We start from the raw sequence: 56,611 nt of genomic DNA on the forward strand, positions 1-56,611 counted from the left end.
CTCCGGCCGGCCCCGGGCCTGACCGCGGGGGTGCTGAACGAGATCCAGACGTCAGGAGGCAGGTCCGGCCGGCCTGGTACCCCTCTGCGTTCCTCAGCCCATGCGTCACCGGCGATCTTCGTGGCGACGCGCCGCCAGAAGTGCACCGCGGCCATGTCGGCGTCCTGAAACGCGACCGCAGGGGTGGTCAACGAGCGAGCGCCGCATGCCCGGATCGGCGATGCCAGGTCCCGGGAGGGCGCCCGTATGATCAGCGCCGGTCCCGGATGAGCGGCCCCGGAGCATGAAAAAAGCCTCCCCGGCGGATGTCCGTATCCGGGCCGGGAAGGCTCACTGCTGACGGAGATCTCCGCAGGTGAGTGTGCGGACCTGCCCTTCACGTGCCCACGGGAACGAGTCCGGGCGTGGGGGAGCTGACGTGAGGCCGCCTGACATGCCCGGCTAAGCGTTGATCGACGCGGCCGACCTGGCGGCCTGCTCGATCTTCGCGCGGTAGGCCGCGCGGGCCTCCTCGTCGATCCGCCTCTCGTGTTCGGCGCGCAACCCCGTCCGGCCGTCGAGTCCTTCGCGCAGGATGTCGGCGTGCCCGGCATGCCGGGTGGACTCGACGAGGACATGGACCATGATGGCGAACAGGTTCATGTGCCAGGCCGGCGTCGACTCCGGCCACCACGGCACGTGGCCGGGGGCGTCGAGGGGAAGATCGTTGATCGTCGCATCCGAGTGTTCCCAGGTGCGCCGGTAGAACCCGATGATCTGTTCGCGGGTCTCGTCCCCGGCCGCCCACAGATCGCCGCCGTCGGAGTCCTGCCACCGGGGCAGGGGTTCCGGGGACGGGCGGCCGAAGACCTCGCCGAAGTACCTGGCCTCGATGGTGGCCATGTGTTTGACCAGGCCGAGGAGGTTGGTCCCGGTCGCTGTCAGAGGCCGGCGGGCATCGTATTCGGACAAGCCCTCGAGTTTCCACAGCAGCGCCCCGCGGTCCCGCCGCAGTCTCTCGTGCAGGTTGTCCTTCGCGAATTCACCGATCATGCGGCGTGAGCCTACCCTCACCAGGGTTCGATCCCCGGCCGCGCCGCTCGGCGACGCCCTGGCGATCCCGGCACGGCGCAAGGCCCGCCGCGAGTACGCGAACCGCGTCACCGCCCTCGGAGCCCCGGCCTGACCACGATCATCGGCTTGGCGTCGAGCCGGCCTCCGCCTCCGCCTCCGCCTCTTTCTCCGTCTCCAGCCCCAGCAGCTCCGCCAGGGCCCGCCGCCCGCCGCCGGTGACGCGCAGCGCCCGCCCCGAGCCGATCCGCACCACCCAGCCGCGCTCCAGCAACGCCGAGCACAACGCCGCCCCCGCGGCGCCGGCCAGGTGGTGACGCCGCTCGGTCCAGTCCAGGCACGGCCGGGCCAGCGGCCGCCGCCCGGACACCGGCAACCCCACCCCCAGACCGGTGGCGAACCACTCCAGCCCCTCCCGGGTCAGGGCGAACCCGGCGTCCTGGCACAGCAGGCCCCGCGCGGTCAGCGCGTCGGTGACCGCCACCCCCAGCCGCCCGGCCAGATGGTCGTAGCAGGTGCGCGCCCCGGCCATCGCCCGCGCCGCGGCCGAGGCCCGCAACGTCACCGGCCGCCCCCCGCCCGGCCCGCCGGCGTGGGCGGCCAGGTCCTCGATGAGCTGGGCCACACCGGGATCGGCCAGCCGCACGTAGCGGTGACGGCCCTGACGCTCCTCGGCCAGCAACCCCGCCTCCACCAGCCGCGACAGGTGCTCACTGGCGGTGGAGGCGGCCACCCCGGCGCCGCGGGCCAGCTCCCCGGCGCTCCAGGCCCGCCCGTCCAGCAGCGCCAGGCAGAACCGCGCCCGGGTGGGATCGGCAAGCAGCGCGGCCAGCGCGGCGAGCGGGACGGGACCGGTGACGGTGACACTCATGCCCCCATCATCGGCGGCCGGACGCCGCTGCGGCGAACGCGCCCCCGCCGCCCGCCGCGGTTTCCCGGCCGCCCCCGCACCGGCGCCGACCGTGACCGTGACCGTGACACGACCATGACACGACGCGGACGAACCGGGGACCCGGCCGCCCGACAGTGGACGGGACCGGCGACGGACGGGGACGGCGGGTCACCGGCCGGGCGGCGAAGACCGGCGGCATGCCGCGCGCGTCGCCGTCCAGCAACGACCGGCCCCGAACCGGCCCGGCCCCGAACCGGCCGGGACTCGAACCGGCCCGGCCCGCCCGCCGCCGTGGCCGTCCGCCCGGCGGAGGACCCCGGCGAAAACGATCACGAAAAGGAGAATGCCTTGGTCAACGACGGAGGATGGGATCGGCGCTCGGTGCTGCGGGGCGCCGCCGCACTGGCCGGTGCGGCCGTGACCGTGCCGCTGCCGAACAGCACGGCCGCGGCCGCCGCGGCGACCGGAAGCGGCGACGCGGACGCGCTGTTCAAGGCCGGCAAGTTCGAGCAGGCCGCCCGCGCCTACGAGGAGATCCTGAAACAGGACCCCGCCAACCTGCACGCCGCCCGCCGGCGCGGCCACGTCGCGCTGCTGTCCAACCGGTTCCCCGACGCCGAGAAATACCTCACAACGGCCGTCCGGCTGGCGCCCGGCGACAAGGAGGCCAACCGGCTCCTGGCCGACTGCTACATCCGGCAGGACAAACTCTCCCTGTCGGCACCGCACTGGCGGGCGGCCGGCGAGGAAAGCTACGCCACCTGGTTCGCGGCGTTCTCCGGCGAGCCGTACCGGATCCACGGCGACACCGCGCGCCTGCCCTGGCAGCAGATGGACCCGATACCGCTGGTAGAGGCCTCGGTCAACGGCGGACCGGCGAAACGCTTCACGTTCTACACCGGCGCCCCCTACCTGCAGGTCTCGGCGACGGTGGCCCGCGAGGCCGGGCTGAACCCCATCGTCAGCGAGAAGATCGACTACCTGGACGGCGTCGTCTGGGCGCACTACGGGGCGCTGGACTCACTCAGGCTGGGCGGCATCGAACTACGCGACGTCCCCGTGAGCTGGTCGTCGACCGAGTCGGGCGCGGACGTCGACACCGACTCCGACGGCATGATCGGCATATGGGTCTTCTACCACCTGCTGACCACCTTCGACTACGCGGGCCGCCAGCTGATCCTGCGCCGCCGGACCCCCGAAGCGGCCGCCGAGGCACGCGCCGCCGCCGCACAGGCGGGCGCCGGACCCCTGCCGCTGTGGCTGACCCGTGAGAACGCGCTGCACAGCCGCGGCAGCCTCGCCGGCCTCACCGCCTCCGGCCCGCAGGTGGTGGGCACGCTCTTCGGCGGGCAGGGCGAGGTCGCCGCGGTCGTGCTCGGCGATACGGCCGAACGGCTGCGGATCCGCACCGACCGCGACCGCCCGGTGGAGACCTTCGCCGGCAGCCACCCGGCCGTCGCCTACCCCTGCTACCCCAAGGAGATCCGCCTCGGCGACGCCACCGCCAGGGACGTCTACTGCTACACCAACCCGGACGCGCCGCTGGCCCCCAACGGGTTCGACGTGCCGGCCGCCTTCTTCCACTGCTTCCACAAACCCAGCACCGCCACCCTCGACTTCACCGACATGAACCTCTACTACATCGCCCGCGGCAAGGCCGCCTGACCACCGCGACCACACGCGGCGGCGCCTCCTGCCGATCAGCCCCCCGGGGGAGGGGGAGGGCGGGCCGGTACGGCCTCCCCTCGAGGAGGCCGTACCGGAAAAGAGCGGGAGCCACTCCCGATGCCGGCGGCCGTCGCCCGGCTCCCCGGCCCGGTCACGGCCGGCCCCGGTCGCGGCCCCGCGGCACGCCGGCCACCGCCACCGGGGAGCCGGGCGACCCCGGGGCCGAGAGGTCCCTGCCCTCGGCCCCGGCGGCGGCTCACCCCGCCGCGGCGCGCCGCTCGTGGCGGGCGCGGGCCAGCCGGTGGGCCTGCGACAGCAGCTCCCGCAGCACCCGCGCGGTACGGGGACCCGGGTTCACCACCGCCAGCCACGACTGGGCCCCGTAGACCGGGTGGGCGATCACGGCGTCCTCGGCGTCCTCGGCGTCACCGCCACCGCCATCGCCGCCCGGGCCGTCACCCCCGCCGGACCGGGTCCCGCCGCCCGGGCCGGAGCCCGCCCCGGACCGGGCGGCGGGACCCGGCTCGCGCGGCGCGTGACCGCTCCAGTGGACGAACGCCTCCCTGCCGGCGGCGACGTTCACCCGGAAGGCGCCCGGCCGCTCCAGGCGGGAGGTCTCGTCCTCGGGATAGTTCTTCGTCACGATCGTCGCGAAGGGCTGGACGGTCGTCGGCACGACGCCGTCGGGGGAGTAGTAGAAGAACGCATCCCCCCAGGCCAGCTCGGGGGTGCCGTCGCCGGGCTGCGGCCTGACGGCCAGGACGCCCTCCAGGCCGCTCACGAAGTCGATGATCTCATCCATGGTCATGCCTTCAAGCGTCACATTAAAGTGCCTGTGGAGACTTCACCGCATGCCACCAGGGATTCCACGATGCCAAGCCGCGAATCACCCGAAATGCGCACCGTGGACGTCGCGCGGCGCTGCGGCTACTCCGTCCAGCAGGTGCGCAACCTCGAGCGCGACGGCGTGCTGCCCCCGGCGGCCCGCTCGGCCGCCGGCCACCGCCTCTACAGCGGCGTCCACCTCGCCTCTGCGCTGGCCTACCGGGCCCTGGCCGCCGGCGCGGGCCCCGCCGAGGCCAGGAGAATCGTCCGGGCCGCCCACCGCCCACCCGCCTCGGAGGCGCTGGCCCTGCTCGACGCGGCGCACGCCCGGCTCGACGCCGAGCGCGCCCGGCTGAGGCGGGCCCGCGAGGCCGCCCGGGAGATCTCCGCCGAACCGATCGGCGACGTGCGCGCCGGCGACGCGATGAGCGTCTCCGAACTCGCCGCCGCCCTGGGCGTGCGGGCCTCGACGCTGCGGCACTGGGACGCCGAGGGCCTCGTCGTGCCCGACCGCGACCGCGGCCGTGACCGCGGGGCGCGCCGCTACACCCCCGCCCAGGTCCGCGACGCCCGGATCGTCCACCAGCTGCGCGCCGCCGGCCACCGCATCGCTCCGCTGCGGGCCCTGATGCCGCGGCTGCGCGAGCCGGGCGGCCGGCAGGACGTCACCGCCGCGCTGGACGCCCGCGACGCCGCCGTCACCGCCCGCTCCAGGGCCCTGCTCGACGGCGCGGCCGCGCTCGTCACCCTGCTCACCCCCGCCGCAGCGCCCAGCCCCCTGCCCCCGTGACCGGCGCGCGCCATATCCCCGGGGCCGCCTCCGAGGAGGCTGTTTCCGGGAACCGGTGGTTTCCGGAGACTACTGCCGCCCGCGATCTGCGGCATTCAGCCATTCGCGCAATGAGACTTCCGGCATGATCTTCATTACGCCGATCATCACCTTCGACCCGGGGAGACGAGCTTGCTGAGTAAGGTCACGCCGCAACTGGTCGTGGACGGCATCGTGCCGCTGCACCCGGTGATCTCCCCGGACGGCCGCTGGGTCGCCTACACGGCCGCCCCGGCCGGAAGGGCACAGGACCGTCCGAGCAGTGCGATCTGGATCGCCGCGACCGACGAAAGCGCACCACCCAGGCAGCTGACCGCGGGAACGGCGAAAGACTTCATGCCCCGCTGGGCGCCGGATTCGGCCTCGCTCTACTTCGGATCGGATCGGGCGCGGCGAGGCGCGACCCAGTTGCATCGGACCTCCCTCGAAGGCGGCGAGGCACAGACGCTGACCACCTGGCCGGAAGGGATCTCCGACTACCTCCCCCTCGCCGACGGCCGGCGGATCGCGGTGGTGGCCGCAAAGCCGCCGGCCGATGCCGACGAACGCGGGACGGCCGGACGCGACGACGCCAAGGTGTGGGGACAACAGGTGCCCCATGACCGGTTGTGGCTGCTGGAGCTGAATTCCGGCCGGGCACACGTGGTGGACGGATTGGACGATAGGCACGTCGTCGAACTGGCGCAACGCCCGGACGGCGGGGCCCTCGCCGTACTCAGCTGGGCGACCCCGGAGCTCGACCCCGGCTGCCGCACCTGCGAGTTGCACGCGGTCGGCCTGGAGAGCGGCGAGGTCCGGGCGCTCGGCCGGGCCGCGCTGGATGCGTCCTCACCCACCTGGTGGAACACCGGCGGCGGCTGGCACCTGTGCTACCTGGCGACGACCCTGCCCGGGCCGGTCGGGGGACGGGCTGTATACGACCTCGCCGTGCCCGGGAGCGGCGCGGCAGGAGAGCACCACAACCTGACCGGCGGCATGACCGTCTGCCCGTCCGGCCTGGCGCAGACCGCGGACGGCCCGCCGCTGGCACTGTTCGCCGACGGGCTCGACACCGCGATCCACCGCCTCGATCCGGAAACACAGCGGTTCCAGCCGATGCGTTCGGTGGAGGGCTGGGCCGCCTGGCTCACCGCGAGCCGGTCGGGGGAGATGGTCGCCATGGCGGCGAGCACGGCGTATGAGCCGATGAACATCCACGCCGGACCGCCCGCCGATCGGCTCACGCGACTCAGCGACACCAGGCCGCAGCTGCGCCAGATCACCTGGGGAACGCAAGAACGCCTCTCCTACAAGGCCTCCGACGGGCTCGACCTCGACGGGCTGCTGATCCTGCCGGCCGGAAGGAGCCGCCGCGAGGGCCCGTTCCCGCTCATCACGCTGGTGCACGGCGGCCCCTACGACAGGCACGCCGACCGGTTCATGCTCGGCGTGATCCCGTCGGGACAGTGGCTGGCGACCGCAGGGTACGCGGTCTTCCTGCCCAATCCCCGGGGCGGCGAGGGCCACGGCCATGATTTCGCGGCGACCGTCGCCGGCGCGGCCGGCATGCAGGAGTGGACTGACATCATCGGCGGCATCGACCTGCTGATCGCCGGCGGCGTCGCCGATCCGGACCGGCTGGGGATCGGCGGATGGAGCCACGGCGGGTTCATGGCCGCGTGGGCCGTCGGGCAGACGGACCGGTTCAAGGCCGCGATCGTGGGCGCCGGCATCAGCGACTGGGGCATGCTCGTCGCAACCGGTGACTGGGCGACCCTGGAAGCGGGCCTCAGCGGCAGCTGCGGCTGGGAAGGAACCGGCCCGCACCCGCACGACCGGCTCAGCCCCATCTCCCACGCCTCGAAGATCCGCACGCCCGTGCTGATCCTGCACGGCGAGAACGACACGAACGTCCCGCTCGGCCAGGCCACGTACCTCCATCGCGCCTTACGGCACTTCGGCATCGAGCACGAGTTCGTCGTCTATCCGCGGGAAGGCCACTCGATCCAGGAGCGCAGCCACCAGATCGACCTGCTGCGGCGCACCCGCGCGTGGTTCGACCGCTGGCTCGCCTGCCCCGCATCACCTCACCGCTGACGCTCCGAGCGGCTCCACGGGAACGCCACCGAGGTGAGCGTGCGCAGCCCGGCGCGCCGGCTCACGATCCGGAGCCGATGACAGGCGGCCACGCCGCCGGCCGGCGGCGCGACCCACGACAGCCGCTCCACCCTGAGCCCCGCCGGCGGCACCCGCCGGCGGGGCTCACGCCGGCAGTTCGAAGATGTGATCCAGCGCCGTCACCTGGAACAGATGCCGCAGATACGACGTCAAAGCGACGATCCGCAGGCCCGCCTCCTGCTCCCGCGCGACGTTGTAGACGTTGATCAAAGCGGCCAGGCCGGAGGAGTCGATGAAGTCGAGCCCCGACAGATCCAGGTCGAGCCGGTCCACCCCGCCGCCCAGCGCCTCCTGCGCCGCGGCGACCAGCTCGGCCGCGGTGTCGTAGTCCAGGTCACCGGTGAGCGCCAGCAGCACGGCGCCCGGCTCGCGGCTTCGCACCTCGGTGCGCAGCGGGGTCTTCTCCAGCATCTGGCGTCAGTTCTCCAACTCGCTGTGGCCGCCGTCCGCGGCGGTGATACCGCACCGCAGGATACGGCGGGCCCGGGGAAAGTCTCGCAGCTCACCGTGGAACAGGCGCAAGCCCCCGCTCAGCGCCCGCCCCGGCACCCCCCGCGCCCCCAGCACCCCGGCCGTCCAGGACACGAACCCGGCGAACAACTCATCGTCATCGACGTACAGGGCCGCCCCCAGGAAGTCCAGGATGTGGGCCAGATCGTCGGCGGTGGCCTCCAGCTGCGCCGGATCGTAGGCCGCCATCGGCGGGAAGGCGGCCACCATCTCGCTCATCACCGTCTGCAGCAGCTGCGCCCGCCGCCGCGTCAGATGCGTGTACTCCTCATCGTCCAGGTGGGCCAGCGCCACCGCGGGGGAGGGGAACGACGGCAGGCCCCCCTCGGCCAGCAGGTCGGCCGCGGCGTCGGCACTGGGCGCCCAGGCGTCGGCGCCCAGCAGCCGCGCGAACCGGCCGTCAGCGCCGAACCCCGCCCCGCCGGCCAGCACCGGCACCCCCACCGCCTGGCAGGCGCCGATCATGGCGTGCGCCCGCGGCAGCCGCAGCGCCAGCGCGCACCCCAGCGCCACCGCGTCCGGCCCCGTCTGATGCAGATGGGTGATCAGATGCGGGCCCGGCACCGACGCGCCCAGGAAGTCGACGTGCCAGCCGCGCAGCCGCAGCACCTCCGCCAGCAGCCGCGTGGGCAGCGCGTGGTACTCGCCGTCGGTGCAGGCCACCGTGACGCGCCCCAGGTGCGGCCGGGGCCGCACCCGCGCGGCGACCGCCGCCACCGCCCGCTCGCTGATCGCCGTGGCGGCGTGCTCACGCGCCACCGACCAGTCGTTGGCCGCCCACAGCTCACCCACCCGCCGCTGCGCCGGGGCGATGAGGTCCAGCAGCACCCGCTCGGCCGGCACCCCGGCCTCCAGCAGCTCCAGCACCACATCCACCGCGCCGAACTCGTCGGCGCGGCCGATGTGGCCGAAATAACGCTCACCCGCGGCCCGCAGACCGGGAAAGACGGCAGTGGTGCTCATCGCGGGCCCTCCGCTCGTACGGCCAGCAGAGCCCGGTCGTCCTGGACCCGCCCCGCCAGCCACTCGGTGCTCAGCTGCTCCAGCCGCTCCACCACCGCCGAGGCCGGCATGCCCGCGCACCCGGCCAGCGCCGCCTTCAGCCGCTGCCCGCCGTACATCTCCCGGCCCGACGGGCCGCCGAACGCCTCGGTGATGCCGTCGCTGTACAGCAGGCACACCTCACCCGGCGCCAGGTGCACGGTGACCGGCTCCAGCAGGATCCGGCGCATCGCCCCCAGCATCGAACCGCGGGAGGCGACCTCGGTGACCGTGCCGTCGGCGCGCAGCACCAGCGGCGGCGGATGCCCGGCCACCGCCAGCTCCAGCCGCACCCCGCCGCCGTCGCCGTCGGCGGCCAGGGAGCCCAGCACCAGCGTGACGAAGGAGTTCGGCACCGGTGAGGCCAGCAGGCAGCGGTTCAGCAGCTCCACCAGAGGTCCGGGCCGGCGCTCCAGCAGCGCCAGTGCCCGCAGTGACTGGCGCACCTGCCCGGCCAGCACCGCCGCCCGCGGCCCCTTGCCGCACACGTCCCCCAGCATCAGCAGCGCCTCACCCCGCGCCGTGCCGGCCGGCTCCCCGCCGGGCGCGGCGTCCTCGGGCGGGCAGACGTCGTAGAAGTCACCGCCGACCAGGCTGGTCTGCAGGGCCGCCCGCAGCGACCCCGCCAGCTCCGCCCCGGGCGGCTGCGGCAGATGCGGCGGCAGCAGCCCCCCGGTCAGGATCGAGTTCGTCGCCCCCTGCTCCTGGTACAGCGCCGCCGCCGAGATCGCCGCGCCCGCCCGGGAGGCGAAGACCCGCACCAGCGTCTCGGTCTCCTCATCGAACGGCTCACCGCCTGTGCCGCGGGCCAGGAGCAGCGCCCCGGCCGGCACCCCGTTGCCCGGCAGCGGCGTCACCAGCAGGTGCGCGGCGGCGCCGAACCCCTCCGGCAGCAGCCACTGCGGCACCTGCGCCGGATCCAGCCACCGGCTGGGCACCGGCGGGAAACCCGCCAGCGCCTCGGTCAGGCCCGGCACCTGGGCGACCTCCGCCGCCCCGATGACCCCCTCCTGCAGGACCGGCCGGCCCGGCACCGACCGCAGCCACGGCGCCTGGCGCCGCGCCGCGGGCGGCAGCACCACCATGGCGACGTCGGCCAGGAACGGCGAGGCCAGCTCCACCGCGGCGCGGGCGCAGCGGCGCGGATTGAGCGAGGAGGCCAGACGCCGCCCGGCCTCCAGCAGGAAACCGGTGCGCCGCCGCTCGGCCAGCAACGCCTCGGTGCGGTCACGCTCGGCGGTGACGTCCCGCAGATACCAGGCGCGGTGGCCCACCCCGAAGGACTCGCGCCGCACCAGCAGCCGCCGCCCGCCGCGCACCACCTCGCGGCCCTCGCCCTCGGGACATCCGGCATCGAACAGGTCGGCCTCCGTGGAGGCGGCCGCCGTCCCCGGCCGCACGGCCGGCAGCATCCGCGCCGCCGCGGCGTTGCGCGCCACCACCGTCCCCGCGGCGTCGCACAGGACCACCCCTTCGCCGCAGGCGTCCACGACGGCGCGCAGCAGCGCCTCATCCGGCGCCCGCGCCGCGACGTCGTGGAAACCCCCCGGCGGATCGCCGCACACACCGGTGCGCAGGCCACCGCGGGAGCCGCCACGGGCATCACCACGGGCATCACTGTGCGCGTCGCCGTACAGGCCGGCGGAGGCCTCACCACCTGCGGCGCCGGCGCCCTGGCCGGCGGACCGAGCTGCGGTCATCACCCAGACCTTCCGACAGACCTTCTGAATCGAGCGGTCAAACCACCCTATCCTCCGCACCGCCCCGGCGGGCCCGCCGGCCACCCTCCGTCACCGCCCGACGCCGCCCGCCGCACCGCCGCGGGCCCCTGTGCACCCCCTGTGCGCCCCCGCGCACCGTCTCGGCCCCGTGCCCCGTCACCGTACGGAGACGCCCGCCGCCCTCCACCGATCTTCTGACGGATCGTCGGCACGATATTGACTCCACGAAGTGACGTAAACGTGACCGAACTCGGCTGAACCAGGCAACCGTACTGCGCATCACCTACTAAAGTTTTGAACGCACCTTGCTGCTATGGGGGAGAAAGTCGTGCTAGACGTGGAACGCCGCAGCCTCCGGACGCCACTGGCCGCCATGGCCATGACGACCGCCGCCCTTCTGGCGACCTCCTGCTCCGGCGGAACGGCGGCGCCCGACCCCGCCGCCGAAGGACAGAAGGCACCCGCCAAGGAGACACCCGCCGGGGCCGCCATAAAGATCACCCCGGGACAGGGCAGCGGCACCGTCGCCCCGAACCGGAAGATCGTCGTCACCGCCGCCGGCGGCCCCCTCGAGGAGGTCACCGCCGAAAGCGACGGAAAACCCGTCGAAGGCACCTTCGACACCGGGCGCACCAAGTGGGTCTCCAAGCGGGCACTGAAGCCCTCCACCGCCTACACCGTCTCGGCCCGCGCCGGCGCCACCACCGCGCAGAGCAGCTTCACCACCCGCAAACCCAAGGTCGAACTGAAGGTCTCCGACGTCACCCCCGCCCTCAAGGGCGAGAAGGTCGGCATCGGCGCCCCCATCATCGTGACGTTCAACAACCCCGTCACCAACAAGGCCGCGGTGGAAAAGGCCCTGCACGTCGAATCCGAGAAACCCTCCCAGGGCGCCTGGCGCTGGACCAGCGACACCACCGTCATCTACCGCACCGCGAAATTCTGGCAGCCCCACCAGAAGATCACCTTCACCGCCAACATCACCGGCGTCCAGAGCGGCAAGGACGCCTACGGCGTCGAAGACCTCACCAAGACCATCCGGATCGGCGCCGCCCAGACCGCCGTCGTCAACGCCCGCACCCACAAGATGGTCGTCAAACGCGACGGCAAGGTCGTCAAGACCATGCTCATCAGCGCCGGCAACGGCTCCACCCGCGAATACACCACCACCAGCGGCGTCCACCTGACCATGGGCAAGGCCAACCCCGAACGGATGATCTCCCCGGGCCGCAAGAAGGGCGACCCCGGCTACTACGACCTCATGATCAACCACGCGGTGCGGTTCTCCAACAGCGGCGAATACGTCCACGCCCTCAACAACGTCTGGGCCCAGGGCCGCCAGAACGTCAGCCACGGCTGCATCAACGCCCGCCCCGACCAGGCCAAGTGGTTCTACGACCAGGTCCAGCGCGGAGACGTCATCACCATCACCGGCACCAGCCGCAAACTGGAATGGAACAACGGCTGGGGCTTCTGGCAGATGCCGTTCAGCCAGTGGAAGAAGGGCAGCGCCCTGACCGGCGCCGACAGCTGACCCTTCGCCCCCGCGCCGGACGGACGACCACCGCAAGGCGCAGGCGGGGGAGAAGGACCCCTCCATCAGGGCCCCGCGCGCCGCACCGGCGCACGGGGCCCCGGCCTTTCCCCGCCCTCCCGAGCCCGCCCGAGCGCCCGGCTCCCGGCACGTTCACCTCCGCCCCGGAGGAGCGCCGCATCTCACAGCAACGGCAGCTGCCGATGACCCGGCAACGCCAGCGGCAAAGGCTGCTCCGGCCGCTCGGCCCCCAGCCCGTAACGCGCCGCCAGCTGCAGCACCTGAGCCGTCACCGCCCGCACATACCCCTCCTCGGCGTCCGCACCCCGCGCGTACAGCTCGCCGTAACGCTCCACCAGCCGCGGATGACGCTCACCCAGCCACGCCAGATACCACTCCCGCGCCCCCCGCGGCAGCCGCAGCACCCGCGGCTCCACACTCACCGCCCCCGCCGCCGCCACCCGCCGCACCGTCGCCGCCAGCTGATCCGCAGAATCGGTCACCAGCGGCAGCACCGGCGCCATCGCCACCCCGCACGCCACCCCCCGCTCACCAAGCTCCGCCACCAGCTCCAGCCGCTTCTGCGCGCTCGGCGCCCCCGGCTCGGCCCACCGCCGCACCTGCTCGTCGACGAACGCGATCGACACCACCACCCCCGCCCCCGGCGCCCCCGCCAGAAGATCGGCGTCCCGCAGCACCAGCGGGCTCTTGGTGAACACCGTGAACGGCGCCCCCGCCTCCCGCAACGCCGCCACCAGCTGCGGCATCAGCCGGTAAACCTCCTCAGCGGGCTGGTAGCAGTCACCCCCCACCCCCACACTCACATGCTCGCCGTCCCACACCGAGGCCAGCTCCGCCCGCAACCGCCGCACGATGTCGGGCCGCACCACCACCGTCGAGTCGAACCCCGCCCCCGCATCCAGCCCCAGCCGCCGATGCGCGCCCCGCGCCGCGCAGTACCGGCACCCCAGCTCACACCCCCGGTACGGGCTCAGCGACCACCCGCCGCCCGAACGCTCCAGCGCCACCCGAGCCGGAGCCTCATAACACGTCAGATCCCCCAGGACACGCCGGACGGCGCTGCGCCCGATCCGCGGCCCGCCCCGCGGCGGCGGCTCCTCCAGCAACGCCGGCGACTCCCATCGCATCCGATCAGTGGAACACGCATTCGACACCACCCGCAAGTCGCCTCCGTCCCCTCCCGCCCCGCCGCCCGCGGAAATCCACTGGCCCGGCATCGCCCGCCACCCCTACCCTGAGCGGATGCTCAACCCCTCCTACCCGCTGCGCACCGAACGCCTCATCCTGCGCCCCTTCACCGAAGACGACCTGCAGGCCCTGCACGCCATCCACCGCCTGCCCGAAGTCGCCCGCCACCTGTACTGGGAACCCCACGACCTGGAGCAGACCCGCACCTCCCTGAAGAAGAAGATCACCTTCTCGACCCTGACCGACGAGGGCCAGGCCCTCAGCCTGGCGGTGGAGCTGACCGCCACCGGCGAACTCATCGGCGACGCCACCCTGTTCTGGCACAGCCGCACCCACGAAAGCGGCGAGATCGGCTACATCTTCCACCCCGGCCACCACGGCAACGGCTACGCCACCGAAACCGCCCGCATGCTGCTGCACCTGGGCTTCGGCGAACTGGGCCTGCACCGCATCACCGGCCGCCTCGACGGCCGCAACCACGCCTCGGCCCGCGTCCTGGAACGCCTCGGCATGCGCCGCGAAGCCCACCTGGTGGAAAACGAGCTCGTCAAAGGCGAATGGACCGACGAGGTGATCTACGCGATGCTGCGCCGCGAGTGGGACGCCCGCCCCTGAGGCAAGGAGACGCGATGACCATCCTGCACCTGGCCCTGGCCGCCGACTGGGACGCCGCCCGCCAGGCGGGGGAGTATCGCGTCTCCACCCTCGGCCGCACCCTGGAGGAGGAGGGCTTCATCCACGCCTGCGCCGACGAGGCCCAGCTGCACGCCGTCGCCCGCCGCTACTACCGCGACGTCACCGGCCCGTTGCTGCTGCTGACCATCGACCCCACCGGCCTGGACGTCCGCCTGGAGATCCCCGCCGGCGCCGAGGAGGCCTTCCCCCACCTGTACGGGCCGCTGCCGCTCACCGCGGTCGTCTCCGCCGCCCCCTACAGCCGCCCCTGACCCCTCACCCGCCGCGCGCCGGCGGCCGAAACCGCAGGGCGGGGGCGGCGGGGACCACGATCCCCGCCGCCCCCGCCCCGCCCCGGGGGAGGGGGGACACGCCCTCTCACCCCGGGGCGGACCCCGCCACCGCGACCGGCGAACCAGCGACCGGCCACCGCCCCCCGCCCGCGCCTTCACGCGCGGCGGCCTTCACGCGCACAGCGTCCGCTGGATGCGCCGCGCCGCGAACGCCAGACCCGCCGCCGCCATCACCACCAGATACCCCGCGTGCCCCGCAAGACCCCAGCCCACCTGCCCGATCGCCAGCCCCCGCACCAGCTCCACCGCGTGGAACAACGGCGTCGCCACCACCACGGCCTCCATCACCGCCGGATAGTCCGACACGGGGGAGAACGTCCCGGAGAACAGGAACAACGCGAACTGCCCCGTGCTCAGCAGATCGAAATCCTGCCAGCCCCGCATCAGCGTGCTGATCGCCATCCCGGCCCCACCGAACGCCAGGCCCACCAGCAGCGTCGCCGGGAACGCCGCCAGCGCCCACCACCCGCCGGTCAGCCCCATCGCCACCATCACCACCAGGAACGCCCCCGTGTAGAGGCTGCTGCGCACCAGCGCCCACGCCAGCTCACCCACCGCGATCTCCACCGGCCGCACCGGCGTCGCCAAAATCGCCTCGAACGTCTTGGCGTACCTCATCTTGAAGAAGAAGTTGAACGTCGTCTCCGCCAGCGCCCCCGACATCGCCGAGACCGCCAGCATCGCCGGCGCGACGAACGCCGCGTAGTCCACCATCCGCCCGCCGCCCACCTCCAGCCGCCCCACCAGCGCCCCCACGCCCACACCGATCGACAGCAGGTACAGCACCGGCTCGAAGAACCCCGAGACCACCACCAGCCAGTACGCCGGACCAGAACGAAGCGCCCCGACGTTGCGGCCCATCACCGCGCCGACGCGGACCGGCGACAGCCGCGCCGCCACCATCGCAGAAACCATGACCTCCCCCTCCGGGGCCGTGAAGGGCCCTCCACGGCCCTCCCGGCTCTCGTCAGTCCCGCAGCCGCGCGCCGAACGCCGACACCGCCCACGCCGTACCCGCCGCGGCCCACACCAGCAGGCACGCCACATGCGCCCACACCGGCCACGCCGGCGAAACCCCCAGCGTCGCCGCCCGGCTCAGCTCCACCCCGTGCCACAGCGGCGAAAGACACGCCAGGACCCGCGCCGGCCCCGGAAGCTGGTCCACGGGGAAGAACACCCCCGAGAACAACGCCGAAGGGATCACCACGAACCGGAACAGCAACGCGAAGTAGCTGTCGTGCTCCACCGTCGCGGCGAACGCCGTCACCGGCGCCGCCGCCGCCAGCCCCACCAGCGCCACCGCCGGCAGGCTCAGCACCGCCCACGGCGAACGCAACGCGCCGAACAGCGCCGTCACCCCCAGGAACACCGCCGCCGCCACGCTCACCCGCAGCAGGACGTACAGCAGCCTCCCGGCGACCATCTCACCGACCCGCACCGGCGCGGCGTACATCGCGTGGTAGGAGCGCACCCATCTGAAGTCGCCCATCACCGCGTACGTCGACTCGCCGATCGCCGTCTGGAACGCCGCCGAGGCCAGCACCCCCGGCGTGATCCACGCCAGATACCCCACCCCGCCCACCCGGCCGACGTGCCCGCCCACCCCCAGCCCGATGCTGACCAGAAACAGCACCGGCAGCACGAAGGAGGAGAACACCGACCCCCGCCACAGCCGCCGGTACATCACCAGATGCCGCTCCAGCACCGCCGCCGTCGCACCCACGGCCACCCTCACTCCACCAGCGTCCGGCCGGTCAGCTGCAGGAACACATCCTCCAGCGTCGAGCGCCGCACCAGCACCCCCGACGGCGCAAGCCCCCGCCGGCGCACCTCCGCCACCGCGCCGTCCCCGTCATCGACGTACAGAAGGACCCGGTCCGGCAGCACCTCGGCGCGGCCCACCCCCGCCAGCTTGCCGGCGTGGTCGCCCTCCTCGGCGAAGCGCAGCTCCACCACCTCCGGCGTGCAGTGCGCCGCGATCAGCGAACGCGGCGAGCCCTCGGCGACGATCCGCCCGCCGTCCATCACCACCAGCCGGTCGCACAACTGCTCGGCCTCGTCCATGTAGTGCGTCGTCAGCACCAGCGTCACCCCCTGCTTCCGCAGGCGGAACAATCGCTCCCACAGCAGGTGACGCGCCTGCGGGTCCAGCCCCGTGGTCGGCTCGTCCAGCAGCACCAGCGCCGGATCGCCCACCATCGCCCGCGCGATCGTCAGGCGCCGCTTCATGCCGCCCGACAACGGCTCCACCTGGCTCGCGGCCCGGTCGCGCAGCCGGGCGAAGTCCAGCAGCTCATCGGCGCGGCGCCGCGCCTCCGCCCGCGACAAACCGAAATAACGGGCATAAGTCGTCAAGTTCTCACGAACCGTCAAATCCGGATCCAAATTGTCCAGCTGAGGACACACCCCCAACCGCCCCCGGATCCGCACCCCGTCCCGCACCGGATCCAACCCGAAAATCCGCAACTCACCCGCCGACGGCATCGACACACAACCGATCATCCGCATCGTCGACGACTTCCCCGCCCCATTGGGACCCAGGAAACCGAACGCCTCACCCGGCGCCACATCCAGATCGATCCCATCGACCGCGGTGAAATCCCCGAAACGTTTGACCAGACCACGCGCGTGAATAAGAGACTGCACAGCCACGAACCCGGACCGTAACAGAAACCCCCGACAAACCCGAAAGAACCGAACCCCGGCCCACCGGCCCGCCCCGGCGACACCCCCCTCGGCCCCCGAGCCCCCCGGCGACCCACCCGCGAAGGACAACCCATGTCGGACTCCCTGCTCATCCCTGCCGTGACGATCCTGCTCGCCCTCATCGCCATCGCCCTCATCATCTGGGCCGTCCGCATCACCCAGCGCCCCCGCAACGCCCTGCTGCACGGCGGCCTCAGCCCCGAACTCCTCGCCCGCGCCCTCGAACTCAAAACCACCGGCCACACCGACCAGGCCGTCTTCCTCGTCCGCGGCGAAACCGGCCTCAGCCACCGCGCCGCCACCCGCCTGGTCAGAAGACTCAAGGCCTGAACGGCGACCCGGCGACCGGCCACGTCGACGAACCCCGCGGACCGATCACCCGCCGCACCCCCGGCGAGGCCCCCCGCGTGAGGTGAAGACCCTCCACGCCGAACGCTCATCTGGCGGGGCTGCGTGGGGCGGGCCGGCCGCCACTTCGTGGACGTCCTGCTCGGCGGTCCCCTCCGGCGCTCACCGGCGAGCAGTGGCGCGAGGTCCTGGCCTTCGCCCTCGCCGCCCAGGAGCCGGCCAGGACGGGCTGCGCGGCCACCCCCGTCGCCACCCCCGTCGCCACGGCCGAGCCCAATGGGCCGGCCGCCAGGTAAGACAGACGTGACATTTCATGCGGGCGGCGCTTCAATGGCTCGATTATGGACGATGCCGAAATGGCGGTGGAGCGGGTGGTCTCGCCCGTCCTCGTCGGCCGGGACGCGGAGATGCGGCGGCTGCGGGCGGCGGTGCGGCGTCCCCCGGCCGTCGTCATGATCGAGGGCGAGGCCGGCATCGGCAAGACGCGGCTGGTCAGCGAACTGGCCGCCGAGCTGCGTGACCGCCCGCCGCCCGCCGCCGAGCAGCCTGATCGGCCGCCGCTCGTCGGTGGGTGCCCGCAGATTCGGGAGCCGTTCCCGCTCGGGCCCGTCATCGAGGCGTTGCGCGGCGCGGCCGGGAGGTTGCCCGAGGGAGGCCTGTCGCCGGTGACCGGCGCGCTGCGCCCGCTGCTGCCCGAGCTCGCCGCCGTCCTCCCGGCCGAGCCCGGCCCGCTGGACGACCCCGCCGGGCTGCGGCATCGCGTGTTCCGCGGGCTCGCGGAGCTGCTCGCCGCGCTCGGCCGGGCCGTCCTGGTGCTGGAGGATCTGCACTGGGCCGACGAGCAGACGGTCGAATTCCTCGGCTACCTGCTCGCCGACCCGCCGCCCGGGCTCGTCCTCGTGCTCACGTTCCGCGGTGAGGAGGCTGGTCCCGGGCTGCGGGCGCTCACCGCGCGGTTACGTCCTGAGCTCACCCATGCCCACCTCGTGCTGGCCCCGCTGGACGCCGCCCGGACGAACGAGCTGACGGCCTCGATCCTGGGCACCGCGCAGGTGTCGGACGAGTTCGCCGCCTACCTGTGCGAGCGCACGTCGGGCCTGCCGTACGCCATCCAGGAGCTGGTCGCGCTGCTGCGGGCCCGCGGCGTCCTGGTCCAGCGCGGTACCAGGTGGGCGCGCAAGACGCTCGACGCGCTGGGCGTACCGGCCGGGGTACGCGACTCCGTACTGGAACGGGTGCGCGGCCTGAGCGCGAACGCGCAGGCGGTGGCGGAGGCCGCGGCGGTGCTGCGGGTGGCCGTGCCGGTGCCCGATCTCGTGGCCACCTGCCGCGTACCGGAGCAGGACGCCCACGAGGGCCTGGACGAGCTTCTCGACCGCGGCCTGTTCGCCGAGCACGCCGGCATGGCGGGCTTCAGGCATGCGCTGGCCGTCCAGGCGGTGTACGGGAGCATCCCGCTGCCCAGACGCCAGGACCTGCACGTCCGCGCCGCCAAGGCGGTGGCGCGGCAAAATCCCACGCCGCTCGGCCAGATCGCCCACCACCACCGTCACGCCGGCCAGCACGACGCGTGGGTGGACGCCGCGGAGAAGGCGGCCGACCAGGCCGTGGCCCTCGCCAACGACGCGGAGGCCGAACGCCTGCTGGAGGCGGTCCTGCGGCACGCCCCCCTCGACCCGGAACGCGAGGGCAGGCTGGCGGCGAAACTGGGCTGGGCGGGCGGTTACGCGCTGGGCGCCGACGAGCTCATCGGCCTGCTGCGCGCCGCCGCCGCCCGCCAGCCGCCCGGACCGGTGCGCGGCGAGCTGAACTACCTCATCGGGCTGAAGCTGGAGGCCGGAGGCGCCGTGCCGGAGCTCACCCGCGGGGCCATGATCGAGGCGGTCGCCGATCTCGCCGACCGCCCGGTGCTGGCCGCGTACGCGATGGCGGGCCTGGGCATGCCGAGAACCCCCGGTGTCCCGCTCGCCGAGCACCTGCGCTGGCTCGACCTGGCGCTCGAACGGCTGCCCGAGATCGCGGAGCCGGAGCGGCGTATCTCCGTGCTCGGCAAGGTCGCCATGGTGCTGACCCTCGTCGGCGACCCGCGCGGGGCGAGCCTGACCGGGCAGGTCGTGGCGCGGACCGGCGGCCGTCCGACGAACCGGTGGGAGGTGGTGGCCTACGACTCGATCGGCGAGGTCGCCTGCCTGGCCGGGCATCACGACACCGCGTACCGCCTGCTGGACGCCGCGCTGGCCGAGGCGGCCGAGCACGACGTCACCGGCCTGATCGAGTCCAGGTGCCGGTTGAACCTGGCGACTCTGGCGTACTGCCGGGGTTCCTGGGACGGCGTGGCGGACGAGCTCGAGGCGTTGCGGGTGCGTTTCGCCGACCTGCCCAGTTTCCGCCTCACCGCGGACACCGTGTCCGGCTGCCTGGCCCTCGCGCGCGGGCGGGCCGACGCCGCGCGGCTCGACGACCTGGTGCGCGCGAACCTGGAGACGGGCGCGGCCGACGTGCTCGCGCTGCCGGTGAGCGCGCTGCTGCGGCTGGCCGCCGCACAGGGCCGGGCAGGGGAGGCCGTGGCGCGTACCGGCGAGGCGTTCTCGTTGTGGGCGGCCAAGGGATTGTGGCCGGTGGGTGTTCGGGCGGTTCCCGCACTGGTCGAAGCCCTGATGGGGCTGGGCAGGGTCGATGAGGCCGGGGAGCTGCTGGCACGTCTCGAAGGCGAGCTCGCCGCGCTGGACGCGCCGCTCGCGCGGGCGGCGCTCGGCCATGCGCGGGGCTTCCTGTCCGCCGACGCCGTGCGCCTCATGGACGCGGCGGCCTCGTACGACCGGCTGGGGGCGCCGTACGAGGCGGCACAGGCGCGCGAGCACGCGGCCGCGCTGCTGCTCACCGCCGGTGACGAGCGGGGGGCGTCGATCCTGGAGGCCGCCCTGCACGCGTACGGCGGGCTCGGCGCCGCCTGGGACCTCGACCGGGCCGGCCGGCTGAGCAGGCGCTGGGGCCTGCCCGTACCGGCCCGGCATCGCGGCGGCCCGCGTGGTTACGGGTCCGCGCTCTCCCCCAGGGAGGACGCGGTGGCCAGGCTGGCCGCCACCGGCCTGACCAACAAGGAGATCGCCAAGGAGCTGTTCCTGTCGGCCAAGACCGTGGACAAGCACCTGGGGTCGGCCATGCGCAAGCTGGGCCTGCGGTCCCGCGCGGGGCTGGCGCACCGCCTCGACGCCTGACTATTGGGGTGTTTGCCCCATAGGTAGCCATCTGTCGCTCCTGTGACGCTGGGCGCATGCCCGAAGCGCCCGATCCGAAGGACGAGCAGGACACCCCCGAGCCCGAACCCGAACCCGAGGCCGGACTCGAAGAGGGCTGGGTCGACGCATGAGGAGAAAGGCAGAACCCCCGATGCCAACCACCAGAAGGCGGCCGTGGCCGCGCGTGTTAGCGGCCGCGGCCGTAGCGGCACTGGCCTCGGGCCTGCTGACCCCGGCGACGGCCCTCGCCGCGCCCGACGAGGGCGACACCGGCGTCGTCACGCTCCCCGGCGCCGCCGGCGGCGCATGGAACCTCACCCTGATCACCGGCGACACCGTCCACCTCGCCAGGGACGGAGACGGGCGCTACACCGCGACCCCCGAGGCCGTCCGCCGCCCCGACGGTCACATCCCGCTGTTCCGCAGCGAGGCCGGACCGGAGGGGATCTTCGTGATCCCGGACGACGCCCAGCCCGCCCTCGACGCGGGCCTCCTGGACCTCAAACTGTTCGACGTCCGCTACCTGGCCGAGAACGGCTACGCCGACGGCACGGCCGACCGCCTGCCGCTGATCGTCCAATACCAGGGCGCCCGGAAGAGCGCCGCCCGCGCCCTGCCCGACAGCACCGCCATCCGGTCCCTGCCGAGCATCCACGGCGCCGCGCTCACGGTCGACAAAGCGAAGGCGGACGACTTCTGGGCCACCCTGCGCGACTCGGCCAACGGCAGGACGAAGCTCGCCGGCGGCGTCGGCAAGGTCTGGCTGGACGCCAAGGTCAAGGCGGACCTGGCCGAGAGCGTGCCGCTGATCGGCGCCCCCGAGGCATGGAAGGCCGGCTTCGACGGCTCCGGCACGACGGTCGCCGTGCTGGACAGCGGCGTCGACACCACCCACCCCGACCTGGCCGGCCGGATCGCCGACAGCCGCAGCTTCGTCGAGGGCCAGGAGATGACCGACCACCACGGCCACGGCACCCACGTCGCCGCGACCGTGGGGGGCTCGGGCGCGGGCTCGGACGGCACACGCAAGGGCGTCGCCCCCGGCGCCAGGCTCGTCATCGGCAAGGTGCTGGACGACTCCGGCTCGGGCGACGCCTCCGACATCATCGCCGGCATGGAGTGGGCCGCCACCGAGGAGAAGGCGAAGATCATCTCGATGAGCCTCGGCGGCAACCCCACCGACGGCACCGACCCGCTGTCCCAGTCCGTCAACGACCTGAGCGCCTCGACGGGCGCGCTGTTCGTCATCGCCGCGGGCAACAGCGGCCCCGGCAAGGAGACGATCGGCACACCCGGCGCCGCCGCCTCCGCGCTGACGGTCGCCGCCACCGACAAGTCCGACCGGCTCGCGGACTTCTCCAGCCGCGGGCCCAGGGCCGTGGACGGCGCGCTCAAGCCGGACATAACCGCCCCGGGCGTGGGCATCGTCGCCGCCCGCGCCGCCGGAACCTCACTGGGCAGCCCGGTCGACGCCCTCCACACCAGCCTGAACGGCACCTCGATGGCGACCCCGCACGTCGCGGGCGCGGCCGCGCTACTGGCCCAGGAACATCCCTCCTGGGACGGCCAGCGGCTCAAGGCGGCGCTGATGTCGACCGCCAAGGACACTGGATACTCCGCCTACGAGCAGGGCGCCGGCCGCGTCGACGTGGCCAGGGCCGTCTCCCAGCCCGTCGTCTCCACCACACCGAACCTGGACTACGGCGTCATCCCCGTAGACGTGAACGACACGGTGGACAAGACCGTCACCTACGCCAACGACGGCGCCGCCGAGGTGACGCTGACCCTAGCCGCCACCCTGGGCGAGGCCAAGGACGCGCTGACGTTCAGCACCCCGTCGATCACCGTCCCGGCGGGCGGCACCGCGTCCGTCACCGTCACCCTGCGCCCGGACGGCCTGCCCAAGGGCGGCTACACCGGCGCCGTGGTCGCCACAGGCCCGTCCGGTACACACGTCACGACCCCGGTGGGGCTGCGCCGAGGGCCCAAGAAGGTACCGCTGACCGTGCACCTCATCGACAGGTACGGCAACCCGGCCTCGCCGACGGTGACCTGGGTGGCCGCGAGCGCGGTCGACGTCCCCGACACCTACGGCATCAGCTCCGGCGACTTCGTCAGCGACGGCGTCTACCGCTACATGGTCGAGGCGGGCACCTACAGCGTCCAGGCCGGCGTCCAGCACAACACGATCGACAGCGGGCCTGGCCCGGTCGCCCTCCTGTTCAACCCCGAGGTGAGCGTGCCCGAGGGGGGAGCCGAGATCACCCTCGACGCGCGCGAAGCCGTGCTGCTGAGCGTCAAGACGCCCAAGCCGATCGACTGGCGGCACGCCAGAGGCACCGTCTCCTTCGTGCGCACGGCCTGGGACGGCACCCCGCTGACGACCGGCCACATGGGCGCCATCGGCATGAACGACTGGTACATCAGCCCCACCAAGAAGGTCACCAAGGGGAAGCTCCTGTACTCGATACAGGCCACGGCCGCCAACCCGCAACTGGCCGTGCGCGCCGTGTCCCCCCGGAAGTACGCGATCGACGCCAGAACCTATGAGTACTTCGACCGCGGGCTGAGCTTCGACCTGGGCTGGGACATGCCGTTCCCGGCCGGCACCCACCGCTACGACCTCGCCTATGTCGGCGGCGGCGCGAACCCGCAGGGCGACCTGCGCGGCAAGCTCGCGCTGATGACGATCGACCCCGATGACACCTGCCTCATCGAACTCGAGCGTCTCCAGGCGCTGAAGGCCGCGGGCGCCGCCGGGGTCGTGCTCTTCGCCAACCGCGTGTACCCCGGCTGCTCGATCCCCACCTGGCCCGGCGGGGACGAAAAGCCGGCACTGCCGGTGATCCAGATCTTCAAGACCGTCGGCGACCAGCTCCGCGCCCAGCTCACGAACGGCCCGGTCACACTGGAGGTCACCAACAACCCGATCGTCGACTACACCTACCAGCTCCAGGAGTACGAGGACGGCCGGGTCCCCGACCCCGTCTACCGCTTCACCAACGACCGCCTGCGGACCGTGGACACCGCGTACCACACGCCGATGAGCCTCGACGACCAGATGGAGATCTGGCACAGCCGCAAGCCGCTGGAGCGGGTCACGTTCGCGACGGCGTTCCACTTCGCCGCCCCCTCCAGGCGGATCGAGTACTTCAGCCTGTCCTCGGCGGACACGCTGCGGCAGGGGAGCGTCAGCGGCACCGACGGAAAGACCTGGGAACTGGACACGACGATCGAGAAGCCCGGCAAGGAGACCAGGCGCTGGGGCACCGGCCCGGCCACCCCGGGCGCCATGGTGATCCCGGAGATCCCCGACGTCGAGAACAAGGTGTTGTGCGCCATGTGCCGGCGCGGCGACACGTTCCTGCCCGCCTACACCTTCGTAACCGGCGACGGGCGGCTGGCCATGCCCGGCGGCAGCGTCAACACCAACGCGAAGCTGTTCAAGGACGGCAAGGAGATCCCACGCGTCGCCGGCGCCGCGTTCCCGATGTTCACACTGACCAAGGAGGAGGGCGTCTACCGGCTCGAACAGAGCGGCTCGGGCTCCGTCAACGCCTGGACCTTCCACTCCAGGGCCCGCGACGAGGACACCGTCCCGCCCACGACCGACTGCCACCCGACCATGGGCTCGTCCGGTTCGTGCAACCCGCAGCCGCTCGTGTTCGCCGGCTACGACCTGGGTGACACCCAGGCCCTGGACACCTCCGTACGGGCCGGTGGCCGGCACACGTTCCAGATCGACGTGACCCACTCCCCGTCGGCCGAGCGGATGCCGCCCGTCGCGGGGCTGAAGCTGGCCTACAGCACCGACGATGGCCAGACCTGGAAGAACGCCAAGGTCCGCCGGGTACGTACCGGCGTCTACACCACCACACTCACCTACCCCGCCCTCGCGGATACGAAGGGCGCCGTCACCCTCAAGGCCGAAGCCTGGGACACCGAAGGCAACAAGGTCGAACAGACCACCACCCGCGCCTTCCCCTTGCGCTGACGGGAGCCACCGGGTCGGCTGATCAGGCAGACTCGGTTCCTGGTAGCCACTGGTGAGTGAGCACTCTCGTCCGCCGGACCGATGGTGGAGTCCTGGGGTCAGACCGTGCCCTCACCGGTGGCCAGGAGCCTTGGCGCCCGGGCGCTCGCGGAGTTCGGCGACGCGAAAGACCGTTACGCCGGCGCCAAGGCCCGCTTGACATTCCACATCCAGGGATGTCCGACCCGACGCCGCACAGACCGCGCCCCTGAAAAGCGGGCACCGGACACATCGAGAACACCGACGGGAACCGACCGTGGATTCCAGGAACTCCAGGCCGCCCCGGACCCGGAAGACCCCTCAGGGCCTGCGGCCACGGAAGGTACGGCGCAGATCACCCACCCAGGCCTCCGGGTTCTCCCACGGAATGAAATGACCCCCACGATCATGGGCGCTGACGTTGACATGGTTGAACCAACCCGCCTGCGGACCCCCCAGGAACGCCCGCACCCGCTCATCGGCGCCACGCACACCGGGCGGATTCTCATACGTCACCAACGTCACACCCACCGGAGCCTGCACGACCGGGACACGGTCATGAGCCGGAACCCACGGATAGCGGTTGGCATTGGCGTAGTACCGCATCGACGTGGCGATGGAATTGTTCACCCAGTAGATCGTGGCATGCGTCAGCAGATCATCCCTCGTGAAGACCGACTCGACGTCACCACCGTTGTCACTCCAGGCGTTCCAGCGCTCCAGCAGCCAGGCCAGCAACCCCGCGGGGGAGTCACTCAGCCCATGCGCCAACGTCGCACCATCGAGCATGTGCACCGCCAGATGAGACGCCGAACGCCGATCCAGCTCCACGATCCGGGCACGCACCTCGGCGGGCTGATCCTCGGTGAGAGGCCGATTCCGCGCGAAATCCCACGCACGGGGACCCGTGAAGAAATCGAGCGGCAACCCCGACCCGATATGAACCCCGTACAGCTCATCGGCGTACTTGTGACCCAGCTGACTGGAGACGATCCCGCCGATGTCACACCCCCCGGCACCGTACCTCTCATACCCCAGAACCTCCGTCATCAGGACATGCCACAGATCGGCGACCTTCCAGAAGTTCACCTCCGGGAAACCGGTCAGCGGCCCCGGGAAACCGAAACCCGGCAGGGACGGCACGATCACATCGAACGCATCGGCCGGATCACCACCGAACGCCCCCGGATCGGCCAGCGGACCGATCACCTTCGACCAGTGCCAGAACGTCCACGGCCACCCATGGGTGAGGATCAACGGAATCGGGCGAGGACCACGGCCGGCCTTGCGCATGAAATGCACCGGAACACCCGCCACACTCACCTCATAATGCTCATGAGCGTTGATCGCCGCCTCGGCCACACGCCAGTCATAGCCGTCCCGCCAGTAGGCGACCAGCTCACGAAGATAACCATCCGGAACACCGTAGAACCAGTCCTCATTACCCTCATCCACCGGTGGACGCCGCAACACCAGACGAGCCCGCAGATCATCGAGGACCTCACCGGGCACACGGATCGAAACGGGCTCCAACGGGAACGCATGCGAGACGGTCACGGAGCGGCTCCTTCTGAACAGGGAACGAAACGGGGGAGAAGCGGTGCCCCCGAACAGGGCCGAAGCGATCTCACCGCCCCGCCGGCCGACCGGCGGAACCACGGCACCGACCACGGCCGACACCACCGGAACCCGCCGGCCGCACGAGCCGGCCAGGACCGCCCCGGACGATCAGACAACCGGCGCACCCCCTCCGCCACGACCCGGCCACCCCGGCACCGGCCCGGACACCCAACGACTCCGACACGATAGAACAACCCCCGCACCCACCCCCGAACCGGCACCCCCGGATCCCCGCCCCCGAAACCCCCACCCGGCCACCCCGGCACCGGCCGAAAACCGGGGGAGCGCGGCACAACACCCTGGGTCACACCGGCGCGAGTCCCCGACCGGCCAGGGGAGGGGAGGACCGGCCCCCACCACCCTCACCCCGCCCCGCCGCTACGGCTCCCGCCGCTCCCCACCCTCACCCGTCAGCCGCTCCAGCACCCCGTACGCCGGATTACCCCGCGCCGCCCGCCGCACCTCCCGCGCCGTGGAAGCCACATACGCCTGACCCGTCACGATCGAGGCATGCCCCAGCAACTCCATCAGCTCATGCGCCGAAGCCCCCCGCTCAGCCAGCCGCGTGGCGAACTCATGCCGCAACGCGTGCACCAGCGTCCCCCGCTGAACCCGATCATGCACCCCCGCATACCGGTAACACTGCCGCACCAGATACTGCAGCCCACCCCGCCGCAACGCCTCACCCCGGTTGTCCACCAGCAACGGCGCCGACCGGGGGAGCGCAGCCAGCCCGAAACGCCGCATCCTGCTCTCCAGATACCGCTCGACCAGCACCTCCACCGGCGCCTCGACCGGCAGCGAACGCGTCCGCCCGCCCTTGCCCACCACCTGCACCCGCCGATCCCCGGCCGAACCACCCACCGACCCCAGCGTCAACCCCAAAAGCTCCGCCGACCGCATCCCCGTCACCAACGCCAGCGCCAGCACCACCAGATCCCGCTCCACCCACGGATCCCGCGCCTTACGCGCCCCCGCGGCGATCCGCTCCAGCAGCAACCCCGACGCCTCCCCGTCACCCAGCAACGGCTTGGGCGCCTTGGCCGGCTGCCGAGGCCGGGGGACCGCCGCCATCGGATTGCCCTCCAGGAGCCCCTCCGCCACACAGAACGTCAGAAACTGGTTCCAGGCGCTCCAGGCCCGGTTGACGCTCGCCGCCGACCGCGGCCCGGCGAACCCGGCGAACGCCGTCCGTACCAGCCGCCCCGACAGACCGCCCACCGCGAGCTCACCCGGCGCGCACCCCGCCTGAGCGGCCGCCAGCACCGTCACCGCCCGCAGATCCCGGGCGTACCCGGCGATCGTGTGCGCCGACAGCTTCTTGACCCGCAACGAGAACAGGAACTCCTCGGCCGCCCCGGTCACGCTCATCGGCCCACCGGCCTCACCCGCGCCCATCACGCACCTCCCACCCGCCGACAGGGGACCACCCACAAGTGATGCATAAGTGCGATTATGCATCAAAAACCTCGGCAACCACGACCGACACCCCGGAAGACCCCGCCACCGGCACCCGCCGCCGACCCGCCGGCACGGCCCGCACCCGCACCGCCCGGCCACCGGCACCCGCCCGCCCGTGGCGTACGGCGGACACGAACCCGCCACAGACCCCGGAAGCCCACAGGAAGACACCGACGGACACCGGCAGATGCGGCACCCGGCCACCGCGGCGACGGCCACGGGAAGAACCCGGTGCACCCCGGCCGCCGCACCGGACGGACACGACCGATGCGTCCCGGCCGCCACCGCACCGCACCTCATCGGCCGGGACGATCTTGCAGGGCGCGGCGCCGGGCCCACCCGGGCTCACGGGCCCGGCGGCACGACCCCGGGTGATCGCCGCTCGCGTCCCGGCCGCGCCGTGGCCGTCGCAGGCCGCTGCGGCGTACGGGACGCCTGCACGCCCGTCCGGCCTTCCCCGCACACTCTCAAAACGGACAATAAATGTCATACCAGACAGAAGCTGAATTCTGTTTGGTATAGATTCGACCATTCTGACCCTATTCCTTAGCTCGCGATCACCCATGATCGCCGCGACACGGGCCCCGTACGGCGTCCACACCGGGCCGCCCCCGGCGTTTCAGTCCACGCCGGGGCCGAAGCCGCGCGGCATGGCCTCGAGCACGGAGTCGAAGCGGGCCCGCGGCTCGGAAGGCCGCCGGGCCCGGGTGGCCTCGGCCGGCGAAGGGGTCTGGGCGGGGTCCACACCGCGGTGCCGTCCCCTCTCCCCCGGGGCCGCGGCGTCGCCCGCCGCGGCCCCAGGGGAGGCGGGCGGAGGGCACGGCGGCACGCCGGGCGTCGCGGCTCCCCCGGAATTGTCGGTGGCGGGTCCTACCATGAGCGGTCTCACCGAAGGGATGCCCGCTGATGCTGGATTCGCTGGTCGTGCCGCTGCTGGTCACCACCGATCTGCCGCCGGAGGCGGACCTGGCGGAGTTCGGCCGGGTGGTGGCCGACGCCGTGCGGGTGCTTCCGCATGGCGAGGGGTCCTGTGCGGGTTTCCTGCGTGGCGGGGTGTTCTGGCTGGACGCGCCGCGGGCGGCGGGCGGTGAGGGGGGTGGCGTCGTCTCGCCGATGGAGGGTGAGCTGCGGTTCGCGGCGTTGCTCGGTCACCTGTGCGCCGCGGGGGCGCCGATGTCGGCCAGGGGTGTTGCCGGCGCCGCCCGGGTGGTGATCGCCGAGGCGGTGGCCGCCCGTTACGGTGAGCTGGGGAGCCCGGCGGCGGTGATGGCGATCAGGTCGCAGGACGTACGGGAGCGGACCCCGGAGTCGGCGGTCGTCGTCGTCACCTCCGGCGCCGATGCCCGGCTGGTGGCGGCGGCTCGCTCCCGCGTCGTGTGACCCGGGGTCCGGGAACGGGCCGCGCGGGATGTCTCCGTGGGCCGGGGGCGGCGCGGGGGGATGTCAGGTGAGGGAGTCGACGAATCGCCGGGCGTCGGCGTCGTTCATGCCGGTCTCTCCCCTGACGAGGAGAACGGCCTGCTCGGTGTGGCCGGTGGCTTTGAGGTGGCGGGCGCGGCCGGCGAGGTCGGCGGCGGGCTGCGGGGCCGTGGTGTGGCCGGGCGCGGCGGTGTGGCCGGGGTGCGGGAAGGCGGGGTACGGCGGGCGGCCGGCGGCGAGGTCGTCGGTGTAGCGTTTGGCGTCGGCCAGGCCGAGGCCGGTCTGCTCCCGGACGAGTTTGACGGCCTGGATGGTCTTGCCGGCGGTGATCAGGCCGGTGGCCTGGCGGTGCAGTTCGGCGGGGTCGAGCCGCGGCCGGGGCGCGGCGGAGCCCCGGGAGCCGCGGGTGGCCAGGCGGATCACTCCGAGGAGGAAGAGGGCCGCCACGGCGAGCAGTACGGCGAGCAGTACGGCGAGGACGAGAAGTTCGGTGGGTCCGATGTTTCCCATGGCGTGATCGTACGTCCGGGTGCGGGGCCGCAGGCGGGGTGCGGCCGGGCGCCTCTCCCCCGTTTCGGAGGCCTGCCGCCGCGGGGGAAGCGGTCCTTCCTCCCCGGTCAGGGAGTAGTCGTCGGTGATCATCTGATTGCCGTCCGCCCCGCCCGCCGTCCGGGCGCATCCGTGAGGGCACGACCGGCGGGCCGGGAGGCGCAAGAGCCTTAAGGGGATGCCCGGCGGCCGTCGTCGCCGCCCGGTACGGTCAGAGGTGATCACGGGAAGGGGTGCCTGCGAAGACCATGCGGCCAGCGGAGCTGAATCGTCTCACCGTCCAGGAGTCGGCCGACCGGTATGTGGAGCTGGTCCGGGCCAAGACGTCGACGGGCGCGCTGTCACCGGCGACGGCGGAGGTGTACGCGCGCGACGTCGCCACGTTCGTGCGCCTGGCCGGTGAGGAGGTGGTGCTGGACGACCTGACGGGCGAGGACCTCGACGCGGTGCTGCTGGCCTTCGCCCGCAAACCCGACGGGCGGCGCGCCGAGCCGGACGGCAGGCTGCAGTCGGCCTCCTCCCAGGCGCGGTTCCGCCGGTCGGTGTCGGCGTTCTTCAAACACGCCGCGCTGGCGGGGTGGGTGCAGGTCGACCCGATGACGTCCTCGACGGTGACGGCCCGGGAACGCGGCGGGCTCGCGGCGCAGCGGCGGGCGCTGACGCGTGAGCAGGCCCAGGGGCTGGTCGGCGCGGCCCGGCTGCTGGGCGCACCCGGCGGGCAGGCCGCCGAGCCGTCCACCGGTCCGGGCGGGCGGCGGGTCCGGCGCGACCAGCGCACCGAGCTGCGCGACGCGCTGATCGTGCTGCTTTTGACCGCGGTGGGGCCGCGGGTGTCGGAGCTGGTACGCGCCAACGTGGAGGACTTCTACACCAACGACGGCGTGCGGTACTGGCGGATCTTCGGCAAGGGCGGCCGGACGCGGGACGTGCCGCTGCCCGATGATGTGGCCCGGACGCTGGAGGGGTATCTGGCGCACGGCCGGCCCGCGACGCAGGAGAAGGCGCTGCTGCTGTCGTGGCGGGGGCGGCGGCTGGCGCGGGGCGACGTGCAGGCGGTGATCGACCGGGTGCAGCGGTGGGTGGAAGACGACCGGCGCCGGTCGGTGACGCCGCACGGGCTGCGCCACACCACCGCCACGCATCTTCTGGCCGACGCGGTGGACATGGACGCGGTACGGCGGGTGCTGGGTCACAGTGACCTGGCGACGCTGGGCCGCTACCGCGATGAGCTGCCCGGGGAGCTGGAGGTGGCGATGCGTTCCCATCCGCTGCTGCGCCCGCCCGGCCGTGGTGGCGCGGGGTCCTCCCCCGCCGCGGCTCCCCCGTCTCCGGCGGCCGGGCCCCCGGAGGGTCCCGTCAGTGTGGCGGAACAGGATCGGCGGCCCCTTTAGGGTTTTCCGGAGCCGGTCCGGTCCGGTGTGGGCGGCGCTGCGGCGGCGGTGCCCGGTGGGCTGCCGCCGGTGGGCAGGCGGCCGGGTGGCGTCCGGCCGCGTCACAGGCCCAGGGCGGCCCGGGTCAGTGCCCGGCAGCGGGCCGGGTCGGTGAGCACCTCGGCCGAGCCGGTGAGCTGGTCGACCGATCCACCGGGCGGCAGCGCCCGCACCCGTGGATCGGTGATCGCGGTGGTGAGCGTCTCGGCGAGCCCTTCGGCCTCCCGCTGCGGTGAGGACCGCCCGGCCGCCGTCGCGGTACCGGTTCCGGCGGCGGCCGTCGTACTGGGGGGCGGTGCGGCGGGTGAGCGTTCACGCAGGGCGGTCACCCGCCGCCAGGCCCGCTGCAGATGCGCCTGGCGCAGGGACGGGTCTGCGGCGGCCAGCGCCGCCGCCAGGGCGTCGGCGGTCTCGGCCGAGCCGGGCAGCCGGGCGAACGCGCCGCTCAGCCACCTGTCGTACGGGGGCCAGCGCCGCCGCGTCAGCAGCGCCAGGCGCATCAGGTCGCGGGCCAGGCCGGCGGTGAGCGTCGCCGCTCCCAGCTCGTCGCCGACCTCGGCGCAGCGGGCGGCGTGGCCGTAGCCGGCGGCCAGGCGCCGCCACTGGGCGGCCAGCACGTAGCGCTCCACGTCGGGCGGATATCGGCGCAGCGCCTGCCGGGCGCGTTCCAGCAGGCCGGCGTCGTCGTGGAAGACCTCTCCGCCGCAGGTTCCGGCCAGCCGCTGCCAGGGGGTGGCCAGCCAGTCCAGCACACCGGCCGGCTCCAGCGGGTCGAAGCCGAGCCGGGCCTCAAGCCATGCCCTGGTTTCGCTGACCTCCACCCCGCCGGCGCCGAAGGTGACGGGGCGCCCGGCGTGGCGGGGCGGCAGGGTGCGCCGCAGCAGGGCGCGCACCGGTCCGGCCTGGCCGGGGGCGGTGAGCACCAGCAGACGGACTCCGCACCGCGGGCCGGCGGAGGCGGCGGTGTCGAAGGACAGGACCTCCGAGCCCTCCCCCAGCAGGGCCGCGGCGTGCGGCACGCCCGCCAGTGCGGGACCGGCGGCCTGCTCGTAGAAGCCGCGGGAAAGCCGCAACCCGGGAACGAAATCGAACATCATTTCGTCTACTCTGCCTGTTCGCGGCACCGTCCGCACCGGGTTTTCCCCGCCCCCGCCCCCGCCGCCGCCGTCCCGTCGTTCACGCGATGAGAGCTGAGGCGGCCACCGGGCGGCGCCGCAGGCCGAGCCGCTCATAGATGCCGATGGCGACCGGGTTGTCGCTGTCGACCATCAGCGCGGCGCGGCCGCAGCCGGCGGCCAGCTCCTCCAGGACGAACCGGCACACCCGTTCGGCGTGGCCGCGGCTGCGGTGCGCCGGGGCGGTGGCCACACCGGCGACGAAACCCACCTGCGGGCAGGACCAGGCGTCCGCGGCGGTGGCGATCAGACGTCCCCGCTCGTCCCGCAGGCCGGCCCAGCGGCGGACACCGGCGACACCTGGTCTGGCCCACGCCGACGGTGAGGCCTCATCCAGCAGCGCGGTGACCTCGCCGTCGGCGTCGCCCAGCCACCGCACCGGGCCGTCACCGGCTTTCTCACCGGAGGCGGGCAGGGGCGGCCGGTCGGTGTCCATCCACTCGAAACCCACCGGCTCCACCCCCAGCGGGCCCGCCAGCTCATCCATCAGCGGCCGCTCCCCCAGCAGCCGCCACGATGGCCCCAGCCGCGGCGCCAGCGACCGTACCAGGGAGGCGACCTGCGGCGCCGGGCCCCGCACCGCCATCCGGTCGCGCCGGTTGAGGTCCGGGCACGCCACCGCCAGCGCCCGGCCCCACGTCCAGGCCCGCACCCCCGCCCGTACGCCCTGCGCCGCCCACAGCAGCAGCGCGTCGGAGCCGCAGGCGGCCAGGACGTCGGCGGGGCGGGTCAGCTCGGTGGCGCCACCGGTCTGCCCGGCGGCGGCGCCGGTGAAGGTCACAGGATCGCGCCGGGCCGGTAGGCGGCGGCGTGCGGATACCGGGCGGTGATCTCCTCGATGCGGGTGACGACGGCGCCGGTCTGCCCGGCGGCGGCGCCGGTGAACGCGATCCGCTCCGACAGCAGCCGCCGCAGCTGCGGCGCGTCCAGCGGGAAACGCTCGTCGGCGCCGAGGCGTTCCAGCAGTTCGTTGGCGCCGCCCCGCTCACGCATGGCCAGCGCCGAGGCCACCGCGTGCTCCTTGATGACCTCATGGGCGCTCTCGCGGCCCATCCCGGCCCGCACCGCCGCCATCAGCATCCTCGTCGTCGCCAGGAACGGCAGGTAGCGGTCCAGCTCGGCGGCGATGACCGCCTCGAACGCGCCGAACTCGCCCAGCACCGTCAGCATCGTCTCGGCCAGGCCGTCGAACGCGAAGAACGCGTCCGGCAGCGCGACCCTGCGCACCACCGAGCAGGAGACGTCGCCCTCGTTCCACTGGTCGCCGGCCAGCTCGGCCGCCATGGAGGCGTAGCCGCGCAGGACGACGGTCAGGCCGTTGACGCGTTCGCAGGAGCGGGTGTTCATCTTGTGCGGCATCGCCGAGGAGCCCACCTGTCCCGGTGCGAAGCCCTCGGTGACCAGCTCGTGGCCGGCCATCAGCCGGATCGTCTTGGCCAGCGACGACGGTGCGGCGGCCAGCTGCACCAGCGCGGTCAGCACCTCGTAGTCCAGGGACCGCGGATACACCTGCCCCACGCTTGAGAAGCGGCGGGAGAATCCCAGGTGGGAGGCGACGGCGTCCTCCAGGTCCGCCAGCTTCTCCTCATCGCCGCCCAGAAGGTCCAGCATGTCCTGGGCGGTGCCGACCGGGCCCTTGACGCCCCGCAGCGGGTAGCGGGCGATCAGTTCCTCCAGCCGGTCGAACGCCACCAGCAGCTCCTCGGCCGCCGAGGCGAACCTCTTGCCCAGCGTGGTGGCCTGCGCCGCGACGTTGTGGGAGCGGCCCGCCATCACCGTCGTCTCGTGTTCGGCCGCCCGCGCCGCCAGCGCCGCCAGCAGCGCCACGCAGCGGTCCCGCATCAGGACCAGGCTGTCGCGGATCTGCAGCTGCTCGACGTTCTCGGTCAGGTCCCGGGACGTCATGCCCTTGTGGACGTGCTCGTGCCCGGCCAGGGCGTTGAACTCCTCGATGCGGGCCTTGACGTCGTGGCGGGTCAGGCGTTCGCGGGCGGCGATGGAGTCCAGGTCCACCCGCTCGGCGACCTTCTCGTAGTCGGCCACGACGCCGGGCGGCACCGCGACGCCCAGGCGGGCCTGCGCCGACAGCACCGCCAGCCACAGGCGCCGTTCGGCCACCACCTTGTACTCGGGGGACCACAGCCGCACCAGCTGCGGCGAGGCGTAACGGGCGGCCAGGACATCGGGAATGGGCGGCTTCACAGTCACGGTGCCTCAGTGTATTGGCCCCCGCCGCGCCGCCTGGCGGCTCCCCCGCCTCAACTCCGGTAGGAGTCAGCCGGCGATGTCGGGCGGCTCCGCGCTGTGGGGAGACCTGCGCGTCGAGTTCCGCGCCTTCGAGCGTGTTGATCACCGTGTGCGCGAGTTCGAGGGCGTCGCGTTCGGCGAGGCCCGCGCCGCGGAGCTTGCCGGCGACCAGGGCGCGCCGGTGTCCGAAGGCATCCAAGACGGCCCGCTGGATGTCGGGCGGCCGGAGGTCTCGCGGCAAAGCGGAAAAGCAGCGCGGCGGGGCCCCCGCCGAAAAGACGAGGCCCCGCCGCCGGGCCGCTCCGGCCCTGCCGCTCTCAGCCCTCCCGCGCGGCCGGCTGCAGACCGGCGTCGTCGTAGACCTTCAGCTCACCCCGGCCCCCGCCCTCACCGCCGCCGCCGCGGCGGCTCAGCCGCTCCTTGGCCCGCTCCAGCATCACATACAGCGTCGGCACCAGGATCAGCGTCAGGATCGTCGACGACACCAGCCCGCCGATCACGACGATCGCCAGCGGCTGGGAGATGAACCCTCCCGAACCCGTCAGCCCCAGCGCCATCGGCACCAGCGCGAACACCGTCGCGACCGCCGTCATCAAAATCGGCCGCAACCTGCGCCGGCCCCCCTCGACGACCGCCTCGACGATGCCCAGGCCCTGAGCCCGGTACTGGTTGATCAGGTCGATCAGCACGATCGCGTTGGTCACCACGATGCCGATCAGCATCAGCATGCCGATCAGCGCCGGAACGCCCATCGGCGTGCCGGTGACCACCAGCAGCCCGATCGCGCCGGTCGCGGCGAACGGCACCGACACCAGCAGGATCAGCGGCTGGGCGAAACTCCGGAACGTCGCCACCATGATCATGAAGACGATCGCGATCGCCGCGAGCATCGCCAGGCCCAGCTGCCCGAACGCCTCCTCCTGGTCGGCGCTGACACCGCCCAGGCTCCACTGCGCACCCGCCGGCAACGTCAGCCTGCCCAGCCGCTCGTTCAGCGCCGCCGTCACCGCGCCGACGTCCTGACCGGTGGCCGTGCCCGACACCGTCGCACTGCGCTTGGAATCGATCCGGGTGATCTGCGTCGGCCCCGCCGCCCGCACCACCCGCGCCACGTCGGAGACCTTCACCACCCCCGAAGCGGTCGGCAGCTTCAGCGCCCCGATCTCCTTCAGGTCCTCCGGGGCGTCACCGGAACGCAGGATCACATCCTCGCTGCGGCCCTCCACCGTGACCTGACCCATCGGCGCGCCCCGGAACCGCTGCGCCACCAGCTGGCCGATCTGCGTCTCGCTCAGCCCGCGCGCCGCGGCCTTCTGGCGGTCCACCCGCACCTCGACGCGCTCACCGCCGGCCTGCAGGTTGGACGAGACGTCCCGCAACCGCCCCAGACCCGCCATCGCGGCGCGGACCTGCTCGGCCGCCGCCCTGAGCGCCTCGGTGTCGGGCGCCTGCACGATCACCTTCAGCTGGTCCGCCGAACCGCCCATGCCGCCCTGGGAGGCGCCGACCGTGACATCGCCCGCGGCGTCACCGAGACCGGCCAGCCGCTCACGCAGCGTCCCCTGCACCGCCTCGGCGTCGGCGTCCTCCCGCAACGTCAGCGAATAGGAGGCGCCGTCGCCCGATCCGCCCCCGGCCGCACCGCCGAGGAACCCGCCGCCGGAACCCACCGTCACCTGGTACGACTCCACCTGCGGCAGCGAGGTGATGACCTTCTCCACCTTCTGGGCCGCCGCGTCCGTGGTCGCCAGATCGGTGCCGGGCGGCATCTTCTGGCTCAGCGACACCGCGTTCCCGCCCGAGGCGCTCAGGAAGTTCGTCTCCAGCCGCCCCGCCAGGCCCATCGTGGCCGCGAACACCAGCAGGCCCACCACCAGCGTGATGAGGCGGTGCCCCGTGGCGAACCGCAGCACCGGCAGATACGCCCGCTGCAGGGGGCTGCGCAGCTCCTTGGCCTCGGCCTCCTGCCGCAGCCGCGCGATCCGCTGCGGATCGGCCTTCGGCGCCTTGAGGAACCAGTAGGCCAGCACCGGCACCGCCGTCAGCGACACCAGCAGCGACGCCAGCAACGCCACCGTGACCGTCACCGCGAACGGCGCGAACAGCTGCCCCACCATGCCGCCGACCACCGCGATCGGCACGAACACCGCCACGGTCGTCAGCGTCGAGGCGGTCACCGCGCCGCTGACCTCCCGCACCGCCGCCAGCACCGCCTCCCCCTTGGGTTCGCCGTACTCCAGGTGCCGCTTGATGTTCTCCAGCACCACGATCGAGTCGTCCACCACCCGGCCGACCGCGATCGTCAGCGCGCCCAGCGTCAGAAGGTTCAGCGAGTAGTCCCCCAGCCACAGCGCGATCAGCGCGATCACCACCGACAGGGGGATCGACACCGCCGTCACCAGCGTCGAGCGGACCGACAGCAGGAACACCAGGATCACCAGGACCGCGAACGCCAGCCCCAGCAGGCCCTCGGTCGTCAGATCCTCGATCGAACGCTCCACGAACGGCGCCTGGTCGAACACCACCGTGATGGCCGCGGCGTCACCGACCGCCCGCACCAGCTCCGGGATCCTGCCACGCACCTCATGGGAGATCGCCACCGCGTTGCCGTCGGGCGCCATGGTGACCGACACCCCCAGGCTCGGCTCACCGCCGGTACGCGTCAGCGACGTCGCCGACTCCAGCGCCGGCTCCACCGTCGCCACATCCCCCAGCCGGACCGGCTTCGGCCGCGCCTGCGGAGCCGCCACCGCACCCCGCTGAGCACCCTGCGCCCCCTGCGCGCCGCCCTGCGTGCCCTGCGCACCCGGGGGGACCGCCGTACGGCCCTGCGGCTGCGCCTGCTGCGGAGCCGCCGCCGCGGCCGGCGCCAGATACAGATCCCGCAGATCCTCGATCGACGACAGGCGCCGGCCCACCTGAACCGTCATCGACCGGCCGTCCGCCACCAGGCTGCCCGCCGGGATCGGCTGGCCGTTGGCCCGCAGCGCGTCGGCGATCGCGGTCGCCGCGACCCCCCGGACCGCCAGTTTCACCGGATCGGGTGTGATGACCACCGTCTCCTTGCGCGTGCCCGTCACCGTCGCCTGCCGCACCCCGGCGATGCCCTGCAGCCGCGGCACCACCAGCCGCTCCAGCTTCTCGGTCATCGCCTGCTCGTCCCCGCCGGTGCCCACCGCCAGCGTCATCACCGGGATGTCGTCGGTGCCGCCGGACAGCACCTGCGGATCGACGCCCTCCGGCAGCCGCGCAGAGATCCGCGACAGTGCCTGCTGCATTTTGGCGACCGAGTCGTCGACGTCGGTGCCGTAGGCGAACGACACCTGCACCTGCGCCGACCCCTCCCGCGAGGTCGACGTCACCTCCTCCACCCCCGCGAGCCCCTGGAAGGCGTCCTCGACGGGTGCGGTGACCTGCTCCTCCACGATCTCCGGGGACGCCCCCGGATAGGAGGCGACCACGAACGCCCCGGGAAACGACAACGACGGCAGCAACTGCTGCTTCAACGACGGGATCGCGAAAGCGCCGAACGCGCTCAGCACGACCGCGATCAGGATCACGAGGCTGCGGTTGGCGAGGCTCAACCTGGCCAGGGCGGTCATGGGGGACGGCTCCTAGGGGAAGATCACGGAGGTCACAGGGGGAATCCCGCCCCACACTAACACTTAGCCTCAGACGAATATTCAGCCCCATCCGATGTTCCTGATAACCTTCTCAGGAACCGAGAGGTGCACGTGAACGACGAACGCGACCAGCTGATCGACCGCATCGGCGCCACCCAGCGCGACCTGGGCCGCCTGATCACCCGGCACCACCACTCCCCCCTGTTCGACTCCAACCTCACCATGCGCCAGCTCAAGGTCGTCCTCATCCTGTCCTGCCAGGACTCCGCCTCCGCCCAGGACCTCGCCCACCACCTCGGCGTCGGTCCGGCCACCGTCACCGGCATCGTCGACCGCCTGGTCACCCACGGCCTGGTCACCCGCGGCGAAGACCCCCACGACCGCCGCGTACGCCGCATCCGGCTCACCCCCCGCGGCCGCGCCCTCACCGAGCAGATCGCCGACACCGGCCTCGCCGACTTCCACCGCCTCCTGCAGCGCCTGGACACCCCCACCCTCCACGACCTGGCCGCCGTACTGGCCAAACTCCACACCGCCGCCCGCGCCCTGGCCACCGGCCACTGACCCGCCCCCTGCCATCCCGTCCGCCCCCGGAGAAAGAGCCATGCCCGCCTACCTGGAAACCCTCTTCTCCCTCACCGGCCGCACCGCCCTCGTCACCGGCGCCAGCTCCGGCATCGGCCACGCCATCGCCGAAGCCCTCGGCCGCGCCGGCGCCCGCCTCCTCATCACCGCCCGCCGCCCCGCCCCCCTCACCCGCGCCGCCGGCCGCCTCACCGCCCTCGGCATCCCCACCACCGCCATCCCCGCCGACCTCGCCGACCCCGCGGCCATCGACGAACTGTGCCGGCGAGCCACCGAAACCACAGCCGGCGACGGAGACGGCGGCGGCGGCGTCGACATCCTCGTCAACAACGCCGCCAACAACATCCGCCTCCCCCTCGACGACCTCACCACCGGCGACTACGAACGCACCCTCGCCGTCAACCTCACCGCCCCCTACCTCCTGAGCCGCTTCTTCGGCCCCCGCATGGCCGAACGCGGCTGGGGCCGCATCATCAACATCGGCTCCCAGCAGTCCCTGCGCGCCTTCGGCGACAGCGGCGCCTACGGCATCGCCAAAACCGCCGTCACCGGCCTCACCCGCTCCCAGGCCGAGGCCTGGTCCCCCCGCGGCGTCTGCGTCAACACCCTCATCCCCGGCTTCACCCTGACCCCCCTCACCCGCCCCGCCCAGGCGATCCCCGGCCGCGTCGAAGCCCTCGCCGCCCGCACCATGAACCGCCGCAACGCCGTCCCCGGCGACTACGCCGGCATCGCCGTCCTGCTCGCCTCCCCCGCCGGCGCCCACATCACCGGCCAGGCCATCTGCGTCGACGGCGGCTTCTCCGTCCACTGAGCGCGCGCCCGCCGGACCGGCCCGGCGGCACCCTCCGCCCGCTCCGCCGCGGCCTCCCGCCCTTGCTGTCTGTTTTCGCCTTGCTGTATTGGATTTTTCATCATCCGACCGGCTTTACGAAGTAGATCACTTAATGCCTTCGGGGGAGCACCGGCCGTCCAGGTGTGAGACGCCCGCTGACGGGCAGCCATTCTGCGCAGCTCAGCGCCGTACGGCCGCAACCGCGCCCCCGCCGGGGATGCGGGCGGGACCCCGCGGCGCCGCGCTCCGCCCGCAGACCGCACCGTCCGCGGGCGGCGGGACTCCCCCGCCGCCCGCGGGACCCACACCAGAAAAGAGGCACGGTGACCCAGCAAGGAAGCATCGACTCATCCGCCGGCCCGGACGCGGCGCCCCGGACGCGGCCCTCCTCCACCCCCGCCGTCCTGCCCGTCGGCGTGGAGGAGGAGTTCTTCCTCATGGATCCCGACACCGGGCAGACCGCGCCGCGCGCCTCGGCCGTCCTGGCGACCGTACGGCCCCGCCAGCGCGAGCTCACCCAGCGGGAGTTCACCACCTGCCAGGTCGAGATCGCCTCCAACCCCCACACCGACCTCGGCCTGCTGCGCGCCGAGCTGACCGACCTGCGCACCGAGCTGGCCCGAGCGGCCCGCGACGCCGGCTGCCGCCTCATCGCCTCCGGCTCGGCGCCGCTGGAGCACTCCGCCAGCGGCGCCCGCCTCACCGACAACCCCCGCTACAAGTGGATGGCCCACGAGTACGGCGCCATGGCCCGCGGCGAGAACTGCTGCGGCTGCCACGTCCACGTCGAGGTGCCCGACCGCGAGGAGGCCGTCCAGGTCTGCAACCACCTGCGGCCCTGGCTGCCCACCCTGCTGACCCTGACCGTCAACTCCCCCTTCACCGGCGGCGCCGACAGCCACTACGGCAGCTGGCGGGCGATGGCCTTCTCCCGCTGGCCCAGCGCGGAGCTGCCGCCCTACTTCGAGACGGCCGCCGACTACACCGCCACCCTGCAGGCCCTCATCACCTCGGGCGCCATCCTGGACGAGGCGATGGTGTACTGGCTGGCCCGCCCCTCCCACCACCTGCCCACCGTCGAGGTGCGGGTGGGCGACGTGTGCGCCACGGTGGAGGAGTCGGTGGCCTTCGCCGCCCTGGTACGCGCCCTGGTGACGACCGTGCTGGGCGACATCCGCGCCGGGGTGCCCGCGCCCCGGCCGCACGAGCCGCTCCTGCACGCCGCCTACTGGCGCGCCGCCCGCGACGGCCTGGAGGGCCAGGGGCTGGAGCCGACCTCCGCCACCCTGGTGCCGGCCGGGCGGCTGGCCGAGCAGCTCCTGGAACGCGTCCGCCCCGCCCTGTCGGCCGCCGGCGACACCGACACGGTCGTGGACTACCTCTCCCGGCTGCGCGAGACCGGTTCCGGGGCGGCCCGGCAGCGGGCCGCCTTCGCCGAGCGCGGCAGCTTCGCCGACGTCGTGACGGCACTGAGCCGGCAGACCGCGCCGCTGGCCGGCTGAGGCCCCGGGCCGCCTGACGGCCCGGGGCCGCGGTCCGCGGGAGATCCCGCGGAACCGCGCCCCGGGCCGGCGGGCACCCACCCCCGATGCCCTTTTGCGGCTTTTGACCGGGGATCTCCGTACGGCTCCGGGGATCTCCCGGTGGACGAGGAGAGTATGACTGATCTACTCTTCCGGTATGACCAAGCGGATCACCATCTCCCTCCCCGACGACCTCGCCGACGAGGCCCAGGGCTCCGGCAACGCCTCCGGCTACATCGCCGGCGCCCTGCGCGAACAGCGCCGCATCCGCGACGGCATGGCCGCCCTGGAACGCCTGTGGGGACCCGGCTGGGCCGACGGCATCAGCGACGCCGACCGCACCCGCGCCAGCCGCCTGTTCGACACCCCGCCCGACCAGCCCCGCACCACCGCCGCACCCCACACCACCCGCCGCCCCTCCCAGGACGTGGCGTGAGCACCGAACCCGAAGGACTCACCGGCCACGTCCTCGACTACGACGCCCTCTGCCACCTCCTGGACGGCAAAAGCGACTACGGCCGCGAGATCGTCCGCCAGTCCGTCCTGCGCAACACCACCCTGCTGCTGCCCGCACTGGCCGCCCAGTGCGCCGCCGCCCTGCGCCCCGCCCAGACCGAGGCGCTGCTGGCCGTACCCGTCATCACGATCGGCGCCCTCACCGCCGCCGACGTCGCCGCCACCACCCGCCTCGGCCCCGCCCTCACCGCCCCCTCCCACCGGCGCCCGCCCGCAGGCGAACGCGACGCCGCCCTCGTCGCCGCCCTCACCGCCGTCCACGCCGTACTGCTGGCCGAATCCCGCGGCGGATGGCGCATCGTCACCCCCGCACCCCACCTGTACGACGGCGCCCCCGGCGTCCGCCTGGAGATCCTCCCCTGAACGCCACAGCGCCCGCCGACCCGCCGGGATTCGAGCTGCCCCTGCGGCTCCTCCTCGGCTTCCGCGTCCTCATCGACGACCTGCACGCCGAACTCGCCCGCCAGGGCCACCCCGACCTGCGGCCCATGCACGGCTTCGTCCTGCAGGCCATCGGCCGCGGCCCCACCACCGCCGCCGACCTCGGCCGCATGCTGGGCATCTCCAAACAGGCCGCCGGCAAGACCATCGAGGCCCTGCGCACCCTCGGCTACGTCGAACGCGGCCACGACCCCGGCGACGCCCGCCGCAAAGTCGTCCGGCTCACCCCGCGCGCCATCGACGGCCTGACCCGCTCGGAACGCATCTTCGACGAACTACGCGCCCGCTGGGCCGCCGTCATCGGAGCCGAACGGCTGCGCGCCCTGGAGAGCGACCTGCGCGCCCTGACCCCCGGCGACCTCTTCCGCCTGGACGTCCCCGGCTGGTTCGGCGACCGGCACTGACCCGCACTCACCCGCACCGACCCCACGGCCGCCGCCACCCACCACCCCGCCTCCGGCCGCCCCCGGCCGCTCACGCCGCGGCGGCCACCGGGCCGGAACGGTCGACCGCCACCCGCACCGCCACCGCGGCCAGCACCGTCCCCGTCAGATAACGCTGCACCCGCGCCCACACCGGCCGCCGCCCCACGAACCCCGCGATCGACCCCGCCGACACCACGAACAACGCGTTCACCGACACCGCGACGGCGATCTGCACCAGCCCCAGCACCAGGCTCTGCGCCGCCGCCCCGCCCCGCGCCGGATCCACGAACTGCGGCAGCAACGACACGTACAACACCGCGATCTTCGGATTGAGGAGATTCGTCACCAACCCCCCGGAGAACAACCGCCCCGCCCCCTCGGCCCGCACCGCCTCCCCCCGCGCCACCGCACCGCCCAGCATCGGCGCCGCCCCGGGCCGCACCACCCGCCACGCCAGCCACAGCAGATACGCCGCCCCCGCGAACTTCACCGCCGCATACAACGCCGGCACCACCGCGAACACCGCCGCGATCCCCGCCACCGCCGCCACCAGATACACCCCGAACCCCGCCGCGACCCCCGCCAGCGCGATCAAACCCGCCCGCCGGCCCTGCGCCACCGACCGCGACACCAGATGAACCATGTTCGGCCCCGGCGTCAGCACCATGCCCAGCGCGACCCCCGCGACCCCGATCACCGCACCCGTGGAAACCATGACCGCATCCTCCCCCGCCCCCACCACCGGCGAGAACGGCCAATCCCGCCAAGTGGCCCGCCCCGCCGCACCACCCGCCGCCGCCCGGCGGTTTCACCCACGCCCCGCCGTGGCAGGCTCACTGCCATGGACGAGGAATGGGACCTGGTGGTCATCGGAGGCGGCCCCGCCGGCTCGGCCGCGGCCCTGCAGGCCCGCGCACTCCAGCCCCGCGCACGCATCCTGCTGCTGGACCGCGACGACTTCCCCCGCGACAAGGCCTGCGGCGACGGCATCGCCGCCCACGCCCGCGACGAACTCGCCCACCTGGGCCTGGCCGGCCTCATCGACGACTACCGCCCCACCCCCCGCCTGGCCGTCATCTCCCCCGGCGGCGCCCGCGTCGAAGCCACCGCCGCCCGCCCCAACCACGTCGTGCCCCGCACCGTCTTCGACGCCCGCCTCATCGACGCCGCCCGCGCCCGCGACATCGACGTCCGCCGCCACCGCGTCCGCACCCTCACCACCCGAGACGGACTCCCCCTCATCGACGGCGCCATCACCGCCCGCACCGTCATCGCCGCCGACGGCGCCAACTCCACCGTCCGCCGCCTCCTCGGCCTGCCCGCCTCCCCCGACCGGCACACCGCCCTCGCCGTACGCGGCTACGCCGACGTCCCCCCCGACGACGACACCCAGCTCATCGCCATGCAGAAAGACGGCTGGCCCGCCTACGCCTGGTCCTTCCCCATCGGCGACGGCACCGCCAACGTCGGCTTCGGCATGCTCCTGCCCCGCCTGCGCGCCACCGGCCTGCCCGGCCGCCAGGTGCTCCACGGCCGCCTCGCCGAACTCCTGCCCCACCTGCCCGCCCGCGACCTGCGCGCCCACCACCTGCCCCTGTCCCCCGGACGCCCCCGCCCCGGAGCCGGCCGCGTCCTTTTGGCCGGCGACGCCGCCGGCCTGATCAACCCCCTCACCGGCGAAGGCATCTACTACGCCCTCGCCTCCGGCCGCCTGGCCGGACAGGCCGCCGCCCACGCCGGCGCCGACCCGCTGACCGCCTACCGCCGCGCCCTGCGCACCACCCTCGGACGGCACCTGCGCACCACCGACGCCCTGTCCCTGGCCGCCCAGTCACCCGCCTTCATCGACGCCGCCGTCATCACCGCCGCCCACCGCCCCGAAGTCTTCGACCTCCTCGTCGAGGTGGGCCTGGGCGCGGGCACCGTACCGGCGCCACTGGCCTGGGCCGTGGCCCGCCGCTGGCTGGCCGCGGCCCTGCCCCTGCCGGGGCGGCGCCACCGCGCCTCCTGACCGGCCCGCACCCGGTACGGACGGCCCTCCCCCACGGCCCACCCGGCCGTCACCGGGACAACCCCGGCCCGCACAGGACCTCCCGCGCCGGAGGCTCACACCAGGCGCACCTCACGCGACACCGCCGCCGGGGCCAGGAAATCCAGCATCCGCATCCCCTCCCCCTCCAGCTCCGCCCGCGCCGCCGCCGGCACCGGCCCGAACAGCTCCACCTCCAGCACCGCCGCACCCCGCGACCGCCGCACCGCCCACATCCCCCGCACGAACCCGTCCACCAGCACCGTCGCCCTGATGATGCCGTTGACGGTGAACACCCGCCCCCGATGATCCTCGGCCATCATCCGCGTGCGCGTCCGCTCGGCGAACGACAGCAACGTGTTGTCGAACTCCGCCAGATAACGCACCGGCGCCACCACGTCCGGATCGGGCCGCGGCGCCTCCGGCAGGTCCACCAGCCGCGCCCCGTCCACGGTCACGAACGACCGCAGCCCCATCCCCTCCACCACCTCGCCCAGCCGGGTCAGGCCCGACCACTGCTGCAGGTCCATCACCGTGGCCGGGCCGTAGGCGGCGAGATACCGCCGCACCATCCCCGCCAGGGCCCCCAGCCCGCCGGCGCCCTCCAGCGGGCGGCCCAGCCACGCCTCGGCACTGGTGTGCGCGGGCTTGCCGCCCACCCCCCAGATCCCCCGCGGCGGCACCTGCACCAGCGCCACCCTCGCCCGCACCACATGCACCAGATCCGCCGCGGCCACCTGCGGCCACCGCTCCCGCAACAGCGACCCCAGCTCGGCGAACGTCAGCGGCCGCTCCTCCACCAGAGCCCGCCCCGCCTCCTCCGCCTCCGCGACCTCCAGCCCGGCCAGCCTCCTGCCCACCGGGCCGCGCAGCACCCGGTCCAGCACCGGCTGCAGCAGCGGGCGCAACGCCAGGCAGTCCTCGGCGGCGACCAGATGAATGGTCGAGCGCATCAGCGCCAGCCGCACCACCCGCCGCTCCCGCAGCAGGTCCGACAGCTCCTCATGGGTGAACCCCGCAAGCCGCGACCACAGACCCACGTACGGCGGATCCGGCGCCTGCGCCTGCATGCCGTACAGGTGCCGCACCGCCTCCAGCGCCGTCAGCGGCGAGCGGCGCAGCAGCAACTGCCGCTCCAGCGTGGCCCGGTTCAACGCGCGGACGCCGAGCACCTCGGGCATGGAAGGCCCCTTCTCCGTCGGAGGACACGGAACCCGCAACCATACCAGAACGGAATAATTCGTTCCAATGTGGGCGCCTCGCCCCTCACACCGGCCCCAACGCCCGGTACAGCGGCGGCGACTCCACCACCACCCGATCACCGGCCCGTACCAGCCCACCGGCCACCACCACACCCATCACCCCCGCCCGCCGCACCACCCGGCCCTCCCCGTCCCGCCCTGCCACCCGCGCCAGCAACCCCGGCCGGAACGCCTCGATCTGCGCACACGGATTACGCAACCCCGTCACCCGCACCACCGCCTCCTCCCCCAGCCGCAGCAACGCCCCCTGCGGCAACCCCAGCAGATCCACCCCGCGCGTGGTGACGTTCTCCCCCAGCTCACCCGCCCCCACCGAGAACCCCGCCGCCCGCAACTCCTCGTGCAACTCCGCGTGGATCAGATGAACCTGACGCAGATTCGGCCGGGAGGGATCCCGCGCCACCCGGGAGCGATGCCTGACCGTCACCCCCAGATGCGCGTCCCCCTCCACCCCCAGACCCTCCAGCAGCCGGATCGCCGGCTCACACCCTTTACTGAAGGTGTACTCCGGACTACGGCTCACCGCGGTCACGCACGCCTCGCCCATCGCCCGCTCCCCTCGTGGACGGTCTTTCCGCTTTTCATGATCATTTTCGTACCGGAGCGATTGCCTTTACGATGTAGATCAAAAAGAGTCGCGGCCGATCCGGTACAGCACATGGCGGCGCGGCGGGATGCCGGCGGGGACGTTCGGATGGTCGAAGTCGTCGGCCGCGTCCCGCCTCATGCCCAGCCGCTCCATCACCGCCCGCGACCGCAGGTTCCCCGCCGCCGTCATCGACACGATCTCCCGCCGCCCCGCCGGGCCGAACCCGTACGCGAGCGCCGCCCGCATCACCTCGGGGTCGGCGCTCAGCTCCGCGAACGGCTCCAGATCCGCCTCCCGCCACCTGCGCATGACCAGCCGTTCCGTCTCCACGTGCCCCTCCCCCGCTCCGGCGGCGCTCTCGCGGCCGCACAGCGCAGGAGCATACGCACGCCCGCCCGCACCGGGCGGCGCGCGCTTTTCACGGACCGCCGCACGCGCCCTGCCGGCCCGCCGGCACCGTGCCGACCTGCGGACACGCGGCGGACGGCGATCCGGCCCCGACACGCCACCGCATCATCGCGGAATAACCTCCGCCGGACGTCGGTTACAGTAATCGTGCCGATGTGGTTTGTGTCCCCCGGGCCGCAAATTACCGCCTTCACGGAATACCGTTCGGCTGGAGCCGTGTTGTGCCTCTCGCCGAGGAGGCGACCGCCACATCGGCACCAAACGTCCCGCCCCGCGAGCGCTCCGGCGCCGCGGGGCGGTTCCTTTTCCCCTCACCCCCGCGTTCCCGGACCACACGCGGCCCTCCTCCCACCCGCGGCGCCCGGCGCGACGCGCGGCGGAGAAGGACGGATGGCTTTGCCTGCGCCCTTGGAGAAGGGCTACAAACGTGGGGACCCCGCTTGTGCGGGTGCGCACAGCCGCCGGCCGCCGGGACACCGCCTAGGGTGGTGAAACCCGTCCTGCAAGAGGAGAGCCCGTGCTCTACCGCCTGACCAAGATCGTCAGCGCCCCCTTCCTGCACCTGCTGTGGCCGACCACGGTCACCGGGGCAGAGCACGTACCCGCCTCCGGGCCGGCCATCCTGGCCTCCAACCACCTGTCGGTCCTCGACTCCACCTTCCTGCCCCTGGTGCTGCCCCGGCAGGTGCGCTTCGTCGCCAAGGCCGAGTACTTCACCGGCAACCCCGTCACCGCCGCCTGGATGCGCGCCACCGGGCAGATCAGCATCGACCGCCAGAGCCCCACCGCCGCCCAGGACATGCTCGACGCCGCCGCCCGGGTGCTGCGTGACGGCGAGCTGTTCGGCATCTACCCCGAGGGCACCCGCTCGCCCGACGGCCGCCTGTACCGCGGCAAGGTCGGGGTGGCCTGGCTGGCCCTGGAGACCGGCGCGCCGGTGGTCCCGGTGGGCATGACCGGCACCGACAAGGTGCTGCCCATCGGCGCCTCGGTGCCCAAGCTCGGCCGGATCGGCATCCGCATCGGCAAGCCGCTGACGTTCACCGGCTCGGCCGCCAGCGCGCGCGACCGGCGCCGGGTGACCGACGAGGTCATGGCGGCCGTCCAGGAGCTGTCCGGTCAGGAGTACGCCGGCGGCTACGCGCCCAGCCGCAGCGCCGGCTGACCGGCCCCGCCCACCGCCGCACCCAGCACCGCTCCGCCGTACCGCCGCCGCACCCGCGACGGCGATCTCCGGGGCGGGCTCCGTTCACGGCCGGGCCCGCCCGCGCCGGACGATAGGCTGTGGCCCCCAGGAAGCCGGATCCGACGGGGGGGTGGCCGAAGGTGCCACGCGGCAGGACGATCGCGATCACATCGGCGGCGGCGGTGCTGGTGGCCGCGGGCGGCGGTGCGGGCGCCTGGTGGCTGCTGCACACCCGCGGCACCCCGCAGGAGACCGCGCAGCGCTTCACCCGGGCCTGGCAGGGCGGTGACCTGGCCGCCATGCGCGCCGAGCTCGGCAAGGCCGACCCCGCCTTCGAGGCGACCTACCGCGCCATGGCCGACAAGCTCGGCGCCGAACGCACCGAGGTACGGCTCGGCCAGGTCAGCCGGACCGGCGACGAGACCGGCCGGGCCGGCTACACCGCCACCGTCACGCTGAAGAGCGGCGGCCGGTGGAGCTACTCCGGCGCCCTGGAGCTGGCGGTCGTCGACCGCAACTGGCGGGTGGCCTGGTCGCCCGCCGCCGTCCACCCCGATCTGGCCCCGGGCCGGTCGTTCGCCCTTTCGGCCCGCTGGCCGCAGCGGGCCGAGATCACCGCCGCGGGCGGCGAGCGCATCGACGACGGCTCGGCGGGCGGCTCGGTGCAGCAGCTCGTCGGCTACCTCGACAAGGCCACCGCCAAGGAGGCCAAGGCCCTCGGCGCGCCGTACGCCGCCGGGGACACCGTCGGCAAGGACGGTCTGCAGCTCGCCTTCCAGCAACGCCTGGCCGGCGTTCCCGCCACCGAGATCCGGATCGTCGACTCCGGCGGCAAGACCGTCAAGAAGGCCGGTGAGATCGCCGGCCGCGACGGCGAGCCGCTGCACACCAGCCTGGACCTGCGCGTGCAGCGCGCCGCCGCCGACGCGGTGCGCGACCTGAAGAAGACCGCCTCCCTGGTGGCGGTCAAGCCCTCCTCGGGGGAGATCCTCGCCGTCGTCAACAACCAGGGCGGCTTCAACCGCGCCCTGATGGGCAACTATCCGCCCGGCTCCACCCTCAAGGCGGTCACCGCGGTGGCGCTCCTGGCCGAGGGCATGAACCCGGGCGACCGCACCACCTGCCCCAAGGACGTCAAGGTCGGCGGCCTGCCGATCCGCAACTCCCACCACGCCGGCTACGGCTCGGTGACCCTGTCGGACGCCTTCGCCTACTCCTGCAACACCACCTTCGCCCCGCTGGCCGCCCAGCGGCTGGGCGCGGCCAAGCTGCTCAAGACCGCCGAGCTGTTCGGCTTCAACACCCCCCTCGACATCGGCGTCCCGGCCGCCAAGGGCTCCTTCCCCCGGGCGGAGAGCGACGCCGAGCTGGCCGCCGAGTCCTTCGGCCAGGGCCGTGTCACCTCCAGCCCGCTCATGGTCGCCTCGATCGCCGCGGCCCTGGCCGACGGCTCCTGGCGCCCGCCGACGCTGGTGCCCTCCGTCAAGCAGGACGCCGCGCCGCGCGAACTGCCCGACGGGGTCGTCCCCGGCATGCACAAGATGATGTCGGCGGTGGTCACCAAGGGCACCGCCAAGGACGCCCGTCTGCCCGCCGGCACCCGCGGCAAGACCGGCACCGCCGAGTACGGCCCGCAGGACGACCTGAAGACCCACGCCTGGTTCATGGGGTTCCGCGGCGACCTGGCCTTCGCGGTGATCGTCGAGGAGGGCAGCGGCGGCGGGACCGTCGCCGCCCCGGTCGCGGCCCGCTTCCTGCGCGCCCTGGGCTGAGCCCGTCCGAACCCGGCACGGAGCCGCTGGAGCCGCCGCCCCTCCCCCTGCCCAACGCCACGGCCGGGCGGATGACCGCACGACGGCCCGGCACCGTCCCGCCGGAGCCGGCGGCCACGTCGATCCCGGCCCCGCGCACGGTGAGAAGTGGCGGCCTCAGGCCGCGCGCAGGCAGAAGGGATGTCCGGCCGGGCTGGCGTAGACACGGCTGCCGGTGCGGGTCTCCGGGGCGATGTCCCCGCTGGGCCGCAGCCGGGTGGCGCCGGCGCCGGTGGCCACGCGGTCGGCGGCCGCGAGATTCCCGACGCCGAAATCGAGGTGCATCTGCTGGGAGGTGCCGTCCGGCCAGCTCGGGGCGACGTGTTCGGGGGCGGACTGGACGACGATGACCGGGAGGCCGGGGGCCTGGATGAAGTGATGGGTGGGCGTGCGATGGATCGAGCCACCGAGCAGCCGGTGCCAGAAGGCTCCCTCCGTCTCGATCTCGGCGGCGTCGATGATCACGGAACTCAGGGTGATGGACATGGTGACGGTCCTGTTCTTCACGCTGGTAGCGGTCGGTGTTCAGACGGTCGGGATGATGCCGCCGTCGACGCGGAACTGGGCTCCGGTGAGCCACTTCGCGCGGCCGGAGGCGAGGAAGGCGATCAGCTCGGCAACGTCCTCGGGGTCCCCCGGGCGTCCCATGGGGACCTTCAGGTGGTCCACGATCTGCCGCGTGACCTCCTCGGTGGTCACTCCTTGCTTCTCGGCCATGTGCCGGAGGTGGGCGGTGGCGCCGTCGGTGACGACGAAGCCTGGCAGAACGCAGAGCACGCGTACCCCGTGTTCGCCGACCTCGGTGGCCAGTTCGCGGCTGTAGGTGTTGAGCGCGGCCTTGGCGGCGGCGTAGGAGGCTTCGGTGCGCTGGGGCAGCCGGCTGGCGATCGAGGAGACGTGCACGACGACGCCGGAGCCCCGCTCGACCATTCCCGGCACCAGGACCCGGTCCAGGCGCACGGCGCTCAGGAGGTTCATCTCCAGGTCCGCCTGCCAGGACGCGTCCGACCGGATCAGGGTCGGCGCCGGGGCGCTGGCCGCGCCGGCGTTGTTCACGAGCACGTCCACGCCGCCCACGTGGTCGATGACGCGGCGGCCGAGCTCGGCCGCACCCTCCCGCGTCGAGAGGTCCGCAGGCACGAATGTGGCGCCGCTGTCCTCCTCGGGCCGGCTGCGGGAGGCCGTCAGCACGGTCGCGCCCGCGGCGACGAAGCGGCGCACGATCGCCGCGCCCAGACCCCGGCTGCCGCCGGTGACCAGCACTCGCAAGTCGTCCAGGCCCTCGTCGGCGTTCGCCATGGGAAATCCCCTCCGTAAGATGAATCTGACTCCGGAAACGATACATGCAAACGGAACCGGACTCACCTTATGGAGGTTCCTTGCCGTCATCACGCCCGCTACGCGCCGACGCGCGCCGCAACCGCGAGGCCCTGCTGTCCGCGGCCCGCCAGGCGTTCCTCGGCGGCGACACCGACGCGCACGTGGAGGACATCGCCCGCAGCGCCGGCGTCGCCGTGGGCACGCTCTACCGGCACTTCGAGACCCGCGAGGCGCTGATCGAGGAGGTCTACCGCAAGGAGGTCGACGACCTGTGCGCCGCGCCCGGCGACCTGCTGAACCACCATGCCCCGGAAGAGGCTCTGCGGCGGTTCCTGCTGCTGCTCGTGGACCACGCGGCCGTGGGCAAGGGGATGTCCGTCGCGCTGGAGGGCATCATGGCGACGAACTCACCGGTCTTCGACGACGCCCGTGCCCGCATGGGCGACGCCCTCACCCGGCTGCTCGACGCCGGCAGCGCGGCCGGCACCGTCCGCGGCGACGTCACCGGCCCCACTCTGCTGCGAGCCCTGGGCGGCATCTGCGCCATGCGCGTGTCCGAGGGATGGCTCGATGAGGCCCGGCAGGTAACCACCCTCCTCCTCGACGGCCTGCGCCACGGGGCCCCGCGCGCGAGCTGAGCCGAAGGACGCGCGTGCCCGGCGCGGTCCTTTCCGGCCCCGGCCGGGCAGGCCGGGCGGGTCAGGAGGCGGTGACCTTCCGCCCGGCCGCCTCCCCGGCCTCCCCTGCCGTCCCGGCCGCCTCCCCGGCCTGCGCGGGCAGGTCGAGGCTGTCGCGCAGCCGGGCGGGCCGCAGGAACGCCGCGGCGACGAGGCCGACGGCGGCGATGCCCGCCGAGATCAGGAAGATGTGGCCGGTGGCGTCGCCGTAGGCGGCCCGCACGATCGTCCTGACCGGCTCGGGCAGGGCGGCGATGTTGAGGCTGCCGCCGGCCGCCGAGGCGCCGCGGACCGGGACGCCGGCCTCGGCCAGCCCCTCGGTGATGCCGGTGGCGACGCGGCCGGCCAGCACGGCGCCCAGCACCGAGACGCCGACGGTGCCACCGAGGGAGCGGAAGAAGGTGATCGCGCCGCTGGCGGCGCCGATCTCCCGCAGCGGGACGGTGTTCTGCACGACCAGCACGAGGTTCTGCATGGACATGCCGACGCCGACGCCGACGGCGAGCATGTACGCCGAGATCAGCGGTATCGCGGTCCGGTGGTCGATGGTGGCCAGGCCGGAGAAGCCCGCCAGCAGGACGACGAGGCCGATGAGGATGTAGGGCTTGGTGCGGCCGCTGGCCGAGACCATCCGGCCGCTGATGGTCGACGACAGCAGCACGCCGAGCATCATGGGGATGGTCAGCAGGCCGGCGGTGGTGGGACCGTAGCCGCGGCCGATCTGGAAGTACTGGCCGAGGAAGACCGAGCCGCCGAACATGGCCATGCCGACCGCGAGGCTGGCCAGGATGGCCAGCGCCGGGGTGGCGCGCCGCAGGACGTGCAGCGGCACGACCGGCTCGCGGACCTTCGACTCCACCCAGGTCGCCGCCGCCAGCAGCGCCGCGCCGCCGCCGGCCATGACCGCGGTCTGCCAGGACAGCCATTCGAAGGAGTTGCCGACGAAGGTGACCCAGATGAGCAGAACGCTGACGCCGGCGGCGATGAGGGTGGCGCCCCAGTAGTCGATGCTGACGTCCGCGCGGCGCACGGCCGGCAGGTGCAGGGTCTTGGCCAGCAGCGCGAACGCCGCGACGGTGAACGGCACGGCGATGAAGAAGCACCAGCGCCAGCCGAGCCAGGAGGTGTCGGCGATGAGACCGCCGAGCAGGGGGCCGCCGACCGTGGCCACGGCCATGACCGCCCCGAGGTAGCCGTTGTAGCGGCCGCGCTCCTTGGGGGAGATCATCGCGGCGATGACGACCTGCGCCAGGATCTGCAGGGCGCCCATGCCCAGGCCCTGCACCGCGCGGAAGGCGATGAGCTGCCCGGTGTTCTGGGCGAGACCGCAGGCCAGCGAGCTCACCATGAAGATCACGATGGAGATCTGCAGCAGCAGTTTCTTGTCGAACAGGTCGGCGAGCTTGCCCCAGACGGGGGTGGAGGCGGTCGAGGCCAGCAGGGAGGCGGTGACGACCCAGGTGTACTGCGACTGGCTGCCCTCCAGTGCGCCGATGATCTGCGGCAGCGCCACCGAGACGATGGTGCCGCTGATCATGGCGACGAACAGGACGAGCAGCAGGCCGCTGAGGGCCTCCAGGACTTGGCGGTGGGTCATCGGCTCCGCCGCGGGCGGCGCCGCCGGCTGTGCGCTCACGCGCAACCTCCGATCAGGGGATGAGGGGATGCAACCCGGACACCATACATGCCCAATGGGAAACTTTGCGCATTGGGCACTTATTCCCATTGGGTAAGCTCTTCCGCATCATGGACAGCACACCGGGGTTGCGTGAGCGCAAGAAGGCCGAGACCCGCCAGGCGGTGCACGAGGCCGCGCTGCGGCTCACCGTCGAGCACGGCCTGGACAACGTCACCGTCGAGGCCATCGCCGACGCCGCCGGCATCTCCCGCCGGACGTTCTCCAACTACTTCGACGGCAAGGAGGACGCGCTGCTGTACGGCGACGAGCAGCGCCTGGGCACGCTGGTGCGGCGCGTCCGCGAACAGCCGGCCACCGACTCCGCCTGGCAGGCGCTGCGCGGCGCACTGGAGCGGCTCCACGACGAGACCGGCGGGGACGGCGGCTCCGACCGGGAACTGCACCTGCGCACCCGCCTGGCCATGCGCCACCCCTCCCTGCTGGCCAGGCAGCTGGCCGGCAGGGTCCGGCTGGAGAGCGAGCTGAGCCGGGCGGTGTCGGCACGGGCGCGGCCGGACGGCGTCGGCCCCGAGGTGGTCACCGCCGCGTTCCTGACCGCGCTGCGCATCGCCATGCAGTGGTGGTGCGCCGAGCAGGAGAGCCGGACGCTGCGCGAGCTGATGGGCAGGGCGCTGGACCAGATGGCCCGCCCGTTCGCCTGACCGTCCCGCGGGACGGCCCCCGCCGGGCGGAAGGAGAACCCTCCCGGACGGGGAGCGGCCGGACGGCGCAGGGAACGGTCAGAGCGGCAGCGCGGCCGCCTCGTGACGCAGGACGAGGATGAGCAGCGTGGCGATCAGCGTCGCGATCAGCAGCCAGCTCGTCATGAGGACGACCGTCGAGCGGCGCGGCCGCCGCGACGGGCGCTCGCGCCGCCGCTCACGCCTGCGGCGGCCCTCCTCGTGACGCCGCACACGCTTGTCGAACGACTCCAGCCGAGCCGCCAGCTTCGGGTCCTCATCGACGAGGTGGCGCTCGATCCGCAGCAGAATCCGCTCCTCCTCCTGCGACCAGGCCATGCCGCACCTCCCCGGAACGCAAGGCGTGTGCGAGTTTCCTGCCCAATCATGATGATCGTTATCCATTCCCGGGGCTGTTGATTTACGGGTTCTTTACACCGGCGGGCGGTCCCCCGGCCCGGGCACGGCGTCGGCGCAGCGGGCCAGCCGCCCCGCCAGGGCCCGGACCTCCTCGCGCAGCCCCTCGGGGGTGACGACGGTGAACGGCCGGCCCAGCCCGGCCAGCATCAGCGCCATGCCGTCCAGCCGCTCGGCCCGGGTGCGCAGCAGGACGCCCCGCGGCGCCGGCGTCAGCGTCGCCACCGACGCCGGCACCCGCTCGCGCGCCTCCGCCGGCGGCATCTCCAGCAGCACCTCCACCTCGTGCCGGTACGGCACGGCCGCCAGCGAGGCGACCACGTGCGCGACCGGGTCGAACCCGTCGGGCACCTCGAAGGACCTCCCGGCCGGCTCCCCCCGCCCCGGCCGCCCGGCCGGCTCCCCGGACCCGGCGACCGGCGCGGCCGGCTCCACACGTCCCACCCGGTCCACCCGGAAGGTGCGCACCTGCCCGCTGGCGTGGTCCAGCCCGGTGACGTACCAGCGGCCGGAGTGGAAGACCAGCCCGTAGGGGTCGAGGTCGCGTTCGGAGGACTCCCGCCGCCAGGAGCGGTAGGCCAGCCGTACCGTCCGCCCGTGCCGGGCCGCCTCGGCCAGCGCCAGCAGCGGACCGGCCTTCGGGTGGGCGGCGGCCGGAGCGGCGTCCCTGGTGTGGCCGAGCGTGGCCTGGACCGCCTCGACGCGTTCGCGCAGCGCCCGCGGCAGCACCCGCTGGATCTTGGCGAGCGCGCTCTCCGTCGCGGCCTCCCCCACCGCCAGCCCGGTCCGCCGCCCGGCCAGCAGCCCCAGCACCACGGCGGCGGCCTCGTCGTCGGTGAACATCAGCGGCGGCAGCCGGTATCCGGGCAGCAGGCGGTAACCGCCGTAGCGGCCCCGCTCGGCCTGGACCGGCACCCCCAGCTCCGACAGCCGCACCGCGTAGCGGCGCACCGTGCGCTCCTCCACCCCCAGCCGCGCGGCGAGCTCGGGCCCGGTCAGGCCGGGGGCGGCCTGCAGCAGCTCCAGCAGGGCGAGCACCCGGGTGACGGTCATGGAAACTCCCCCGCGAATCAGGACCGGTTCTGTCCGGATTCGATCCTACGGTGAAACCGTTCCGGAGAACGCCCCGGCTAAGGAGAAAACGATGAGCACATACGTCCTGGTACCCGGCTTCTGGCTCGGCGGGTGGGCCTGGGAGGAGGTCGCCGGGCCGCTGCGCGCGGCCGGGCACGACGTCCACCCCCTCACCCTGACCGGCCTGGGCGACCGCTCCCACCTGGCCGGTCCCGGAGTGGACCTGGAGACCCACATCGACGACATCGTCCAGGTGATCGTCCATGCGGACCTGCGGGAGGTGATCCTGGTGGCCCACAGCGGCGCCGGCGCCCCCGTCACCGGCGCGGCCGACCGGATCCCCGAGCGCATCGCCCGCGTCGTCTACCTCGACAGCGGCCCGGTCGCCGACGGCCTGACCCAGCTCGACCTCTACGACCCGGCCCAGCGGGAGTACATCGAACGCAGCGCCGCCGCCTGCGGCGGAACCGCCTACCCGCCGCCCTCCTGGGAGCACTTCGAGCGCTCCGGCGTCAGCCTGGAGGGGATGGGAGCCGCCGAACGCGCCCGCTTCACCGCCGGCGCCACCGCTCAGCCGTACGGCACGCTCACCCGGCCGCTGAAGCTCGGCGGCGGCGCCGACCGGCTGCCCAAGACGCTCATCACCTGCTCCTACCCCCTGGAGCAGGTCCGCGCGATGATCGAGGCCGCTCACCCCTACTTCGCCGCCCTCGCCGGGCCCGAGTGGAGCTTCGCGGCGGTGCCCACCGGCCACTGGCCGATGTTCTCCGCGCCCGCGGCCACCGCGGCGGCCCTCGCCGAACTCGGCGTCGAGGGGGAGAGCCCGTCGCCGGACGGCGCGCGGGAGATCGTGAACCGGGTC

Annotated in this window: 51 protein-coding genes (1 of these 51 running past the window's edge); 25 read left to right on the forward strand and 26 right to left on the reverse strand. The window is 73.4% G+C overall.

Going from position 1 to position 56,611, the window contains the following annotated elements:
* On the forward strand, positions 1-22 hold the 3' portion of the coding sequence (locus AB0D67_RS20880) for an MFS transporter (RefSeq protein WP_362937905.1). It extends 1,226 nt beyond the left edge of the window; the window shows 22 of its 1,248 coding nt (coding positions 1,227-1,248); its start codon lies off the left edge, out of view; its stop codon occupies positions 20-22.
* Positions 23-441: 419 nt separating this feature from the next.
* Here the strand turns inward: AB0D67_RS20880 and AB0D67_RS20885 are convergent, their stop codons facing one another.
* Positions 442-1,032: a DinB family protein gene (locus tag AB0D67_RS20885; RefSeq protein ID WP_362937908.1), complete on the reverse strand. Its 591-nt coding sequence runs from the start codon at positions 1,030-1,032 to the stop codon at positions 442-444.
* On the opposite strand from AB0D67_RS20885, the gene AB0D67_RS20890 reads away from it, so the two are divergent.
* Positions 1,031-1,165: a hypothetical protein gene (locus tag AB0D67_RS20890; RefSeq protein ID WP_362937911.1), complete on the forward strand. Its 135-nt coding sequence runs from the start codon at positions 1,031-1,033 to the stop codon at positions 1,163-1,165. The genes AB0D67_RS20885 and AB0D67_RS20890 overlap by 2 nt on opposite strands.
* Positions 1,166-1,171: 6 nt before the next feature.
* Here the strand turns inward: AB0D67_RS20890 and AB0D67_RS20895 are convergent, their stop codons facing one another.
* A complete protein-coding gene (locus tag AB0D67_RS20895) occupies positions 1,172-1,921 on the reverse strand; it encodes a winged helix-turn-helix domain-containing protein (RefSeq protein ID WP_362937914.1) in 750 nt (249 codons plus the stop codon).
* 369 nt (positions 1,922-2,290) lie between these two features.
* Here AB0D67_RS20895 and AB0D67_RS20900 point away from each other — a divergent pair, with 369 nt between their 5' ends.
* Positions 2,291-3,607: a tetratricopeptide repeat protein gene (locus tag AB0D67_RS20900; protein WP_362937917.1), complete on the forward strand. Its 1,317-nt coding sequence runs from the start codon at positions 2,291-2,293 to the stop codon at positions 3,605-3,607.
* Positions 3,608-3,866: 259 nt separating this feature from the next.
* On the opposite strand, the gene AB0D67_RS20905 is transcribed toward AB0D67_RS20900, so the two are convergent.
* Positions 3,867-4,418, reverse strand: coding sequence for a DUF6194 family protein (locus tag AB0D67_RS20905; protein WP_362937920.1), 552 nt, complete (start codon positions 4,416-4,418; stop codon positions 3,867-3,869).
* A gap of 87 nt (positions 4,419-4,505) precedes the next feature.
* On the opposite strand from AB0D67_RS20905, the gene AB0D67_RS20910 reads away from it, so the two are divergent.
* Entirely contained in the window at positions 4,506-5,225 is a 720-nt protein-coding gene (locus AB0D67_RS20910; protein ID WP_362937923.1) for a MerR family transcriptional regulator, read from the forward strand.
* 171 nt (positions 5,226-5,396) lie between these two features.
* The gene (locus AB0D67_RS20915) at positions 5,397-7,340 is read left to right on the forward strand and encodes a S9 family peptidase (RefSeq protein ID WP_362937926.1); all 1,944 of its coding nucleotides are present in this window, start codon (positions 5,397-5,399) and stop codon (positions 7,338-7,340) included.
* A gap of 165 nt (positions 7,341-7,505) precedes the next feature.
* On the opposite strand, the gene AB0D67_RS20920 is transcribed toward AB0D67_RS20915, so the two are convergent.
* From AB0D67_RS20920 to AB0D67_RS20930, 3 genes are read right to left on the reverse strand one after another with little or no spacing between them, the layout of a single operon-like run.
* On the reverse strand, positions 7,506-7,832 hold the full coding sequence (locus tag AB0D67_RS20920) for an STAS domain-containing protein (RefSeq protein ID WP_362937929.1): 327 nt from the start codon (positions 7,830-7,832) through the stop codon (positions 7,506-7,508).
* A gap of 6 nt (positions 7,833-7,838) precedes the next feature.
* Positions 7,839-8,894: a B12-binding domain-containing protein gene (locus AB0D67_RS20925; protein WP_362937932.1), complete on the reverse strand. Its 1,056-nt coding sequence runs from the start codon at positions 8,892-8,894 to the stop codon at positions 7,839-7,841.
* Entirely contained in the window at positions 8,891-10,672 is a 1,782-nt protein-coding gene (locus AB0D67_RS20930) for a PP2C family protein-serine/threonine phosphatase (protein WP_362937935.1), read from the reverse strand. Before AB0D67_RS20930 ends, AB0D67_RS20925 begins: the two co-directional genes overlap by 4 nt.
* Before the next feature lie 334 nt (positions 10,673-11,006).
* Between AB0D67_RS20930 and AB0D67_RS20935 the strand changes: the two genes are divergently transcribed.
* Positions 11,007-12,227 (forward strand): Ig-like domain-containing protein, encoded by a 1,221-nt coding sequence (locus AB0D67_RS20935; protein ID WP_362937938.1) that lies wholly within the window; start codon positions 11,007-11,009, stop codon positions 12,225-12,227.
* A gap of 182 nt (positions 12,228-12,409) precedes the next feature.
* Here the strand turns inward: AB0D67_RS20935 and AB0D67_RS20940 are convergent, their stop codons facing one another.
* On the reverse strand, positions 12,410-13,375 hold the full coding sequence (locus AB0D67_RS20940; protein WP_362937941.1) for a radical SAM protein: 966 nt from the start codon (positions 13,373-13,375) through the stop codon (positions 12,410-12,412).
* 7 nt (positions 13,376-13,382) lie between these two features.
* Here AB0D67_RS20940 and AB0D67_RS20945 point away from each other — a divergent pair, with 7 nt between their 5' ends.
* Both AB0D67_RS20945 and AB0D67_RS20950 read left to right on the forward strand, forming a co-directional pair.
* Positions 13,383-14,051, forward strand: coding sequence for a GNAT family N-acetyltransferase (locus AB0D67_RS20945; protein WP_362937944.1), 669 nt, complete (start codon positions 13,383-13,385; stop codon positions 14,049-14,051).
* Positions 14,052-14,065: 14 nt separating this feature from the next.
* Positions 14,066-14,383, forward strand: coding sequence for a DUF952 domain-containing protein (locus AB0D67_RS20950; RefSeq protein WP_362937947.1), 318 nt, complete (start codon positions 14,066-14,068; stop codon positions 14,381-14,383).
* A 192-nt stretch (positions 14,384-14,575) separates the two neighbouring features.
* Here the strand turns inward: AB0D67_RS20950 and AB0D67_RS20955 are convergent, their stop codons facing one another.
* From AB0D67_RS20955 to AB0D67_RS20965, 3 genes are read right to left on the reverse strand one after another with little or no spacing between them, the layout of a single operon-like run.
* On the reverse strand, positions 14,576-15,379 hold the full coding sequence (locus AB0D67_RS20955) for an ABC transporter permease (protein ID WP_362937950.1): 804 nt from the start codon (positions 15,377-15,379) through the stop codon (positions 14,576-14,578).
* Positions 15,380-15,431: 52 nt separating this feature from the next.
* Entirely contained in the window at positions 15,432-16,193 is a 762-nt protein-coding gene (locus AB0D67_RS20960) for an ABC transporter permease (RefSeq protein ID WP_362937953.1), read from the reverse strand.
* 2 nt (positions 16,194-16,195) lie between these two features.
* Positions 16,196-17,116 carry an ABC transporter ATP-binding protein gene (locus AB0D67_RS20965; protein WP_362937956.1) on the reverse strand — a complete coding sequence of 307 codons (921 nt, stop codon included), beginning with the start codon at positions 17,114-17,116 and terminating at the stop codon, positions 16,196-16,198.
* 126 nt (positions 17,117-17,242) lie between these two features.
* Between AB0D67_RS20965 and AB0D67_RS20970 the strand changes: the two genes are divergently transcribed.
* From AB0D67_RS20970 to AB0D67_RS20980, 3 genes are all read left to right on the forward strand, one after another.
* The gene (locus AB0D67_RS20970; protein WP_362937959.1) at positions 17,243-17,500 is read left to right on the forward strand and encodes a hypothetical protein; all 258 of its coding nucleotides are present in this window, start codon (positions 17,243-17,245) and stop codon (positions 17,498-17,500) included.
* Between the two features lie 359 nt (positions 17,501-17,859).
* Positions 17,860-20,736 carry an AAA family ATPase gene (locus tag AB0D67_RS20975; RefSeq protein ID WP_362937962.1) on the forward strand — a complete coding sequence of 959 codons (2,877 nt, stop codon included), beginning with the start codon at positions 17,860-17,862 and terminating at the stop codon, positions 20,734-20,736.
* 205 nt (positions 20,737-20,941) lie between these two features.
* Entirely contained in the window at positions 20,942-24,751 is a 3,810-nt protein-coding gene (locus tag AB0D67_RS20980) for a S8 family serine peptidase (protein WP_362937965.1), read from the forward strand.
* Positions 24,752-25,090: 339 nt separating this feature from the next.
* On the opposite strand, the gene AB0D67_RS20985 is transcribed toward AB0D67_RS20980, so the two are convergent.
* Complete coding sequence (locus AB0D67_RS20985) at positions 25,091-26,326, reverse strand: epoxide hydrolase (RefSeq protein ID WP_362937968.1); 1,236 nt, start codon at positions 26,324-26,326, stop codon at positions 25,091-25,093.
* A 441-nt stretch (positions 26,327-26,767) separates the two neighbouring features.
* A complete protein-coding gene (locus AB0D67_RS20990; protein ID WP_362937971.1) occupies positions 26,768-27,787 on the reverse strand; it encodes a tyrosine-type recombinase/integrase in 1,020 nt (339 codons plus the stop codon).
* 969 nt (positions 27,788-28,756) lie between these two features.
* Here AB0D67_RS20990 and AB0D67_RS20995 point away from each other — a divergent pair.
* The gene (locus AB0D67_RS20995; protein ID WP_362937974.1) at positions 28,757-29,230 is read left to right on the forward strand and encodes a hypothetical protein; all 474 of its coding nucleotides are present in this window, start codon (positions 28,757-28,759) and stop codon (positions 29,228-29,230) included.
* Between the two features lie 63 nt (positions 29,231-29,293).
* Here the strand turns inward: AB0D67_RS20995 and AB0D67_RS21000 are convergent, their stop codons facing one another.
* Positions 29,294-29,779, reverse strand: coding sequence for a hypothetical protein (locus AB0D67_RS21000; protein ID WP_362937977.1), 486 nt, complete (start codon positions 29,777-29,779; stop codon positions 29,294-29,296).
* Between the two features lie 287 nt (positions 29,780-30,066).
* Between AB0D67_RS21000 and AB0D67_RS21005 the strand changes: the two genes are divergently transcribed.
* On the forward strand, positions 30,067-31,209 hold the full coding sequence (locus AB0D67_RS21005; RefSeq protein ID WP_362937980.1) for a tyrosine-type recombinase/integrase: 1,143 nt from the start codon (positions 30,067-30,069) through the stop codon (positions 31,207-31,209).
* Positions 31,210-31,310: 101 nt separating this feature from the next.
* On the opposite strand, the gene AB0D67_RS21010 is transcribed toward AB0D67_RS21005, so the two are convergent.
* From AB0D67_RS21010 to AB0D67_RS21025, 4 genes are all read right to left on the reverse strand, one after another.
* A complete protein-coding gene (locus AB0D67_RS21010) occupies positions 31,311-32,345 on the reverse strand; it encodes a DUF4037 domain-containing protein (RefSeq protein ID WP_362937983.1) in 1,035 nt (344 codons plus the stop codon).
* A 79-nt stretch (positions 32,346-32,424) separates the two neighbouring features.
* Positions 32,425-33,204 carry a GNAT family N-acetyltransferase gene (locus AB0D67_RS21015; protein WP_362937985.1) on the reverse strand — a complete coding sequence of 260 codons (780 nt, stop codon included), beginning with the start codon at positions 33,202-33,204 and terminating at the stop codon, positions 32,425-32,427.
* Complete coding sequence (gene purB / locus AB0D67_RS21020; RefSeq protein WP_362937987.1) at positions 33,201-34,631, reverse strand: adenylosuccinate lyase; 1,431 nt, start codon at positions 34,629-34,631, stop codon at positions 33,201-33,203. The genes AB0D67_RS21015 and purB overlap by 4 nt, the downstream gene beginning before the upstream one ends.
* Positions 34,632-34,987: 356 nt before the next feature.
* Positions 34,988-38,272, reverse strand: a complete 3,285-nt coding sequence (locus AB0D67_RS21025; RefSeq protein WP_362937990.1) for an efflux RND transporter permease subunit — start codon at positions 38,270-38,272, stop codon at positions 34,988-34,990.
* Positions 38,273-38,398: 126 nt separating this feature from the next.
* Between AB0D67_RS21025 and AB0D67_RS21030 the strand changes: the two genes are divergently transcribed.
* The 6 genes from AB0D67_RS21030 (at position 38,399) to AB0D67_RS21055 (ending at position 42,597) form a co-directional block, all read left to right on the forward strand.
* On the forward strand, positions 38,399-38,857 hold the full coding sequence (locus AB0D67_RS21030; protein ID WP_362937995.1) for a MarR family transcriptional regulator: 459 nt from the start codon (positions 38,399-38,401) through the stop codon (positions 38,855-38,857).
* A gap of 40 nt (positions 38,858-38,897) precedes the next feature.
* Positions 38,898-39,692 carry an SDR family oxidoreductase gene (locus AB0D67_RS21035; protein ID WP_362937998.1) on the forward strand — a complete coding sequence of 265 codons (795 nt, stop codon included), beginning with the start codon at positions 38,898-38,900 and terminating at the stop codon, positions 39,690-39,692.
* A 344-nt stretch (positions 39,693-40,036) separates the two neighbouring features.
* A complete protein-coding gene (locus tag AB0D67_RS21040; protein WP_362938001.1) occupies positions 40,037-41,215 on the forward strand; it encodes a glutamate--cysteine ligase in 1,179 nt (392 codons plus the stop codon).
* Between the two features lie 178 nt (positions 41,216-41,393).
* The gene (locus tag AB0D67_RS21045) at positions 41,394-41,672 is read left to right on the forward strand and encodes a hypothetical protein (RefSeq protein WP_362938005.1); all 279 of its coding nucleotides are present in this window, start codon (positions 41,394-41,396) and stop codon (positions 41,670-41,672) included.
* Complete coding sequence (locus AB0D67_RS21050; RefSeq protein ID WP_362938008.1) at positions 41,669-42,115, forward strand: hypothetical protein; 447 nt, start codon at positions 41,669-41,671, stop codon at positions 42,113-42,115. Before AB0D67_RS21045 ends, AB0D67_RS21050 begins: the two co-directional genes overlap by 4 nt.
* A complete protein-coding gene (locus AB0D67_RS21055; RefSeq protein WP_362938011.1) occupies positions 42,043-42,597 on the forward strand; it encodes a MarR family winged helix-turn-helix transcriptional regulator in 555 nt (184 codons plus the stop codon). The genes AB0D67_RS21050 and AB0D67_RS21055 overlap by 73 nt, the downstream gene beginning before the upstream one ends.
* 70 nt (positions 42,598-42,667) lie before the next feature.
* Here the strand turns inward: AB0D67_RS21055 and AB0D67_RS21060 are convergent, their stop codons facing one another.
* Complete coding sequence (locus tag AB0D67_RS21060; RefSeq protein WP_362938014.1) at positions 42,668-43,333, reverse strand: LysE family translocator; 666 nt, start codon at positions 43,331-43,333, stop codon at positions 42,668-42,670.
* A 126-nt stretch (positions 43,334-43,459) separates the two neighbouring features.
* Between AB0D67_RS21060 and AB0D67_RS21065 the strand changes: the two genes are divergently transcribed.
* Positions 43,460-44,629 (forward strand): NAD(P)/FAD-dependent oxidoreductase, encoded by a 1,170-nt coding sequence (locus tag AB0D67_RS21065; RefSeq protein ID WP_362938017.1) that lies wholly within the window; start codon positions 43,460-43,462, stop codon positions 44,627-44,629.
* 95 nt (positions 44,630-44,724) lie between these two features.
* Here the strand turns inward: AB0D67_RS21065 and AB0D67_RS21070 are convergent, their stop codons facing one another.
* From AB0D67_RS21070 to AB0D67_RS21080, 3 genes are all read right to left on the reverse strand, one after another.
* Positions 44,725-45,828, reverse strand: coding sequence for a winged helix DNA-binding domain-containing protein (locus AB0D67_RS21070; protein WP_362938020.1), 1,104 nt, complete (start codon positions 45,826-45,828; stop codon positions 44,725-44,727).
* Between the two features lie 85 nt (positions 45,829-45,913).
* Positions 45,914-46,456, reverse strand: a complete 543-nt coding sequence (locus tag AB0D67_RS21075) for an MOSC domain-containing protein (protein WP_362938023.1) — start codon at positions 46,454-46,456, stop codon at positions 45,914-45,916.
* Positions 46,457-46,534: 78 nt separating this feature from the next.
* Positions 46,535-46,828 (reverse strand): GNAT family protein, encoded by a 294-nt coding sequence (locus AB0D67_RS21080; protein WP_362938026.1) that lies wholly within the window; start codon positions 46,826-46,828, stop codon positions 46,535-46,537.
* Positions 46,829-47,423: 595 nt separating this feature from the next.
* Between AB0D67_RS21080 and AB0D67_RS21085 the strand changes: the two genes are divergently transcribed.
* Together AB0D67_RS21085 and AB0D67_RS21090 are read left to right on the forward strand one after the other, a co-directional pair.
* Positions 47,424-48,071, forward strand: a complete 648-nt coding sequence (locus tag AB0D67_RS21085; RefSeq protein WP_362938029.1) for a lysophospholipid acyltransferase family protein — start codon at positions 47,424-47,426, stop codon at positions 48,069-48,071.
* 161 nt (positions 48,072-48,232) lie between these two features.
* Complete coding sequence (locus AB0D67_RS21090) at positions 48,233-49,864, forward strand: penicillin-binding transpeptidase domain-containing protein (RefSeq protein WP_362938032.1); 1,632 nt, start codon at positions 48,233-48,235, stop codon at positions 49,862-49,864.
* Positions 49,865-50,020: 156 nt separating this feature from the next.
* Here the strand turns inward: AB0D67_RS21090 and AB0D67_RS21095 are convergent, their stop codons facing one another.
* Positions 50,021-50,389 carry a VOC family protein gene (locus tag AB0D67_RS21095; RefSeq protein ID WP_362938035.1) on the reverse strand — a complete coding sequence of 123 codons (369 nt, stop codon included), beginning with the start codon at positions 50,387-50,389 and terminating at the stop codon, positions 50,021-50,023.
* 39 nt (positions 50,390-50,428) lie between these two features.
* Positions 50,429-51,202 (reverse strand): oxidoreductase, encoded by a 774-nt coding sequence (locus AB0D67_RS21100; protein ID WP_362938038.1) that lies wholly within the window; start codon positions 51,200-51,202, stop codon positions 50,429-50,431.
* A gap of 80 nt (positions 51,203-51,282) precedes the next feature.
* Between AB0D67_RS21100 and AB0D67_RS21105 the strand changes: the two genes are divergently transcribed.
* Positions 51,283-51,861 carry a helix-turn-helix domain-containing protein gene (locus tag AB0D67_RS21105; protein WP_362938041.1) on the forward strand — a complete coding sequence of 193 codons (579 nt, stop codon included), beginning with the start codon at positions 51,283-51,285 and terminating at the stop codon, positions 51,859-51,861.
* Between the two features lie 61 nt (positions 51,862-51,922).
* Here AB0D67_RS21105 and AB0D67_RS21110 read toward each other — a convergent pair whose 3' ends face one another.
* Positions 51,923-53,497, reverse strand: a complete 1,575-nt coding sequence (locus AB0D67_RS21110; RefSeq protein ID WP_362938059.1) for an MDR family MFS transporter — start codon at positions 53,495-53,497, stop codon at positions 51,923-51,925.
* A 149-nt stretch (positions 53,498-53,646) separates the two neighbouring features.
* Between AB0D67_RS21110 and AB0D67_RS21115 the strand changes: the two genes are divergently transcribed.
* A complete protein-coding gene (locus AB0D67_RS21115; protein WP_362938044.1) occupies positions 53,647-54,240 on the forward strand; it encodes a TetR/AcrR family transcriptional regulator in 594 nt (197 codons plus the stop codon).
* A 78-nt stretch (positions 54,241-54,318) separates the two neighbouring features.
* On the opposite strand, the gene AB0D67_RS21120 is transcribed toward AB0D67_RS21115, so the two are convergent.
* Complete coding sequence (locus AB0D67_RS21120) at positions 54,319-54,597, reverse strand: DUF3040 domain-containing protein (RefSeq protein ID WP_362938047.1); 279 nt, start codon at positions 54,595-54,597, stop codon at positions 54,319-54,321.
* A 93-nt stretch (positions 54,598-54,690) separates the two neighbouring features.
* Complete coding sequence (locus tag AB0D67_RS21125) at positions 54,691-55,728, reverse strand: YafY family protein (RefSeq protein WP_362938050.1); 1,038 nt, start codon at positions 55,726-55,728, stop codon at positions 54,691-54,693.
* Between the two features lie 91 nt (positions 55,729-55,819).
* On the opposite strand from AB0D67_RS21125, the gene AB0D67_RS21130 reads away from it, so the two are divergent.
* Positions 55,820-56,611, forward strand: a 792-nt coding sequence (locus AB0D67_RS21130; RefSeq protein ID WP_362938053.1) for an alpha/beta hydrolase, incomplete at its 3' end; no start/stop codon positions are given.

The sequence above is a fragment of the Streptosporangium sp. NPDC048047 genome (genome assembly GCF_040653115.1).
Classification (GTDB): Bacteria; Actinomycetota; Actinomycetes; order Streptosporangiales; family Streptosporangiaceae; genus Streptosporangium.

What these genes read in the sequence shown, in the direction of transcription:
- AB0D67_RS21035 (WP_362937998.1), top strand. Translation starts at nt 38,898, where the DNA reads ATGCCCGCCTACCTGGAAACCCTCTTCTCCCTCACCGGCCGCACCGCC.
- AB0D67_RS21025 (WP_362937990.1), bottom strand. Translation starts at nt 38,272, where the DNA reads ATGACCGCCCTGGCCAGGTTGAGCCTCGCCAACCGCAGCCTCGTGATC.
- AB0D67_RS21010 (WP_362937983.1), bottom strand. Translation starts at nt 32,345, where the DNA reads ATGATGTTCGATTTCGTTCCCGGGTTGCGGCTTTCCCGCGGCTTCTAC.
- AB0D67_RS20910 (WP_362937923.1), top strand. Translation starts at nt 4,506, where the DNA reads ATGCGCACCGTGGACGTCGCGCGGCGCTGCGGCTACTCCGTCCAGCAG.
- AB0D67_RS21110 (WP_362938059.1), bottom strand. Translation starts at nt 53,497, where the DNA reads ATGACCCACCGCCAAGTCCTGGAGGCCCTCAGCGGCCTGCTGCTCGTC.
- AB0D67_RS21005 (WP_362937980.1), top strand. Translation starts at nt 30,067, where the DNA reads ATGCGGCCAGCGGAGCTGAATCGTCTCACCGTCCAGGAGTCGGCCGAC.
- AB0D67_RS20890 (WP_362937911.1), top strand. Translation starts at nt 1,031, where the DNA reads ATGCGGCGTGAGCCTACCCTCACCAGGGTTCGATCCCCGGCCGCGCCG.
- AB0D67_RS21100 (WP_362938038.1), bottom strand. Translation starts at nt 51,202, where the DNA reads ATGGCGAACGCCGACGAGGGCCTGGACGACTTGCGAGTGCTGGTCACC.
- AB0D67_RS21075 (WP_362938023.1), bottom strand. Translation starts at nt 46,456, where the DNA reads ATGGGCGAGGCGTGCGTGACCGCGGTGAGCCGTAGTCCGGAGTACACC.
- AB0D67_RS20935 (WP_362937938.1), top strand. Translation starts at nt 11,007, where the DNA reads ATGGGGGAGAAAGTCGTGCTAGACGTGGAACGCCGCAGCCTCCGGACG.
- AB0D67_RS20990 (WP_362937971.1), bottom strand. Translation starts at nt 27,787, where the DNA reads ATGGGCGCGGGTGAGGCCGGTGGGCCGATGAGCGTGACCGGGGCGGCC.
- AB0D67_RS21070 (WP_362938020.1), bottom strand. Translation starts at nt 45,828, where the DNA reads ATGCCCGAGGTGCTCGGCGTCCGCGCGTTGAACCGGGCCACGCTGGAG.
- AB0D67_RS20925 (WP_362937932.1), bottom strand. Translation starts at nt 8,894, where the DNA reads ATGAGCACCACTGCCGTCTTTCCCGGTCTGCGGGCCGCGGGTGAGCGT.
- AB0D67_RS21000 (WP_362937977.1), bottom strand. Translation starts at nt 29,779, where the DNA reads ATGGGAAACATCGGACCCACCGAACTTCTCGTCCTCGCCGTACTGCTC.
- AB0D67_RS20920 (WP_362937929.1), bottom strand. Translation starts at nt 7,832, where the DNA reads ATGCTGGAGAAGACCCCGCTGCGCACCGAGGTGCGAAGCCGCGAGCCG.
- AB0D67_RS21045 (WP_362938005.1), top strand. Translation starts at nt 41,394, where the DNA reads ATGACCAAGCGGATCACCATCTCCCTCCCCGACGACCTCGCCGACGAG.
- AB0D67_RS21125 (WP_362938050.1), bottom strand. Translation starts at nt 55,728, where the DNA reads ATGACCGTCACCCGGGTGCTCGCCCTGCTGGAGCTGCTGCAGGCCGCC.
- AB0D67_RS21065 (WP_362938017.1), top strand. Translation starts at nt 43,460, where the DNA reads ATGGACGAGGAATGGGACCTGGTGGTCATCGGAGGCGGCCCCGCCGGC.
- AB0D67_RS21095 (WP_362938035.1), bottom strand. Translation starts at nt 50,389, where the DNA reads ATGTCCATCACCCTGAGTTCCGTGATCATCGACGCCGCCGAGATCGAG.
- AB0D67_RS21060 (WP_362938014.1), bottom strand. Translation starts at nt 43,333, where the DNA reads ATGGTTTCCACGGGTGCGGTGATCGGGGTCGCGGGGGTCGCGCTGGGC.
- AB0D67_RS20975 (WP_362937962.1), top strand. Translation starts at nt 17,860, where the DNA reads ATGGACGATGCCGAAATGGCGGTGGAGCGGGTGGTCTCGCCCGTCCTC.
- AB0D67_RS21120 (WP_362938047.1), bottom strand. Translation starts at nt 54,597, where the DNA reads ATGGCCTGGTCGCAGGAGGAGGAGCGGATTCTGCTGCGGATCGAGCGC.
- AB0D67_RS20955 (WP_362937950.1), bottom strand. Translation starts at nt 15,379, where the DNA reads ATGGTTTCTGCGATGGTGGCGGCGCGGCTGTCGCCGGTCCGCGTCGGC.
- AB0D67_RS20940 (WP_362937941.1), bottom strand. Translation starts at nt 13,375, where the DNA reads ATGCGATGGGAGTCGCCGGCGTTGCTGGAGGAGCCGCCGCCGCGGGGC.
- AB0D67_RS20995 (WP_362937974.1), top strand. Translation starts at nt 28,757, where the DNA reads ATGCTGGATTCGCTGGTCGTGCCGCTGCTGGTCACCACCGATCTGCCG.
- AB0D67_RS20885 (WP_362937908.1), bottom strand. Translation starts at nt 1,032, where the DNA reads ATGATCGGTGAATTCGCGAAGGACAACCTGCACGAGAGACTGCGGCGG.
- AB0D67_RS21115 (WP_362938044.1), top strand. Translation starts at nt 53,647, where the DNA reads ATGGACAGCACACCGGGGTTGCGTGAGCGCAAGAAGGCCGAGACCCGC.
- AB0D67_RS20905 (WP_362937920.1), bottom strand. Translation starts at nt 4,418, where the DNA reads ATGACCATGGATGAGATCATCGACTTCGTGAGCGGCCTGGAGGGCGTC.
- AB0D67_RS20930 (WP_362937935.1), bottom strand. Translation starts at nt 10,672, where the DNA reads ATGACCGCAGCTCGGTCCGCCGGCCAGGGCGCCGGCGCCGCAGGTGGT.
- AB0D67_RS21055 (WP_362938011.1), top strand. Translation starts at nt 42,043, where the DNA reads ATGGCGCATCGTCACCCCCGCACCCCACCTGTACGACGGCGCCCCCGG.
- AB0D67_RS20895 (WP_362937914.1), bottom strand. Translation starts at nt 1,921, where the DNA reads ATGAGTGTCACCGTCACCGGTCCCGTCCCGCTCGCCGCGCTGGCCGCG.
- AB0D67_RS20970 (WP_362937959.1), top strand. Translation starts at nt 17,243, where the DNA reads ATGTCGGACTCCCTGCTCATCCCTGCCGTGACGATCCTGCTCGCCCTC.
- AB0D67_RS20950 (WP_362937947.1), top strand. Translation starts at nt 14,066, where the DNA reads ATGACCATCCTGCACCTGGCCCTGGCCGCCGACTGGGACGCCGCCCGC.